The sequence below is a fragment of the Propionibacterium sp. oral taxon 192 str. F0372 genome, assembly GCF_000413315.1.
Taxonomy (GTDB): Bacteria; Actinomycetota; Actinomycetes; order Propionibacteriales; family Propionibacteriaceae; genus Brooklawnia.
The window spans coordinates 1,850,036-1,907,706 of record NZ_KE340297.1 but is presented as its reverse complement, the minus strand read 5'-3'; the positions used below and the strand labels follow the sequence as shown (position 1 = coordinate 1,907,706).

Sequence of the window (57,671 nt, the reverse complement as noted above, 5' to 3'; positions counted from 1 at the left end):
CTGGCTTGGCAAGCAGACCACAAAAACTCAACCACGATGGCAAATTCCCTGCTCAAACTTCCTTGGGCCGATCATCGGGAGAAGGTGTACCATCCCCAGCGTGGGCAAGCAGAGTGCTTGCATTCTTGTTGCCGTCCGGTGGCGATATGTGGTGAATTAGACCCAATATGGGTAGCGGATCGTCCCTTGCAAAGATGCCCCACCAGCATCGCGTGCGGACAACGAATCCAGCGACTCGAGCTCTCGAAAGGGAATCTCCATGAGTTCGTCCAGCACCACACACAGTGCCGGTCAAACCCCTTCGTCCTCCTCCTATCCCATGGGGTTCCTCGGCCCGGACACGTGGTGGCATCTGTCGTTCGGATCGCTGCTCATCGTGGCCCTGGTTATCTTCTGCGCATGGTCTTGGAGTCACGTAGCTGACGGCTCCAACCGCTGGCTTCTGCTACTCACCATCGGCTTTGGCTGCTTCATGGCCTTCAATATCGGCGGCAACGACGTCGCCAACTCCTTCGGTACCTCAGTGGGCGCCAAGACTCTCACCATCAAACAAGCCCTGGTCATCGCAGCAATCTTCGAGGTCAGCGGTGCGGTGATCGCCGGTGCCTCGGTGACCGACACTGTGCGCAGCGGGATCGTCGATCTTGATGCGATCCACCTGATGCCCCTCGATTTCGCTTTTATCATGATGTCGGCCTTGTTCGGGGCCGCAATCTGGCTTTTATTTGCTACTTGGCAAGGGCTTCCGGTCTCCACAACTCATTCCATCGTCGGAGGTATCGTCGGCGCTGCGGTAACCACCGGCATGGTCACCCATACCGGCGGGGTGGATATGGTCCAATGGGGCGAGATCGGCATGATCGCCGTGTCCTGGGTACTGTCGCCGATTCTGGGCGGGATGGCTTCCTACCTGATGTATCGCTGGATCCGACGCAATGTGCTGGTCTACAACGAAACCGCCGACGCCCAGCTGCGCGCCCTGCACCAGGAACGTATCGCCCACCGGCGTCGCCACAAGGAGAAATTCGACCGGCTAACCGAGATCCAGCAGATTTCCTACACCGGCATGATGGCCCGCGACGCAGTGACTGTGACCATGCCGGATTTCCGCCCCGATAAACTCGAATCCGACTACTACAAGGAGCTCTACGCCATCGAGGCAAGGGAGGAGGAGATCAATCCCCACCATGCCCTAGTGACCTGGGTTCCCATGCTGGCTGCCATCGGGGCGATGGTCATTACCTCGATGATCCTGTTTAAGGGCCTGTCGAATCTGCATCTCGGCCTGCAGTCGACCACCACCTTGCTGATCATCTTGATGGTGGGCGCCGCAGTGTGGATGTCGGTGCTCATCGCGGCACGAACCCTGAAGAAAGGCGATCTTTCGAGATCTACCTTCGTGCTGTTCTCCTGGATGCAGGTATTCACCGCCTCGACCTTTGCCTTCTCACACGGCTCGAATGACATCGCCAATGCGATCGGCCCGTTCGCCGCAGTTCTCGATGTGCTGGGCACCAACGCCATCAACGGCACTGCCGCGGTACCCGCTGCGCTGACCTTGATGTGCGGTGTGGCTCTCATCTCCGGGCTGTGGTTCATTGGCCGCAATGTCATCAAAACCGTCGGCTCCGGGCTGACCGAGATGCACCCGGCTTCCGGGTTCACTGCCGAGTTATCGGCCGCTGCGGTGGTGATGGGAGCGTCTGCCCTCGGTCTCCCAGTTTCCTCCACCCACATCCTCATCGGGGCCGTTCTGGGGATCGGCATCGTGAACCGAGCAGCGAACTGGCGTTTGATGCGGCCCATTGCCTTGGCCTGGCTCACTACCCTGCCCGCGGCTGCGGGTGTGTCGGCGGCCTCGGTCTTGGTGCTGCGTGCCCTCTTCGGTTGAGTCACCCACCTTGCTACTCACGTGTGGGCTGTACCGGTTCATGACGCATAACCCATCGTGGTGACCATTGTTACTCACCGGGCTTCTGCAGGCCGCGCTGCACACCGCTCAGCGCATGCGACGCATCACGATGAGCCCGTCACTCAGCCGGGCCCGTTCCAGCCCGTCAGGCCCGACTGCATCCCTCACCTTGGATTCTGCTGCGAGGACCATCCATGACTTCGGGTCGAAGCCCAACTGCTCAATCTCTTGAGCGGGTGTCGGCATCTGCTGCAAGTGGTTCAGTGTTCTGGCATCGGTGCCTGATTCTTGGGCATGATGACGACGCACCCACGGCGGGATGTCCTCAACGGTCTGGAACAGGTGTGAGACGATCACCAAATGTCCTCCAGGGCTCACCCACCCGGCGCTGCGCCGCAGGATCTCGATGCGGGGGAAACCATCGACGCGCGAGTGCAGAAACGAGGCGCACACTAGTTCCTGGGATTTGGCGGGTGCCCACTCAGACAGGTCAGCGACGATCCACGAGACTCGCTCGGTGAGCCCTTCAGAACTCGCCCGGGTTTTTGCCCGTGCCACTGCGGTGGGTGAGATATCGACACCAGTGACCTGCCAACCTTGAGAAGCCAGCCAGATGGCGTCACCGCCCTCCCCGCATCCCAGGTCGAGCGCGGTTCCGGGAGTGAGGTCGAGCCCACCAAGGGCATCGACAAGAGTCGGATTCACCTTGCCGGACCATCGCGGCATCTCCCCGGCGTACTGCTCCTCCCAGTGCTCGGTAGATGTCTGTTTAGTGGTGTCGTCGGTCACGAGAATCACTGTAGGAGACCCAGCAAACCGGGGACGGCTCATCACGATCCGCCCCGGAGATCACAGGGTGCCGTGCCATTCACCCAGTCTGGAAAACAGCACCTCGTTGGATGCGTGGTATGCCGCGACGCAAGCATCCGCAGTACCACCCAGCATGATCTCCCATCCGCTGGGAAGCTGGTCCTCACTTTCGAGGAAGACGTGCCCCGCGTCGGGGTAGATGAAGGCCTCGAAACGCTCATTTTGGGCTGACAGATTCTGCGCAGCGATGTCTCCCTGCCACATGGCATCCTTGTCACCGGCGAAGAACAGGGCATGGCCCCGGAAGTCGCTCAGATCGATCCTTGAGGAATCGTCTGCACGCTCAGCAGCCTGCTGGTACACCGGCCGGTACTGCGGGGGACGTCCGATGATCATGTCCCACAACATTTTCCCGATACGGCTACCGTCGGCCTTGCGTAGGGACGCGTAGGGCACGGATTCGCCCCTGTTGGTGAAGCTCGGCAATTCCTGGCTGTTCTTGGGGCTGAGGCCAGGATAGGAGTGGTCGCCCGGGGTGTAGTTGACCAGGTTATCCACCGGATAGCCGTGGGCGGCCAGGAGTGCGGTGTATTCGGCCCCCTTGGAGGAGCCGATCACCGTGATGGGCCGGGGTTGCTCGATGGTGGTCTCGACCCAGCTGACCACCTCGTCGAACTGATCCAGCGGGACCTGGGACAGAGCCGGGGCCTGGTTGGGCTGGCCCCAAAAGTATAGAGCTAACACCTCGTAACCTTGGTCGGCGATCGTCTTCGCCTGCCAGTAGGCAGGGGAGCCTTCCGACCCCCCGTAGACGATGACGGTACCGGGGTGAAGCCGCTGTTCTGGGATGAAGTGGAAACCGTTGAGGTGTTCGCCCTCAATCGACACGATGTGGTCGTCCGTGGGGTATTGGGCCTTGTCCCGCGAGTCGGACATAGAGTTCACGATGGGGTATTTGTGCCCGTTGTATGCCCGCGCCCCGATGATGGCCAACACCAACACGGCGATCAGCCCGACGAGCACCCCCACGACCTTAAGAGCAGTCTTCAGTGCCTTCATCGGCTCTCCTTGCCTAGGCTCCGTTGCCTATCTCGCCAGTCTGGCGATGGCTTGAATGCCACCATACATCGATCGGTGGCAGTTCGCCGCAGTATTCCGGCACCGGCTGATGCGGGGATGCAGGTGACCGTCACGGTGGGTTCGTCCAAGCCATCGCCACCCATGCCCGGAATCTACCCGTGAAAAGGCGCGTCCCTGGAACCTGTGGCCGCGCAACGAGAGCACCCACGACGCGATATTGATCTCGTCACCCAGAACCGTGAGACGGATTGGTGGACCACCTTGAACCATGCGCTCGACAGGAACTCAAAGACCTCACCCAATCGTGGGCCAATGGAATACTCACACCCACGTACCATGAGAACCCGACCAAACAGTAACGAAACGGGAGGCATGACAGTGGGCGGCATCCATCACTCAACCGCGCGAGGTAGGCGACCGGCCCTGTCGAGCCCCAGCACGGCCGATCTTCTCGCACGGGAATTCGTCGCAGTCGATTTCGAGACCGCGAACCGTCGTGGCGGTGTTTCGGCCTGCCAGGTGGCATTGGTGAAGTTCCGCGACGGTCAGTTGGCCGACAGACTCACCACCTTCATCCGCCCACCATCAGGCTGGGATGATTTCGAGTTCACCTGGCTGCACGGCATCTCCGCCAGTGACACCCGGCGCGCCCCGATGTGGGATGCGCTGGCTTCGTCCATCACCGCGTTCATCGGGGATACCCCGGTGTATGCGCACAATGCGTCCTTCGACGCCCGGGTGTGGCGTCAGCTCGATGAGTTCTTCGGCACCGCATCCCTTCCGCCGCGATTCTTCTGCAGCCTTCAACTAAGTCGTCGGATGATCAAGGGACTGCCCGACTATAAACTGCCCACCGTCGTCGACCGCTGCATCCCGGGGTACCGCTTCGACCATCACCGGGCCGATGCCGATGCCGAGGCATGCGGGCTGATCATTGCCCACCTGCAGACTCTCCCATACCCTGGCACCGGTCGATCCAAGGGACCGCGATGACGCTCCAGTTCCCCGCTACCCGTGGCCACTGAGCAGGGAGGAAAAGCCATGTATCGTGCAGGATGCGCTACGGAATACCGCGACCATCAAGTCTCATGGGGTTCGGGCTTGTCTCTCCATAGGGCGACTCATCCGATCCATCGGGCCGTCCCCGGACAATTAGGATTGCTAGTTGCCTCGCCTGGCCCATTGGACACCTGACGAATTCTAGAAGACGAGTCGGCCTGTGAGCCGGATTCTGTTCACCCGGTTCCTCGCGGATGCCGGGTGCGGTGATCATCCATCTGCGATCACCATTTCTGGTGACCTTCCCGCACCGGTTCCCCGGTGCGCGTGCGACCTACCCGCAGACTCGGGCGGGCAGCCCTCGAACGTCTGCTGTCTGGTCTTGCTCCAGGTGGGGTTTGCCCTGCCACGACTGTCACCAGTCGCGCGGTGGTCTCTTGCACCACCGTTTCACCCTTACCCAAATACCGAAGCATTCAGGCGGTCTATTCTCTGTGGCACTGTCCCGCGGGTCGCCCCGGGTGGGTGTTACCCACCACCTTGCCCTGTGGAGTCCGGACTTTCCTCAGCTTGCGCCGCGATCACCCGGCCGACTCGTCCGGTCGACAGCCTAGCGCTCCACGACGGCTTTCACCTCACCGCTACGCGGGTTCACCGCCTCAATGCGCACTCGCACCACCGATCCCAGCTCGATTCCGCTGCCGCTGGCCGGGATCTCCACCGCCACCTCGGGAAGCGACACTACGACGCGTTCTGGGCTGCGGTTATCGGTATCCACGACGGTTGCATCGAATCGGTCGCCAATCCGCTCACCCAGCACCAGGGCCTCGGCGAGAGAAACGATGCCCCGCTCGAATTTCTTCGCCCGGCGATCGGCCTCGGTCATCAACTCCGGCATTGATGCCAACCCCTCGGTAAGCCAATCAGGGATCTCGCGGCCCGCGATCACCTCGACGCACACCTGTCCGACGAATCTATCCACTAGCCGACGCAGCGGCGCGGTGACGTGGGCATAGGGAGCCGCCATCGCCGCGTGCCAGGTGGCCTTCTGGGAACGGTCACCGGTGATCAGGGTGTAGCCCGCTCCCCTGAACAGGGTGATGCAGGCATTCATCATCGCCTGGTCCGCCGGGCACGAAGCATCCAGGGAACGCACGAACTGCGGGTAGCCGACGTCCGCAGGCCAGTCGAGTCCCAATGAACCGGCCGTCAGCCGTAGCCGGTTGATGTCACGTTCGTCGGCAGATGGCAAGGTGCGCAGCACACCCACACCAGCCTCGAGCATCGTGCGCGCGGCACACATACCGGTCATCAGGGAGATCTGCGCATTCCACCCCTCCACTGCAAGCGGGGTCCGGAACTCCAAGCGCCATTTGTCGCCGTCGGCGACGACCTCCTGCCCAGGAATGCCCAGCGAAACCCCGCCGCGTTCTGCCTCTATGCGCTGGCGACGTTCCCCTACCTCGCGCAGCAGTTTCAGCGTTGTCAGGTCCGTCCCTCGCTCAATGGCCGCCTGTACACCCATATAGTCCAGCTTGCTGCGATTAATCACCATGCCCCGGCGCAGATCCCAGCTGCGCACCTCGCCGTCGGCATCAAGATCCATCTGCCACACCAGGGCCGGACGCGGTGTTCCATCGGCCAGCAAGGAGCCAGCCTTTTCTGACAGCACCTGTGGGTGCAGCGGAATACGCCACCCTGGAGCGTAATGGGTCAAGCCCCTGCTGCGGGCTTCGGCATCAATCGCCCCACCCGGAGGCACCCATGCCGCAACATCGGCGATCGCATAGTGCACCCGGTAACCGTCGCCGTTGCGTTCGATGTACATCGCCTGGTCGAGATCGGTCGAAGAAGCAGGATCAATGGTGATGAAACCGAGATCGGTGAAATCTTCACGATGAATACCATCCACCGGCCCCGAGGCAGCCACCTGGCTAGCCTCCGCCAACACCTCGGGTGGGAATTCGCCAGGTATCTCCAACTGCTCAGCCAGGGTTCGGAAGCCTTCCCGGAGCGGGGCGGGAACAGACGGCAGCGTGATATGGCGACGTGGCATGGCACCAAGCCTATGAGGCCAGCGGTCAGGAACCGGCGCCTGCCTGCTGTGATGTGCTCACGCCCCAGCCCGATGCTCTTGGGATTCTGGTTCCGGTTCCACTGGACCATGCCCCACGCAGGTCATCGGTGTCACTGATGACTCTGCCTTCGCACCACATCTCGGCTACCCGCATCAACCAGTTCCCGATAAATTCCACCGACCGCCATCAGCTGCTGGTGATCACCACGTTCGACGATGCGCCCATGGACCATCACGATGATCTCGTCGGCATGCCGGATAGCTGACAATCGGTGGGCGATGGTGATGGTGGTACGTCCGGTAACCAATTCGTCGAGGGCCGCCTGCACATCGCGTTCGGTGCCTGAATCGAGAGCCGAGGTCGCTTCGTCGAGAACCAGAATGCGGGGGTTGCGCAGCAGGGTGCGGGCAACGGCCACTCGTTGGCGTTCCCCACCGGAGAACCGGTGCCCGCGGGCACCGACCATCGTGTCCAAGCCCTCCGGCAGTTCGGTCACCACCTGGTCCATCCTGGCAACCCGCAGCACCCGCCACAGTTCCTCGTCACTGGCATCTGGCTTGGCCATGAGCAGGTTATTGCGCAGAGTGTCATGACCGAGCCAGGTTTCTTGGGAAACCACCCCGACGAGTTCGGCGAGATTCGTCGATGCGATCCGGCGCAGGTCGATACCATCGATCGTGATCTCTCCGGTGATCGGATCGCACAACCGCGAGATCATTGATGCGAGTGTCGATTTCCCGGATCCAGTGGCGCCCACAATGCCCAGCGATCTTCCCGGGGAAACCACCAGGTTGATGTCGGTGAGCACGTTGGTCTCGGCATCCGGGTAACGGTAACCAACTTTCGTAAACCGCACCTCGCCACGCGCCTGCTTCGGATCGAGGTAGATCGGTTCGCTGGGTTCGGCCACCTCGGGAACCAAATCCAGATATCCGAAGACCCGTGACATCAGGGCCAGGGATGCAACCCAGTCGACACCGATGTTGAGCAGTCCCATGACGGGCCGGAAGATCTGGGTTTGGAGGGTGGTGAAGGCGACCACCGTACCCAAGGTCATCCCACTGGGCCCCAGCCCAGCCGCCAGGTAGATGATCGCGGGCATCGCGGCAAACAGCACCGACATGACCCCCATCCGCCAGCGCCCGGCCAGTTGGGTTCTCAGATCCAGGCCGACGAGATCCTGGGAGGCCCGGGAGAAGCGCTCGGCACGCTCCTCGGCGATACCGAGGGTCTTGGTGAGCAGGGCCCCGTTAACCCCCATCGACTCAACGACCTCGGTATTCATCTGCGCTAGCAGACGTTGTCTTTCCGCGGTGATATCGCGGCGCAACAGGGCCACCTTGCGGGTGACCCAGAAAGCCGGGGGCAAGATGATCATCGATACCACGGACAGCCGCCAGTCCAGGGCGACCATGGCTACCGCCTTGGCCACCGCCGTGGTGAAATTCGTGGCGATCGAGGTGGCCGTGGATGTGAACACCGTCTGCAGACCAGCGATATCGTTGACCAGCCGGGATTGGATCTCGCCAGTCTTGGTGTGTTTGAAGAAGTTCATCGACTGGCGTTGCACGTTGGCGAAGACCTTCACCCGAAGATCGTGCATCACCGCTTGTCCAATCAAGTTTGCCAACCAGGTCTGCCACACTCCGGCCACCGCGCCGATCACGGCGAGCCCGATCATGCCGACCACGGCCCCCACCAGCAACCGGTCATTGTCATGGGGCAGGGCGTCGTCGATCACCGCTTTGAGCAGGAAGGGATTGGCCACCCCGATCAGTGCGGTGGCGGTGATAACCGCCAGCAATACCAACAGCCTGAGGTACTGGCCGTTCATCAGCTCGGCGACCCGGTACATGGGCACTGGCGATTCGGCCAGTTGGGCACGATCGGCCGGGTCAACGCGTCGCGGCCCCACACCTTGGGGCGATTTGTCAGGAGCAGGCATGACGGCTCACCCCCATGATCTCGCCGACCAAGCCGCAGCGGGCCAGATCACAAACCGGTCTCGACCGGACAGCAGGAATCACAGACCGGATTCCGCGGTCCGCACCAGGATGCGCGAGCATTCCTCACACCGCACCACCTCGGCGGGTGCCATGGTGCTAATTCTCTTCAGTTCGGAAATGCCGAGTTCCATACCGCACCCACCACAGCGACGAGTCTTCAACTCGGCAGCTCCCGTTGTGGAGCGTGAAGCAATCCGCTCGTAGAGGGCGACCAGATCGGTAGGCAAAGTGGTAACGAGCGTCCCGCGCCGTTCGCGCACCTGGGCGAGTTGAGTATCGATAGTTTTCGCACTGGCATCGCGGGCACCCAGCAAGGAGCGCATGGTGGTCTCCACTTCAGTGCGTTGTTTCTTGAGTGAGGCGATCTGTGCATCAAGAGCCTCAATGCTCTCCATCGCCTCCAACTCGGCATCCTCCAGATCCGAGATACGTCCAGTGAGGTGTTCGGTCTCCTCGATCATCGCCGCAAGCGCCTTGGGGTCGATGGTACCGGCATCAATGGTTGCCCGATTGCGTTCAATGCGGGCCCTTGCGGGGGCGAGATCCTTCTCAATGCGTTCCATCTCGAAATCTGCGTCGCCACGACGCGTCTCGGCCGCCACGATCTGCTCACTGTAGCCCGAGCGCACCGCCTGCAGCTTGACGAGTTCCTCGTTCTCCGGAAGGGAGGAACGCTTGTGGGTGAGCTGGGTAATCTGTTTATCCAACTCAGCGATGGTCAACAGGGCATTCTGAGCACTCGGATCAGCTTGCATCAATCCACCTTTCGTTGCCCCGAAGCCTAGACCGTGGGCCGGGCACCCGCACCCCAGCAGGCATCGGGGCAGGCCACGAACCGTGACCCGCCCCGATGTGTTCAGGCGTCGATGGAAGCAAGCTTCCGGCTCAGTACCGTCGCATAGTGATCGGCATCAAGACCCACGATTAGGTGCCAAACTCCCGGACTCACCTCGGTGGATGCCTTGACTCCGGTCTCAATGAGAGCGGGGCGGTTCACCAAGCTGGAATCGGCGACGATCACCCGCAGCCGGGTCTCCGCAATGGCCTCGGCTTCGACGATGTTCGCCTTGCCACCCAGCACCTCGACCCACTGGGCCGCGCGGTTGCTTTCGGCCGGGCTGACCTCAACGGCCTCGACAGCGGGCTCCTGCGCGGCCTTGGCAGCGGCCCGTTGCTCCGGGGTTCGGTAGTCACGGAAGATGACCAAGATCATCGACACCGCGAAGGCGGAAAGCACCGAGATGCCGTAGAGAATCATCGAACCGGTGTTCGCGTGACCAGATGCGTCGTTGTTGAAGGTCGGGATCGTCAGCAGGGAGGTGAACACGAAGGCGTGGGTTGTCACGCCTCCACCGATACCCTGGATGAGGCCACCCACCAAGCATCCGACGAGCATTGACGGGTAGATCCGCTTGAACCTCAGGTGGATGCCGTAGAGGGAAGGCTCCGAGATACCACCCAACAGGCCCGCAGCCAGGGCACCGGTTGCCGTCTGACGCATCTGAACGTCCCGGTCGCGGGCGGCCAGGAAGAGCACACCAGCGGTAGCACCGAAGCAGGCGAAATTCCATGCGCCCATCGGGCCCTGGATGTAGTCGTAACCGAGTTGGTTGATGTTGAGCAGCATGACCGCATTGATCGGCCAGTGCAGGCCCAACGGCACCATGAATGGATAGGCCAGCGGAATGACGACCGCGAAGATGAACGGCGAGAAGGAATTGATGGCACCCAGGCCACCGGCCACCCAGGCACCGATGTAGACACCGATCGGGCCGATCAGGAAGGCGGTCAGCGGCAGCATGATGATCATCGCTAGGAAAGGCACGAAGATCAGCTGCAGGTTCTCCGGGATGATCTTCTTCAGCCCCTTGCTTAGCGGCCCGAGCACCCCTGCCATGAGCAGCGGCGGGAAAACCTGCGAGGAGTAGTCGAAGAGGGTCAATGGGAGACCGAAAACCTTGACCAGCTTGATCTCGCTACCGGCAACCACTGCGGTGTATGCCGAGGGGTCCTCCTTGAGGGCGCTGAACCCAGGAAGCATCACCAAAGCCATGATGGCAAAGCCGAGCCAGGGATCGGCCCCCAATTTCTTGGCGGCGTTGTAGGCCACCATCAACGGCAGGAAGACGAAGACCGCCTTCCACAGCAGGTTCACGAATTGCCACGATGGCGGGAGTTCGACGCGCGGATCGGCCCAGTTGCCGATTACCCCGAGGGTGGACATCAAGGCCATGAAAGTAATGATCAAGGAGGCACCCAGCAAAGTACCCAGGATCGGCCGGAAAGAATCAGCAAGGAACTCGAAGAAGGAATCCACCCAAGCAGCCTTGCCGCGTACCCCGCCCTGACGCGCGGCAGCCTTGATCTCCTCGTTACTCATCTCGCCACGGTTCGCCATCTCCGGGAGCGCGTTGATGTCGTTGTATACCGACGCCACTCCCCCACCGATGATCACTTGGAAGCGGTTGCCTGCCTGGGGCACGCTTCCCATCACCCCGTTGATGGCATCCACGGTGGCCCCGTCAACCCCTGACGCGTCGACGAGCTGGAAACGCAGCCGGGTGGCACAGTGGCTGAGGCTTTGGATGTTGCCCGGTCCCCCAACGGCCTTGACGATATCTGACGCAGTACTCATTTCCTCAGACCTCTTCCACGGGAACCAGATTGCGAACTTCGGTCGGCGTGCCGCAGGCAATCGCCTTGACGGCGAGCTCCTGGCACTCAGCCAGGGAATGTGCCCTGACGGTGGCCTTGACCGCAGGGATGGATGGGATCGAGCAACTCAACTCATTAACCCCCAAGCCGATGAGGATGGGCACCGCCTGTACATCGGATGCGATTCCACCACACACCCCCAGCCACTTGCCACGGGCATGCAGGGCTTTCGCTGCCTGACCAATCAGGGTGAGGATAGCCGGGTTGCAGGGATCAACCTGAGGGGCCAGCTTGGGGTGGCCGCGGTCCATCGCCAAGGTGTAGCTGGTGAGGTCATTGGTGCCGACGCTGAAGAAGTCACAGCCCTCCTCGGCTGCGAACTGTTCGGCCAGCACCGCCACCGAAGGCACCTCCATCATGATGCCCACCGATACCTTGCCCGCAGGATTACTCGCGGCCTTCTCCTCGTCGAAGATCGCCTTGGCACTGCGCCAGTCGTCGAGGGTAGCGATCATCGGGAACATCACATTCAGATCCGCTCCCTCACCGGCTGCGCCGAGAATCGCGCGAATCTGCGAGCGCAGCACCTCGGGTTTTTCAAGGCCCACACGCACCCCGCGCACGCCCAGGAAAGGATTCTCCTCAGCAGCGATCGGCAGATAGGGAAGCGGCTTGTCACCGCCAACATCCAAGGTACGGATGACCAAGGGTCTGCCCTCCCCGATGGACCGGGAACAATCGGCATAGACCTCACGTTGCTCATCTTGGGTTGGGGCACTGGCACGCCCCATAAAAATGAATTCGCTGCGCAATAGACCAACCCCCTCGGCGCCTCGGGCCATTGCCTCCTTGGCATCCTCGGGGCCACCGATGTTAGCGACGACGGAGATCTGGTGCCCATCGGTGGTGATCGCTGGGGCATCCTTGGCAGCTTCCTGGGCTGCCCGAATCTCGGCCATCCTCGCCTGGCGTTCCCGCAGAGCACTGATCTCCTCATCGGGCACGTTGATCCGCAGCGTGCCCTTGGTACCGTCGAGCACCACCTGAGAACCGTCGGGAATATCCAAGGCCCTGGGCTCAATGCCAGCCACTGCCGGGATGTCCAGCGACCGTGCAATGATCGCTACGTGTGAGGAGGCCCCGCCACGAGCGGTGGCGAAACCGACAACCTTGGTGCGATCCAGCTGGGCCGTGTCGGAAGGGGTCAGTTCCTCGGCTACCAGGATGGTGTTATCCGGCAAAGGTGCACGTTCGCTGCGCTGACCAGTAAGTTCCTCCAGCACTCGCTGGCCAACGTCCCGCACATCGCTGGCCCGCCCCGCGAGGATCGGATTCGGCAGCCCGGCAAGTTGGTCGGCGAAGGCATTGAATGCGCCACGCCATGCGTAGGGGGCGCTGCGGCCCTTGTCGATGGCGCTCACCGCGAGATCGAGCAGCGAGGGATCACCGAGGATCTCCTGGTGTGCTGCGAAAATCGCGGCTTTCTCCGGATCCGCCTCAAGCTCCAGACGCTGCTGCAAGGCAGACAGATCGAGCAATGCTCGGTCAATGGCTGCATTCAACTTGCGGCGCTCCAAGTGGTGATCGGCAGCGTCCTGCTCGACGGTGATGTCATCGCGACGCAACTGGACTACCTGGCCGATGCCGAGCCCTGGGGATGCCGCTACGCCCAGTAGCAGGTTCTCGTCGCCGGACCGCGGAGTGGCAACGACCTCCAACTGCTTGGGCTCGACCACCGCGGGCACCGGCGCCGTGTCATCGGTTCCGGTCACCGGCGGGCAATCCTCACCAAGACCACCACGGATAGCTTCGGCAATCTTGGCGACGGCATCGTCAGCATCGGCTCCGTGCGCAGTCACCACGATCTTATCGCCGCAGGTCACGGCCATCTGCAAGATCGCCATGATCGACTTGGCGCTGCACGAGTCGTCGCCGCGCCGCAGCCGCACATCGGAGTCGAATCCCTTGGCCAACCCCGCCAAGGTCGCTGCAGGCCTGGCATGTAGACCGGTGGGATTCGGTAACAGGATCGCCTCGGAGACCGCAGTGTGCACTTGCCCGGTGGCGGCACTCGTCTGCTCGCTAGCCCCGGCGAGTTCCACGCTCGCCGCGAGATCCTGTCCACCCACCACGACACCACTATTCGCCTTGATGGCGGACACGATGTCCATGTTGGTCACGACCACCTGGGTCAGTAGCGACTTGGCCTTGCGCCCCACCTCGTCCAGATCGACACGGATCAGCGGATCGCCAACGGCGACCATTGCTCCCTCGGTCACCTGGGGGGTAAAGCCATCGCCGCCCAATCGCACCGTGTCCAAACCGATATGGATCAGCACTTCAAGGCCTTCTGCCGAACGAATGCTGACCGCGTGATGGGATGGCTGGAGGTCGATGACCTCGCCGGCGATCGGGGCGACCAGCAGGTCACCGATCGGGTCTACCGAGAAACCGTCACCGACCATCTTCTTCGCAAAGACAGGATCGGGCACTTTCTCCAAGGGCACCAGCACCCCGCTGAGAGGTGCCATCAAGGAGATGCTCACCGGATCAGTCATAGCCATCCTTTCAATCGCACGGGACCACGTCGTTCCGCCAACGCCGATCTCCGGGCCCGATGCCAGAGCGCACAACAGCCCAGGGAGAAAGGTCATGACACCGGTATTATCGCCCAAAACACTCCCCGGACGGAACTGGGCAACGCACGTTCATACCGCAAAAGAGCGCACCGTCTCGGAGCGACCTACCCAGGCCGACTCGATGCGCTCCCGTATCGCGATCAGGGCCCGGCGATGCTCCCGGTCATCGCCCTCCACGGGGTGAAGGCACCGATCGACAACCATCATCGGCTCAACGTTCAGATACGCGACGCTGATCTGGTCAAAGTGTGGGTGCACGGAGATGGAGTCTCGACGCTGACCCGCACCTGGAATATCACCCCGATGGCCCCGATGCCGACAGGTGGTGTGGGACCGCGCAGGTCTCACCAGCTTTCGTGCTCCCACCGGTAACTGTTGGGTCACAACAACGGAACCGCCATGGTCTCCTGGGCCGGTCTCAGCGCCCTAGGCGGCTACTACGGTGCTCCGGACTGCGACCATTGAGCCCTGCATGTTGGCGCATCATCCCGCCATGCGCAAGATGTCGCAGCCATGGCACCGCTCCCGGCAAGCATCAGCGTTGCGCCAACCTGCACCTGTCCGATCAAGAAAACGATGGCACCGATGATGGCCATCAAGATCAAGAATAGATTGTAGAAACCTTGGTTTTAGACGAAGAAAGCCCTAGCCCAAGCCTGTTCAATGGTCCTGTCCCGAAAACTTTCCGAGCGGTCTGTCACTGCCAGGTAATCGTCTCCAAGTAGAAGATGAACATGTGCAGCCCGGCAGCCAGCACCGCACGCGAGAGTCCTCCTGCTTGATTATTTTTCCGGAACCGGTGATCATCCAGGCATCCACGTAATCTATTGACATGTATATCGTCTGCGCCCCCGATTCCTTCAAGGGATCAATGACTGCTCCACAGGCAGCCAGCGCCATGGCTGCCGCAATCCGCCATGTCGCACCCTCGGCCACCGTTATGGAATTGCCCATCGCCGATGGCGGCGAAGGATTCATGGACACAGTGGCCGCCATGATCGGCGCTCGAATCGTCGAAGTGGAAGTCCACGATCAACGTGGCCTCCCCCACATGGCGGGATTTGCCCTGGCGGACAGCGGCCCAATGCCCACCGCGGTGCTCGAAGGGGCTGCAACGAGTGGGCTCGATCTGGTTCCAGCAGCCGAACGCGACATCATGAGCTTCGACACCAGAGGTCTGGGCGAACTCATGACCGCAGCAATCGACGCGGGAGCGAAACGCTTGGTGATCGGCATCGGTGGGTCTTCTACCAATGATGCCGGAGCTGGGATGCTCTCCGCGCTGGGGGTCCGATTCCAGGACCAGAACGAGGCAGAACTGCCACCCAATCCAACAGGCCTGGCCCGGTTGGCTGCCGTCGATCTCACAGGCCTGGATCCGCGGCTGCAGACCATCCGCATTGAAGTAGCTTGCGATGTCACCAACCCGCTGCTCGGCCAAACTGGGGCAGCCGCCATCTACGGCCCCCAGAAGGGAGCCAGCCCAGAGCAGATCACCATCCTGGACGGAATCCTCGCCCACCTGCTGGAGGTGTGCGGCCCGCAGGCTCGGGCTGCGGCCGACATACCGGGTGCCGGTGCCGCCGGAGGCCTCGGCTGGGCACTGAACCATATGTTGGGCGCCGAGTTGCGCCCCGGATTCGAGCTGGTGGCAGATCTCGTCGACCTGGACCGATACCTCGCCAAGGCCGATCTGGTGCTGGGCGCGGAGGGATCGGTAGATTTCCAGACCCCGCACGGCAAGGCCATAGCGCGGTTGTGTTCTCACGCCGAACAGGCCGGGGTTCCGGTCATGATCTTCGGCGGAAGGGTCGACCTGGATCTCGCCGAATTGCCGGGCCGGGTAGAGATCTTCTGTATCACCCCCGATGGGCAACCCCTCGACGAGGCCCTGCGGCAAGGGCCGCAGAACCTAACCGAGGCGGTGCGGCAAGCCATCGCACCAAGAGCCTGCGCGCACAGGGGTTCTTGACCAGAATGCTCAATCAACACCGCCGGGTTCGTGAACTGACATACCTTGATCAAAATAGTTACGGACAGGCGTCCTATGATCGGCAGCGAGCAAGAACATGGTCAGGAGGCCTTCCATGAGTGAGCAGCGTCCGCTGTCCAACCGGCAAACACAGTTCTCCGACGCATTCCGCAGCTTCATCACATCGCACTGGGCGCCCTACGATCCCCAGCTCCCTGCACCCACCGCAGGAGCTCACGCCGCAGCGCAGCACCGGGAAAAACTGAGCAAACATTTCCCCGGGGAACGGATCGTGCTGCCCGCCGGTGGGCTCAAGGTGCGCAACAACGACTGCGACTACCGGTTTCGCCCACATACCGCCTTCACCTGGGCCACCGGGTTGGGTACCGACCGGGAGCCCGACGCGGTATTGGTCATGGAGCCGACCGGTGACCACCACGAGGCCATGCTGTTCTTCCATCCCCGGGTTCCCCGCACCGACGAAGAGTTCTACGCGGATTCCCGTTACGGGGAGATGTGGGTGGGGCAACGAGAGTCCCTGGAGGAGATGACCGCCCTGTGCGGGGTGCGTACCGATCCGATCCAGGCCCTGTCCCAGGCAATCGACACGAAGATTCCCACCCGCGTGGTGCGGGATCCAGATCCCGATCTCGCCACAAAGATTGACGTTTGGCGTGGTGGAAGCACCGAGCAGGCCGACGCAGAACTCGCCCAGGTGGTCTCTGAGCTGCGCCTGATCAAGGACGATTTCGAGATTGCCCAGATGCGCCAGGCTTGTGAGGCCACGGCCGCCGGCTTCCGGGCAGTGGTCGCCGAACTACCCAATGCCGTGGCCAAGGGGCGCGGTGAGCGCTGGGTCGAGGGGATCTTCGGGCTGCATGCCCGGCATCGGGGCAATGCTGTGGGCTATGACACCATCGCAGCCGCCGGCGACCATGCGAACACCCTGCACTGGATCCGCAACGACGGAGATCTGCGTAACGGTGACCTGCTGCTGCTGGATGCCGGTGTTGAACTCGATTCGCTATTCACCGCCGACGTCACCCGTACCCTGCCGATCAACGGCCGGTTCACCCCCGCCCAGCGCACCATCTACCAAGCGGTTCTCGAAGCCCAGCGTGCCGGGATGGATGCCGCCCGGCCCGGTGCGAAGTTCTCCGATGTTCACCAGGCAGCAATCAAGGTGATCGCCCGCAAACTTGAGGAATGGGGGCTGTTGCCGGTATCTGCCGAAGAATCCTTGTCGCCCGCCGGTGGACAGCACCGGCGGTGGATGGTGCATGGGACCTCCCACCACCTAGGTCTCGATGTCCACGACTGTGCCCAAGCTCGTCGCGAGGTGTACCGGGAAGGTGAACTAGCCCCGGGCATGATCATCACGGTGGAGCCCGGTCTCTATTTCAAAGCCACTGACCTGCTGGTGCCCGAGGAATTCCGGGGAATAGGAGTGCGTATTGAGGACGATATCCTGATCACCGAGGACAGCTGCGAGATCCTCTCAAGCCAGCTACCCAGAGAACCAGATGCGATTGAGGCCTGGATGAACGAGTTGATGATCAGCTAAGAAAGCGGTTTCCCGACGAGTGTTCCGCTCCGGTCATCCGTCGCAGCTTCAGTTACGGGAATCGTCGGGGTTGAAACCCTTCGGTGGTATCCCGATACCGGGCTCATCGGATGCGCCCCAGTAGCTGTCGCAGGGCTGCTGAAAGGCGGTCGGCTCAGCTGGTGGCTCCTCATCAGGGCCTGATGGCTCTTGTTCGGGGCCCAGCGGTTGTGATGCAGTCGGCGGTTGCATGGTGGGCTGGCCGTCAAAGGACGATCCGGGCGCTGCTGGCGTCTGGTCTGCGGGTAGTTCCCCGGCATCCACCGGCTGTTGGCCGAAGGGCGGCGGGAGGGTGGCCAGATCGGGAATCGGCTGCGAAGCCGTGGCATGTTGAGCCGCCGTCTCAGCCGGGCTGGATTGCTCCAACACCTCGACGGTGGGATGGACTTTCCCGCCGGACAGCAGGTTCCTGGCCCGGTCCACCACATCCAACTCAGCTAATACCTCGTATTGACCGGCGATAATCGTCGTCCGCGAAGTGAAATCGCGGTTTCCCCCGCGGCTGCGGTAAGAGATCCAGGTCATCACCGCACTCGCCAATCCGAAGCTCGCCACTCCGAAGGCGAAGGCGGTGAGAAAGGACATGCTATCGCTCAGCAACCACATGAGCACGGCGAACATGAGCGCCCACATGATCCCCCGGGAAAAACCTGCTGCCAGCACCTTGCCGCTGGTCAGCTGACCGGTCACCCGTTCAAGGGATCTGAGGTCGGTACCGACGATCGCCAACTGCTGCACCGGGAATTGATGGCCGGCGAGATAATCGACGGCACGCTGGGCGTCAGCATAGTCATCGTACAGCGCCACCGACGCGGGCTGCTGCAGTTTGATCGCTGCCTGTCGCGACATCGACACGGAGCGTGGACTTGACATGGGTTGACCTCCTGCACCAAGCCTATCCTGGCGCCCTCAGCCACCGGCTCGCGCGAGAACCGCCCGGGCTACCTTCACCCCTGCCTCGTCAACCATCTCGTCGTCGACAACGATCGCACCGATCGCTCCACCAGCCTGCGATGTGGCCGTCTCGTAGGCATCCACGACCCGCCGGGCCCGGGCAATCACCTCGATTCCGGGGGTGAAGATCCGGTTCCCGGCCTCAGCTTGGGAAGGGTGCACAACCCATTTTCCATCATAACCAAGGGCCGCTACCTTGGTCGCTGCCTCCTCGAATCCCTCGAGGTCACGGATCGCCACGAAGGGACCATCGATCGCTTGCAAGCCGTTGGCCCGGGCCGCCATCAGGATTCGGATCAACACATGATGGAAGGCATCGCCCGGATACCCCGGAACCCGTGACCCCACCGTCAACTCGCGCATACCGCTGGTCGCCATCCAGTCCCCAGGCCCGTATACCAAGGCCTCAGTGCGCGGAGAGGCCGCAGCGATGGCATCCACATTGGTAAGCCCGATGGGGTCCTCAATCTGTAATTCCAGCCCGATGCGCCCGACCGGAACTCCAGCAGCAATCTCGGCCTGTCGGATGAGCAGATCGGCTGCAATCACCTCTCCCGGGATGCGTACCTTGGGCAGAATGATCGCATCTAGGTGGCCGCCTGCCCCGGTGACCACGCTCCAGATATCTTGGCTGGTCCATGGGGTGGTCCAGCCATTGACCCGCACGCACACGGTGTCGGCCCTCCAGCCCCCGGTCTTGAGAGCCTCGGTAATCCTGGCCCGCGATTCAACCTTGACGGATTCGGCCACCCCGTCCTCCAGATCAAGAAAAACGCAGTCGATCTCAAGATCCCGGGATCTCGCGATGAATCTGTCGGAGCTTCCAGGGGTGGCCAGAACCGTGCGTCGAGGGCGGAATCGGCGATCGCTCATGCGAGCAGTCTAGGAACTCAACTAGGTCATCATCGGCTCTGCGACATCACCTCAATCGTTTCCTGCGCTATGACCCAGGTAGTTCTCCTCCCCGCGACTCTCGGATGCCCTGCCTGAGCCGGTTGCGGACACATATACGGGTTACCATTCACCCGTGACCAAATCCGCCATCTTCATCTCCCGGTTGCAGGGAATGCCCGTACTAGATCGATCCGGCGATCAGGTCGGGAAGGTGCGTGATGTGGTCGTGCAGACCAGGATGGCCAGACGCCCCAGGGTGCGCGGCTTGGTGGTCGAGCTCTTCGCCCGGCGCCGGATCTTCGTACCGATGATGCGGGTACACTCCATCGACGCCACCCAGATCTCGATCATCGGGGTGGTCGACACCCGCAAATTCGACCGTCGTTCCTCGGAGATCTTGGTGATGGATGACATGTTCGACCGAGAGATCATCCGCGGGGAGGTGAAGGCACGCATCGTCGATGCCTCAATGATTGAGGTACGCAACCGTGAGTGGGAACTCCACGAGGTGGCGCTGCGCGAGCACTCCCGCAGTCGTCGCTTCGGCATCACCAGCAAAGGTTCGCTGGTCGTCGCACCATGGAGTGAGGTGCAGGGCCGGGTGCTCGGATCGGAACAGTCGACCGACACCAAGCTCGCCCAACTGGCCGACATGAAACCTGCTGACGTGGCCCGCGAACTCTACGAGATGACCCCCGACCGGCGCGTCGAGATCGTCAATGCCCTGGACGACGAATTGCTGGCCGACGCCTTCCAGGAACTTCCCGAGGATGAACAGGTCGACCTGTTGCAGGCCCTAGAGCAGGAACGCGCCGCCGACGTACTCGACGAGATGGACCCCGACGATGCCGCCGACCTGATCAACGACCTGCCTACCGAGCTGGCCGAACAACTGCTGTCGAAGATGGAGCCCGACGAGGCCGAGGACGTCCGCAACCTGCTGCAGTACCAAGAATTGACCGCCGGCGGCATGATGACCCCCGAGCCGGTGATCCTCGGCGCGGACGACACCGTCGCCGATGCCTTGGCCAAGGTCAGGTTGAAGGAGCTCACCCCTGCAGTCGCTTCCATGGTCTTCATCACCCGTCCACCACACGACACCCCGTCGGGACGCTATTTGGGGGCGGTACACGTGCAGCGGTTACTGCGCGAACCTCCATCCCTGCAAGTGGGCCACATGACCGACAGCGACTTGGAACCCCTGCACCCAGACACCCACATCTCCCAGGTCTCACGTTATTTCGCGACCTACAACCTGGTGGTGGCCCCGGTGGTCAACGAACTGCACCAGTTGGTGGGGGCGGTGGCCGTCGACGACCTGCTCGACCATATGCTGCCCGCCGACTGGCGCGGCGAGCAGATGGATGGCACTGATCAATTCCCGGCGGTGAGCGATGGCTGAGAACCTCACCCCAGAGGAGTCCCTATCCACTCCTGGCAGTGGGCGGCGTTTCGTTTTGCCTAAGCGGCTGCGGATCGACTCCGAGGCCTTCGGCCGTTTCGCGGAGTGGATCGCCCGCTACATGGGTTCCCCCGCCTTCCTCATCTGGATGACCCTGTTCATCGCCTTCTGGATCATCTGGAATTTCGTCGCTCCGGAGGAAATCCGGTTCGATGATCCATCATCGTTCATCTTGCTCACCTTCATGTTGTCGATCGAGGCGGCCTATTCCGCTCCGCTTATCCTTTTGGCCCAGAACCGGCAGGAGGCCCGCGACCGATTGAGTTTCGACGAGGACCGTCGCATCGCTGCCCAGTCCCGGGCCGATACCGATTTCCTGGCTCGCGAGATCGCCTCGTTGCGCGCCCAGATGGGCGAGGTGGCTACTCGAGACTTCATCCGTTCCGAGATCCGCGACCAACTGCGCGACCTACTGGCCGAGCTGGACAAGGCCGAGGGACAACAAGAGGACCCAGAGCCGCCTCAGTGACCGGGCTGCCCGCCGCTGTGGAGTTAGCGGGCACGTCCTGCTTGACCGGGACCCGGATACCCGGGAAGAGCCTTGATCGGAAACTGTGTGCGGCGCAAGTCCCGCACCGCACACAGAACACCTGGGTGTCGGGTTCGGACAGCGAGTTCTACTGTGTTGGCCATGATCGGCACCTTAACCCAGCATGAAGCACGGATTCGCAGCAATGATCTAGCCCTGGATTCCTACGATCTGACTCTTGATCTGAGCCAGACCGCCGGAAAATCGGCGACCTATCCGGTGAAGCTCACCACCACCTTCACCACCACCAGCGGGGAGACCTTCCTGGATTTCCTGGGTGAGCGCGTCGAGTCCATCACCGTTGACGGGCAGCCACGCCACATCGATTTCGACGGCTCCCGCATCCGGTTGACCAGCCTGCCGACCATGCGACCGGTCGAGGTCACGATCTGTTGTCATTCCCGCTACTCACGCACCGGCCAGGGACTGCATCGGTTCACCGATCCCAGCGACGGGCAGACCTATCTGTACTCCCATTCGGAGCCCTCTGATGCCAGGCGGATCTTCCCCTGCTTCGACCAGCCCGATCTCAAGGCCCGGTTCACCGTCGAGATGATCACCCCCAGCGGCTGGACGGCGCTTTCCAACCAGCCGACGGTCCAGACGACCAATCACGGCGCGACCACCACCCACCGCTTCTCCCCCACCCCACCACTGTCGACCTATCTAACCTGTTTCGCCGTGGGCCCCTGGGCCGGGCAGCATGCCACTTGGACCTCGCCCAGCGGCCAGAGCATCGAGTGTGGAGTCTGGTGCCGGGCATCGATGGCCGAGTTCGTGGATGACGAATTCCTCGCCCTCACCCACCAGGGACTCGACTTCTTCGAGACCAACTACGGTTTTGCCTACCCATGGGGCAAATACGATTCCATCATCGTTCCCGAGTACAACCTGGGCGCGATGGAGAACCCAGGGCTGGTGACCTTCACCGAGCGTTACCTGTTCCGTTCCCGCCCGACTCGGGCCCAGCACGCAGCCCGTGCCAACACGATCCTGCACGAGATGAGCCACATGTGGTTCGGTGATCTGGTCACCCCGCGCTGGTGGAATGACCTGTGGCTGAAGGAATCCTTCGCCGAGTTCATGGGAGCCGATGCCTCGGTGTGCGCCACCGGTTACCGGGAGGCCTGGGTCAATTTCGCCGGGAACCGCAAGAACTGGGCCTACCTGCAGGACCAGCTGCCCACCACCCATCCAATCGCCGCGGAGATCCCCGATGTCGACGCTGCCCGTCAGAACTTCGACGGGATCACCTATGCGAAAGGGGCTGCGGTCCTGAAGCAACTCGTCCACTACGTCGGACGCGACCAGTTCTATGCCGGCGCCAGGGATTACTTCACAGCCCATGCCTTCTCTTCGGCCACCTTCGACGACCTGCTGGATGCCCTGGCACCGCACACCGAAGCGGGCCTGCACGACTGGGCACAGCGCTGGTTGTGTACCACGGGCCCGGATCTGCTCACCCCGCGGGTGACTATCACCGAGGGGCGGATCACCGAGCTGCGCATCACCGCCAGCGCCACCGATGCCCTGCGCCCGCACCGGCTCGACGTCACGCTATTCCGTGGCGAGAAGCAGCACCTGGAGCGGATCGCCACCCTAGATGTCCTCGTCGACCCGAATACCCCGGTCACCATGGTCGCCGAGGCCGTTGGAATCCAGGCACCCAGCTTGGTGGTACTCAACGACAATGACCACACCTACGCCAGGGTTCGCTTCGACGAGCGTTCCCTGACGACCCTGAGGACCTCGCTGTCGCGGATCGACGAAGAATTAACCCGGGCCGTGGTGTGGACCGCACTGTGGAATCTCACCAGGGATGGTGAGTTGTCCGTCGCTGACTACACCGGGATCGCACTGACCCACGGGCTGGTCGAGCCGAACCCGAATCTCGTCGCCCAGGTGCTCGCCAATATCTCCTTCGCAACCGCCCATTTCCTGCCGCATGGTCTGCGGGAGCAGGGGCAACGGGAGCTGGCGGATACCTTGTGGACCCGCCTGCTGGGTGCCGGGGAGGGATCCGATCTGCAATTGGCCCTTGTCCGAGCCGCCATCCCCGCCCTGGCAGCCAGCGACGAGACCTCAGGTAGTACCAGGTTGCGGGAGATTCTCAACGGCCGGGTCCCGGGGCTGAGACGCGATCCAGATCTGCGGTGGTCGGTGTTGTCCGCCCTAGCTGCACGTGGTGAGACTGATCCGGCGGAGTTGGAGGAACAAAAGAACACCGACAACACCATGTCCGGAGCTGTCGCCTTGCTCGGCGCCGCCCATTGCCTGCCGACGGTGGAGATGAAGGCGCGGATCTGGGAATCGGTGCGTCGGGTCGGGGCATGGTCAAACGACGAAGTAGACGCCCTGCTGGGCGCCTGGAATGCCCCAGGGTCCACAGATCTGGTCCGCGGCTGGGACCAGGAGTTCTTCGAGGTGCTTGATGAGATATGGGACACCCACCCGATCGAAATCGCCAACCGGCTGGTGCGCGGTCTGTACCCGCAGGTCGAGGCCTCGCTGACAGCCACGAAGAACCATCTCGACAAGGAAATACCCGGCGCCCTGCGGCGGGTGCTGTTGGAATGTGCCGACCACCTACGTCGCGATCTGGAGGTGCAGCGCCTGCAAGGCTGAGCACCATATGATCACCGCTCGGCAACCGTCTCGGAACCAGCGCATCGCCGACTTGAAACCCATCCCGGACTCGCGTAGGCATGATAGGGTGAGCAACGCACAGATTCTCGAAGCGGCGCAGGCCGCGATGGCCACCGTCATCGACCCGGAGATCCATCGTCCGATCACCGACCTCGACATGGTCGATCACCTGGAGATCGACGACAAAGGCGTTGCTCATGTCACCGTGCTGCTGACCGTTGCTGGTTGCCCGATGCGCAACAACATCGAGCAGCAGATCCACGATGCCTTGGGCAAAGTGGCGGGCATCACCTCGGTAGACCTCACCATGGGGGCGATGACCGCCGAGCAACGAGCCCAACTGTCGGAGAAGCTGCGCGGTGGAGCCCCAGCGAAGGTAATCCAATTCGCCCAGCCCGGAAACCTGACCCAGGTCATCGCGATCGCCTCCGGCAAGGGCGGGGTCGGCAAATCCTCGATCACCATAAATCTGGCACTGGCCTTGTCCAAGATGGGCAAGAAAGTGGGCCTGCTCGATGCCGACATCTATGGCCACTCGGTGCCCGATCTATTGGGTCTGTCGGAGGATGCCCGTCCGACAATGGTCGACGACATGATCATGCCGGTGCCGGTAGAGTACAGCTCCGCCGACGGATTCACCGCCCGGTTGAAGGTCATCTCGATGGGTATGCTCAAAGAATCCCGGGACCAGGTGATCGCCTGGCGAGGCCCCATCCTCGACCGGGCCCTCACCCAGTTGCTGTCTGAGGTCTTCTGGGGCGATCTGGATTACTTCCTTATCGATCTTCCCCCTGGCACCGGCGACGTCGCCATGTCCATCGGCCAGAAATTGCCCGGTTCCGAAGTGATCGTCATCACCACGCCTCAACCGAGCGTCGCCGTCGTCTCCGAGCGGGCTGGCACGATGGCCTCAATGATGCACCAGAAGGTCATTGGTGTCATCGAGAACATGAGCTACTACGAGGCTTTGTGCCCGCACTGCGGCGAACCGCATCAGGTACCGCTGTTCGGTGAGGGTGGTGGTCTGTTGACCGCCGACGCGCTAAGTGACCGGCTGGCCACCCAAGTGCCACTGATGGGCAAGGTACCTTTCGAACCGGCGATCGGCGTCGAGACCGAGGCCCAGGCACCCGGCGTCATCGCACGTCCGGAAACCACCGCTTCACGGGTTATCACCGAGATCGCAGCGAAGCTCGTTGCCTCTCGCCCATCCTTGGTGGGCAAACCCCTGGGGCTGCAGACGAACTGATCGGAGCCGTTATGAATAAGCTCGATCCACCGGTGCTCGTCACCGGCGACATCATCCTGCGCAAACCCACCGATGCGGATGTTCCTGCGATCGTCCGGGGCTGCAACGATCCCCTCACCCTGGAGTGGTTGTCGCTGCTGCCCCGGCCCTATACCGAGGAACGGGCCCGGGAATACGTGCACGACCACGCGGTGCAGGTCACCGAATCGGGCCAGGGTTTGGAGCGGGCCATCGAGGTCGATGGCGCATTTGCCGGGGTCATCGGGTTGAAGAACACCGACTGGGCCACCCGCCACACCGAGGTGGGTTACTGGCTGGGTCCCTGGGCCAGGGGCCGTGGGGTGATGACGCGTGCCCTGTGTTGCCTGGTCGACTGGTTGTTCGCCGAGGCCGGGATGCGGCGGGTGGAGATCCAGGTGGAGCCCGGGAACGTGGCTTCCCTGGCCGTCGCCGAGCGGGCCGGTTTCCGCCAGGAGGGCCTGCTGCGTCACCGCGGCGGTTTCCGCGATGACCATCCGGTGGATCTACTCATGTTGAGCAAGCTGGTGGGCGATTCCCCAGCCACCGGGAGTGCTCACGGGTAAATTCACTCGAGACTCTGTCGATCACAAGATTTCTTTTCCCCGAGAATGAAGTCGCCGGAAATGATTGGTACAGGTTGCGACAAAAGCCTGTACCGCCCTGTAGCAATCGAAGAACGAGGTGAGCATGAGCGGTGTTGTGCCACGTGACTGACGTAGACGCGATGGATCGGAACTAACTTCCTTCATCAAGTACATCTGATATGGTTGTTGTTTTGTTAAAAGGGCAGGATGAGACGCCACCGGGTGGGATTCCTGACGGCGCCCGTCTTGTGTTAGCCCAAAATGATGCTAACGAGGGGTTTCGCGTGTCTGTCCGACGGCGATGCCAATCTGATATTCACGAGTTGGTTACCGCAGGACGGTGCTTTCGGCTCGGAACCTCACACGTGTCTAGGATCGAGTATCGTCGACACCGTTGATTCAAACCGTCACCTCCATTGGACCGGGGCATAGGCCGTGCCCTGAAGATCTCTCCGGTCTGGGCATCCATGTCATGCACCACGACGGAGCGCGCATGCATACCCAGGTCAACATTCGTACGCCCGGCGACCCAAGAATCGTTGCGCGGTGATGCCCGGCCTGCCAGAGCTCCACCCGATCTGGGATTACTCATACCGTTTAGGGTGTGTCTCCTAAGCCTGTGCTGGTGGGGTTGATTTGATGTTGGCTTATCTCGTGAATGGGTTCTGACCGATGCTCAGTGGGAGCCGATCACGCCTCTGATGCCGTCGACCGGTGATTCGATGCATCGTCCATTTCGTGATACCGACAGGTGGTTGAGGGCGTGATCTATGTTTTTGCACAGGAGGACGTCGGTGACATCAACCGCAACGCGTCTGCGCAAGAATCTGTAACCTGGTCGTCAGTTCTGCTAGGCGGTGATGTCCTTTTGGCGGTAGCGGAAGACGGCAAGCATGAACCCCGCCGTGATCACCAGTAGGGCGACCACCAAGTGCGGTATATCAATCAGTTGCCCACCTGCTGACGCTTTCCCGATGTTCGGGTAGGTGAAAAATGACAGCCACGTGAGGGGCTTCGCCTTGCCGTTGGAGTTTGCCATCATCTGCACGAAGTAGGCTCCGAGGACGATGCCGATCGTCACCGGGTAGATCACGCGGGCAGTGGTCACGAAGACCGAGAGTAGGAAGCCAACGGCCGCGAACATGAGGTGGACCAAGAAAGACCCGAGCGCCATCAGCACCAGCGCCTTGAGCGAATAGCCCTTCTGCTGAAAGACGGCGCACATCGCCCAAGAGGCAAAGAAGAGCGCCACGTTGAGCAGTAACGCGTACAGAACAACCACCCCGATCTTCGAGACAGTGATCTCGGTACGGGATAGAGGCTTCACCGCGAGGAACTCAATGGTCTTGTAATCCTCCTCTTTGGACAAGATGGTGGCTGCCAGCATGATCACGTAGAAGGCACCGAGCAGCACGACAACAGAGAAGACGCGAGCACCGAAGTACCCGGTGATCGACGTCAGATCGACCCCATCGAGGCCGAACATATCGATCTCGGTCGATGAAAACTCGCCCAGCGCCTGATCCGCAGACTGGTACTTGCGCACGAACTCAGGGAACTCCGCCATACGCATGAGGCTCATGAACGGAAGCACAACGCTCCAGATCAGGAACGCCAGAAGGTGTCGACGCATCTCATTCTTGAAGAGAACCATGTTCATAGCGGATCAGCACTCCTTGGTTGCAGTGGTGCCACCGGTGTAGTAGTTCATGAAAACCTCTTCGAGTGGGGGTTCCTCGATGCGTACATCGTCGACGGTGTTGTCGGCAAGCATTCGCAGGAGGCGGTTGACATCGCCCTGGATCATGAAGCGGTACTCCGTGCCATCACCTTCAACGGACTTGACCCCGGGGATCTCGGGCAGCACAGTCGGCCGTGCGAACCTGACGTGCACCAACCTGTACTGCGCGACGCTCGGCTCCTTGAGGTCCTCGACTGTGACCAGCTCACCGTCACGGATGATCGCGACGCGGTTGCACAGCAACTGGACCTCAGACAAGACGTGCGACGAGAAGAAGACTGTGCAACCGCGGTCGCGCTCCTCGGTCAGCAGATGGAAGAAGGTGCGCTGCGCCAGCGGGTCGAGGCCGCTCGTCGGCTCGTCCAAGATGAGCAGTTCCGGATCGTGGAGCATCGCTTGGATGATGCCCACCTTCTTCTTGTTACCTGTCGAGAGGGAACGGAATTTCTTGCTCAGATCCAGGTCCAGACGTGCGCTGAGCTGCTTGATGCGCTCGGCAGCCTCTACCCGGTGAAGACGCGCAGAGAAGTCGAGCAGTTCCTGCGCGGTCATGCTGTCGTAAAAATTCACGTCTGCAGGTAGGTAGCCCACCTTGCGGTGGATTTCGGGCGACTGGGTCACGGTGTCGAAACCAAAGATTCTGGCGCTTCCGCTCGTAGGTTTCAAGAAGCCAAGGATGGTGCGGATCGTGGTGCTCTTGCCAGCACCGTTCGGGCCGATGAAGCCGAAGATCTCACCGCCCTTGACGGAAAGACTGAGTTGCTTCACACCGCGCGCCTTGCCGTACATCTTGGAGAGTGAATCAATTTCAATCACATTATTCATGTTGGAGCACCAGTCACCTATACCGAACACATTATGCTAGGGATACCGAAACACATTCTTCGTAGGGCACGAGGCAATGCCAGAACCCGTTTAGGCCCCATCAGTACGACACACAAATGTCGCGAACCAAGTGCCGTCGAGCATCCCCTCCTTGCCCTGGGAGCGTCAGGGAGGCAGAAAGCGCGACTGCAATCAACAGCCAAGAACCCAGGTAGTGAGGCTGTGTTCACAGCCTAACCGAACAGGGCATAACAAACAGGCGCAGTGTCGGCAACCCATGAGCGCAGACTCAGGCAGTTCATCACGTCGACCCAAGTCATCGTGCAATAACAGCGCTGCATTGCGATATATGCAGGTCTGGATAACCCGGAAGGCAATCGCCACCGGGTGACCAGTGCTGCTAGCCCGAGGGCAAACCGAGGTGCCACCACCTCAGGTCGCCTCGTCGTCCCACGGCAATTCGGCAGCCGTCAGGGCGGGTGAGCCCTTGGTTGCGCTGGTCAGGGTGGATTTCACCTCCGCACCCGCCGAGGAGACGGCGGACACCCCCAACCCCAGATCGCTCTTCACCCCGTTGAGTTCGGTTTTCACATCGTCGAGATCGGCCTGGACCTCGGCCAGCAGGTGTTTGGTGACGAAGGTCTTCGGGTTGAGATCAGCCGCGGTGAGGTCCTGGTATTCGGGGCCCAGCTCGGCCTTCAACTGGTTGGTGGCGTTGTCGGCGAAGGCCCGTGCCCAGGCCACCACGCGGGCGGCCTTGCGGGCATAGACGGGAAGTTTCTCCGGCCCGAAGAGGACGACCCCCGCGATGAGCAGGAAGGCCAGCTCCGCCCAGCCGACCCCGAAGAACTCCTGGGGTATCACAGGACGATGCTGTCCAGGAGGGCCGTGAAACCGGCGACGACCTCGTCGGTGGGCCAGATCATCGGTGAACGCAGCCCACCGACATCGAAGCCCTGATGGGCCAGACCTGCCTTGACCATCATGACCCCTTGGGTGACGAACACCCCGGTGTAGACCGGCAGCATTTCCCGGTGGATTGCCAGCGCCTTGGCATGGTCGCCATCCAGCCAGGCCCGGATCAGTTCAGCGGTGCGCCGTCCGGTGAAATGGGTGGAAGTTCCAACGACACCCGCGGCCCCAACCGCCAGCATCGGTAGCAGCTTAGCGTCGTCACCAGCGTAGTAGTCGAGACCAGTGGCGGCCATCACTTGAGAGGACGCGACGATGTCGTTCTTGGCATCCTTGACACCCACGATGTTGGGATGCTCGGCCAAGGCAATCAGGGAGGGGGTCTCAATGGGACGCCCGGCCCGGTGCGGGATGTCGTAGAGCACCATCGGTAGATCGGTCGCCGATGCGATCGTGCGGAAATGCGCTACCAGCGCTTCCTGGGGAGGCAACGAGTAGTAAGGGGTGACGGTCAGCAGAGCGTCGGCGCCGGCATCCCGAGATGCCTTGGCCAATTCGACGGAGTGTGCGGTGTTGAAGGTGCCGACCCCGGCGATCACCTTGGCCCGGTCCCCTACTGCTGCCTTGACCACACGAATCAACTCGCATTTCTCGGCGTCACTAGTCGTCGGAGCCTCACCGGTGGTGCCGTTAACTAGCACCGAATCGTTACGTTGCTCGTCAACCAGCCGAACCGCGAGTTGCTCGGCCCGCTCCGGATCGACAGCCCCAGAGGCGTCGAAGGGAGTGACCATGGCAGTGATCAGTCGGCCCAGGATCGGTTCACTCATGCCTCCATGCTAGGCAATCAGGGAACCACGCGCGCAGGAAGCCCACCACCTCGGGCACAGACATTGCCTCGACCATGGCCTAGGCTGGGTTCGTGAGTGAAGAGTTCCTGCTGGACAAGCGTTCCATCGCCTTCGCCGAGGACTTCGTGCCCGGCACCGAACCCATGGACGAGGCGCACAAAGCTGCGGTCCTGGCCGGAGCTCCGGCCAGCTCCGGTGGTGTGAATGCCGTGCTGACGATGCTGGCCAAGCTCATCAACGCCCGCACCGTCGTCGAAGTCGGCACCTCCACCGGCTGCACCGGCCTGGCCTTATTCCAAGGAATGGACCCCGCCGGAGTGCTCACCTCTATCGATACCGAGACCGACTGGCAGAACACCGCCAAGACGGCCTTCCGCGCAGCGGGCATCGCATCCCAACGTTCCCGGTTGATTAACGGGCGCGCCCTCGATATCTGCAACAACCTGCGGGCCGGGGCCTACGACATCATGCTGCTCAACGACGAAAAACTCGATTATCTCGACTTCGTCCCCCAAGCCGAGAGATTGCTGCGTCCCGGCGGGATGCTGGTGATCAACGATGCCCTGTGGCAGGGCAAGGTGGCCGACCCGAACGACGATTCAGACGAGTCGGTGATCATCCGCGAGGCTCTCGACGCCATCCGCGAATCCGAGGTGTTCACCTGCGCGATGCTGCCGGTGGGGCATGGCGTGGCGGTCGGCGTCCACGCCTGAACTCGGACGACGGATCAGATCGGTTCGACAATCATCCCCTTCGGCACCACGACGATCCCGCGAGGCGAGATGTGTAGTCCACGTGCCAAGTCGGCTTGAGGATCGACGCCGATCTGCACCCCGTCGGCGATAGTCACATTCTTGTCGAGGATGACGTTGCGCAGTACCGCATCCTTGCCGATCTTGACCTGATCCATCACCACGCACTTGTCCAAGGAGGCACCGCCTTCGACGCGCACCCCCGGGGATAGCACCGAATGATCGACATCGCCACCAGAGATGATGCACCCGTTGGTCACAATGGAGGATTCCGCTGTGCCGTGCAGGGTGAACTTTGCGCCGGGTAGTTGGGCCTGCTGGGTCCAGATCGGCCACTGGGAGTTGTACAGGTTGAATTCCGGCACCACCGAGATCAGATCCATGTGAGCGTCGAAATAGGCATCAATGGTGCCCACGTCACGCCAGTAGTTGCGATCCTCGTTGGTGGCCCCGGGAACCTCGTTGGAGGTGAAGTCGTAGACCCCGCACTCGCCCTGGTCGACGAAGGAAGGAATGATATTCCCGCCCATATCATGCTTGGAGTCGGTGTCATGTCCATCAGCGACGAGCATCTCCACGAGTTGCTTGCGGGAGAAGATGTAGTTACCCATTGATGCAAAGCACTCATCTGGTGAATCAGATAGCCCGGGCGGGTCGGCGGGCTTTTCCAAGAATTGATCAATTACCCCGTCGCCATTCGCATCAATGATGCCGAAGGCCGAACCTTCACTACGCGGTACCCGGATGGCCGCGACAGTGGCGGCCATCCCCGAGTCGATGTGGGCCTGCAGCATCTGGCGCACATCCATACGGTAGATGTTGTCAGCGCCGAAGACGACGACGTAGTCGGGGTCCTCGTCTGAGATGAGGTTGAGGGACTGGTAGATGGCGTCAGCCGAGCCTTGGTACCAGTGTGGTCCGCGGCGCTGCTGGGCAGGGACCGGGGTGACGTAGTTGCCGAGCATCGTCGACATCCGCCAGGTCACCGAGATGTGGCGGTCAAGAGAGTGAGACTTGTACTGGGTGAGCACCGCTACCTTGAACAGGTTCGAGTTGACCATATTCGACAAGGAAAAGTCAATCAGCCGGTAGGTACCACCGAACGGAACGGCAGGTTTGGCTCGGTCGGCGGTGAGCGGCATCAGCCGTTTACCTTCGCCGCCGGCGAGGATGAGGGAAAGGACCTTGGGTTCAGCCATGACCAAAACTTAGGGCACCAGCGAACACATTGACACCCCCTGTCCATAACTTCCTTCCTGGATGCCATGATCAGTTCTGTCATTGGGTCTCTTCCTTGTGACGATGTCGGTCTAGCTCTCCCCCTCGGGGGTATCACCATGAGACGATCGAGGCATGAGAGTTTCGATCCTCACTCGGGAATATCCCCCACACATCTACGGCGGAGCCGGTGTCCATGTGGGCCAACTGGTGCCGCAACTGCGCAAATTCTGCGAGATGGTCGACGTACAGTGCATGGGCGAACCCCGCGACGGCGCGACGGCTCATCCCGAGAGTTTCCCCCCCGATGCAAATCCCGCGATCCGTACCTTGGGCGCCGACATCGCCATGGCCGCAGCCATCCCCCAGGTCGACGTGCTCCACGCCCACACGTGGTACGCCCAGTTTGCAGCCGTCGTCGCTGGTCAGTTCCAGGACATCCCCACCGTCGTCACAGCCCATTCGCTGGAGCCCGACCGCCCCTGGAAGGTGGAGCAACTCGGTGGTGGCTACCGGGTGTCATCATGGATCGAGAAAACCGCCTATGCCGATGCCGATGCCATCATCGCGGTCTCGGCTGCGATGATCGATAATATCCGTGCGGCCTATCCTTTCGTCGAGCCCGAACGCATCCACGTGGTGCGCAACGGGATTGACCCCGACGAGTTCCGTCCCGATCCCGCCACCGATGTCATCGAGTCGTTGGGCATGGATCTGACACGTCCGATCGTCACTTTCGTGGGGCGCATCACCCGTCAGAAGGGGCTGGTGCACTTGGTGCGAGCAGCCCGCCGACTTGACCCTGACACCCAAGTGCTGTTGCTGGCCGGAGCACCAGACACCCCGGAGATCAAAGCAGAATTCGACGAAGCCTTCACCCAGCTGAACACTGAGCGTTCGGGAGTGGTGTGGGTTGCCGAGATGCTGCCACGTGCCTCAGTGCGTCAGGTGCTCACTCATTCGACAGTCTTCGCCTGCCCCTCAATCTACGAACCGCTGGGCATCGTGAACCTGGAGGCGATGGCCTGTGGGATCCCGGTGGTGGCTTCGGCAGTCGGTGGAATCCCGGAGGTCGTCGTCGACGGTGTAACCGGCCTACTCGTTCCTTACGATCCGGCTTATGCAGATGATCCAGCCCGCATCGCCGAGTTTGAGACGCAATTCGCCACCAACCTCAACGAGATCACCCGTGACCGTGATCGGGCCCGTCAGATGGGCGTTGCCGGACGCGAGCGGTGCATCGCGGAATTCTCCTGGGAGAAAATCGCGGCCGAAACGGTGCAGGTGTACAAGGAAGCCATCGCCCATCACGAGGCGAACAGACACTGAGTGAGGCGGCCACTGCCTGACTTGCTGGCTTGGTAAGCGTTGAGCGCCACCAGTCCTCTTAGGCGGTGGCGCTCGGCAGTGATCCTGGGTGGTCGTCAGTTCGTGACGACCGGTTTGAGACAGTCGTACAGCGACTTGGCCTCCTCCGCGTTGACTTCGAGAACCAAACGGCCCCCGCCGTCAACCGGAACGCGCATGACGATGCCACGTCCTTCCCTGACAACCTCCATGGGCCCGTCACCGGTGCGCGGTTTCATAGCTGCCATGTGTGCCCTCGATTCCGTTCACGACCGAAATTTCACAATCTATTATTCCGCATCCACCGAAGGTTCTGCTGAGTGTTGCCACGAAGGGGTCTTGGCCTGCTCAGCTTGTCCACTCCCCGAAACGGGACTTGGATTGGTTTCCGGAGCAGTCGTGACCGGAATCTGGTCGAGGTCCTCCTGCCAGCGCTGGCTCACCCGGTCGAGCAGGGCGTCAACTTGCGCCATCGAGTAGCCGCGGGTGACGACCGCGAACCGTAACTCACTCAGGTCATAAGGACCCAAGTCATCGGGTATGGGCGCATCAGGTACGGGCCGATCTTCCAGTTGCGGGGCGAGTTCCCCACCATGCCCAGTACCGATGACGAAGAAGACGGCGATAACCACCACCATGACCGCAGCAAATATCCACCCCACCGCTCAAGCCTCCTGTCCTGACGCACCACCGAGCCATTGCATTAAACCTGTTGTGCAGGCCTCCACTTCGGCAATCGGGCATGCCTCATCAGCCTGGTGGGCCTTGCCCGGGTCACCGGGGCCGTAGTTGACTGCCGGTATCCCAGCTGCTGCGAGCCGGGCGACATCGGTCCATCCATACTTAGCGCGAGGGGTGCCACCGACAGCAGCAACGAATTCAGCCGCAGCCTTCCGGTCAAGACCTGGCCGGGCCGCGGGTGAACGATCGACGAAAATGAGTTCCCAGCCATCAAACCACTCCGTCATCGCCATAACGGCCTCGTCGAGAGTCTTGTCTGGAGCGAAGCGGTAGTTGATCTGCACTGTCGCCGAATCAGGGATGACATTGGGGGCCAAGCCTCCGGAAACCATCGTGGCGTTGAGACCCTCCCGGTATTCCAACCCATCGACATTTACCTGACGGGCCTCGAAAGCCTCTACACGCTCGATGACCCGGGCAAGTTCGTGGATAGCGTTACGACCCAACCAAGAGCGAGCCGAATGGGCCGCAAGACCCTTGGTGGTGATGGTGAACCGCAGGGTTCCCTGACAGCCACCCTCAATGAGGGTGGCTGTGGGTTCCATCAAGACTCCCAGGGTGATGCCGGTGAACAGTTCCGGATGGTTGACGAGCAGTCGTCCCAGCCCATTGGCGGTCTCCTCGATCTCCTCACAGTCGTAGAAGACCCAAGTGATGTCTCGACCGGGATTGGCGAGCCTGGCAGCCAGATGCACCATAACGGCCACCCCGCCCTTCATATCGACGCTACCGCGTCCCACGAGCATCTGGCCCTGATCGGTGTCAGCAAGCCGGGAAGGCAGGTTGCCCACGACCGGGACGGTATCCAAGTGCCCGGCAATGAGCACTCGTTCCCGGCGCCCCAAAGCGGTGCGTGCCACCACCGCATCGCCGTCGCGCACGATGTGTAGATGCTCAAAACCTGCCAACGTACGTTCCACTTCGTCAGCAAGCCGGGTTTCGTTGCGGGAGACCGATTCGATATCGACGATCTGCTGGAACAATTCGGTCAGCGACTGGTGGGCAAGCATGTCTGGAAGCCTACTCGTCATCGGATCCGGAAGGCGCGACGCCCAGCAGGGTCCCGATCTAGTCACTGCGTCCGGACTCTCCTATCGAGTCCTGGCCCAGTTTGGCTTCCATCGTCTAGCTGCCATCCGTTATCGCGCATCGATAATATCGATGTACGATAAGCCAATCAGTTGGGTACCTCAGTGTAAGCCTCGATCGGGAAGCCCTGAGGGATCATCAGCTCCCAGTAGAGTTGAACCCATGAGCAAAGAAGGAGTGCCCACTCTCGACCCGACCACCGCGCCTGCGCAGAAGGCGTGGGGTTGGGGCTTGGCCAATGTCCACGTTTCGGGTCTGGTGCTCGACACCTGGTATCCCGAGCCCCACATCGGTGTGCCGGAGCCGGACACCCAGCCGCCAGCCCTGTTGCGAGCCAATCGGACCAATGATGCGACTCGCCAGGTGACCACCGAAATCGTGCTCACCGTCATCGACTTGGACGAGGAACCGTCGACGACCGCCGACGCCTACCTACGGCTGCACCTGCTATCTCACCGGCTGCGCAAGCCACGATCGATCAATCTCGACGGCATCTTCTCCGCGCTGCCGAATGTGGTATGGACCTCGGCCGGGCCGTGTGAAGTGGAATCCTTCGAGCAGGTTCGTGCCACCCTTCGTGCCCACCGTGGCGGGTTGAATGTCACATCCATCGACAAATTTCCGCGTATGGTCGATTATGTGATCCCCACCGGAGTGCGCATAGGTGACGGTGCCCGGGTTCGCCTGGGCGCCCACCTGGCCGAAGGCACCACGGTGATGCACGAGGGATTCGTCAACTTCAACGCCGGCACCTTGGGCCGCTCGATGGTTGAGGGACGGGTCTCCCAGGGTGTGGTTGTCGGGGACGGTACGGACATCGGCGGCGGAGCCTCGATCATGGGCACCCTGTCCGGCGGCGGCAAGGAAATGGTCACCATCGGCGAAGGCTGTCTGCTGGGCGCTGAAGCCGGATTGGGCATCTCCTTAGGGGATAACTGCATCGTCGAGGCAGGGCTATATGTCACGGCGGGCACCAAGGTCACCTTGCCCGACGGCTCGGTGGTCAAGGCCCGTGAGTTATCCGGGGCCTCTGACCTGCTGTTCCTGCGTGATTCCCAGTCCGGTGCCGTGATCGTCAAAGCAAGGGCCGGACAGCCCATCGCTCTCAACGACGCCTTACACGTGAACTGATGACCACTACCCGAGGCTCCGGAACCACCTCTCGTGGCCCCACCGTTGTCGGGTGCGCCGTCGTTGGGCTCATCGCCGTGGTGCTGTGCTCGATCATCGCGACGATCGTCACCCAGCTCGCCCACCGGAGCGAGGAACTGGCGCCGGTGCTGCCCGACGAGGGGTGCATGGTCTCCTTGGATTCGGGATTCACCACCACTCTCACCTGGGAGCAGGCCCACAATGCAGCGATCATCGTCGGGGAATCCATCCGCCGCGGGTTACCCGCCAGGGCTGCGACTATTGCACTGGTGACTGCCTACCAGGAATCTGGCTTGCGCAATCTGGACCACGGCGACCGGGACTCGGTCGGGTTATTTCAACAGCGCCCATCCCAAGGCTGGGGAACTGTCGAGCAGATCATGGATCCGTGGTACTCGTCGGGGGCTTTCTATACGGAACTGGTGAAGATCGACGGCTGGGAGAGCGGGGTGATCAATGACGTTGCCCAAACCGTGCAGCGTTCCGGCTTCCCGCAAGCCTATGCCCAGCACGAGGACAAGGGACGCGCTTGGGCCTCGGCCCTCAATGGTTACGACCCTGCAACGGTGACCTGCTTCGACACGACGGCTCCAGGCGCTAGTGTCACGGTGCTCACTAATTTCTTCGAAGCCATCTGGGACGACGCGGTCACCTCCGAGGTGGATGCCACTGGATCACTACGAGTCACCACTCCCGACGAGACCAAGGCTTGGGCAGTGGCGCAGCTGTCGATGCTGCTGGGACGCCAGGCCGGGATGACCGGGGTCGCCGTGGGCAACCAGACTTGGACCCGTTCGGATACTGAATACGCCATCTGGCAAGCCGCGGCTCAGCCGTCAGCCTCATCGGTCGTGATCAATCTGAGGCCCTGAGCCAACCGCCCACCAGACATCTTCATCATGGACACGGCGCAGCACACGTATCCGTGATCTGGGCAATCAATCCTCAACGCGCAGCCTTTCGACCGCTGATGCGATTCGTTCATCGGTGGCGGTCATCGCGATGCGTACGTGATCGGTGGCCTTCGTACCGTAGAAATCCGACGGAGCTGCGAGAATACCCCGCTCAGCCAGCCAGTCGATGGTGCTGCGGCAGTTCTCGCCTCGGGTGGCCCACAGATATAGCGAACCCTCGGAGTCATCGATGGTGAATCCGCAGCCACGCAACACCGACATCATCACCTCACGACGCCGCCGATAACGGGCGCACTGCTCGGCAACGTGCTCCTGATCGCTGAGAGCAACAACCATGGCTTCCTGCACCGGTCCGGGCATCATCATCCCGGCATGTTTGCGCAGAGCCAACAGATCGGTGGTCAGCACCGGATCGCCGACCACGAAACCGGCACGGTAACCGGCCAGATTGGAACGCTTGGACAACGAATGCAGCCCCAGCAACCCAGTGTGATCCCCCTCACAGATCGCCTGGTCGAGGATGCTCACCGGTGTGGCCTCCCAGCCGAACTCCCCATAACACTCATCAGAAGCCAGCACCGCATCGTGCTCACGAACGAAATCTACCCAGCGCCGCAACAGACCGCTCCCGGCGATCTTCCCGTGAGGGTTGGCCGGGTAATTGATCCACACAAGCGACGGGCTGCCCTCGACCTGGTCGGGATCGTCGCAGCGTTGGATATGACATCCGGCGAGCAGGGCTCCCACTTCGTAGGTGGGGTAGGCGACCTCTGGTAATACAACCAAGTCGTCGGGACCCAGTCCGAGTTGGGCGGGCAGAGAAGCTACCAGTTCCTTGGTGCCGCTGACCGGCAACACACCTTTCTCATCAAGCCCGACCGCATTCCATCGTCGGCTCATGTAGTCAACAATCGCTCCACGAAGCAGCGGCGTGCCCCACACAGCGGGGTACCCAGCCCATTTCGAGGCGGCCTCACGCAATGCCTCCGCGATGAACCCGGGAGTCGGGTCAACGGGGGTGCCTACCGACAAATCCACGATCCCGTGGGGATGAGTAGAGGCCTTCGCTTTGGCGTCGGCCAGCGTATCCCACGGGAAATCGGGCAGCAGGTCGGCCACGCGAGAACGCATCAGTTCTGCGGGGGCAGGGCCGCTACACGCGGTTCGTCCTTCTCGTAGACACCGACGCGGGCAGCACCACCCGGGGAACCGATCTCGTCGAAGAACTTCACATTGATGTCATACCAGTCGGCGAATTCGTCGGGCAGGTCGTCTTCGAAGTAGATCGCCTCGGTCGGGCAGACAGGCTCACAGGCTCCACAATCGACGCATTCGTCGGGGTGGATGTACAGCGACCGCGGACCTTCGTAGATACACTGCACGGGACACTCGTCAACGCATGCCCGGTCCTTGACATCGACGCACGGTAAGGCAATGACGTAGGTCATTCGCTTTCTCCTGTCCACAACAACGACCGGCGGGGAAACCGCCGGTGATGTGCACGACTCTACCGCTGGTCCGTAACATGGCCAATGAACCATGGCATGGATGTCCTAAGACGATGGGACGATCTGTCCCGGCACAGTCATGTCATCTCATTCGCTGCCCAACCACCTCAGTACCGGGGTGGCGATCACTGCGACAGCCACCGGCAGCGCAGCCAATACGATCCACGGAACCACTGCTGACGGTCCGGGAACTCGCGCAGCCTCCAGCAGTGAACCGACTGGGACACCACTGAACAGCACGGCGCATCCCCCAAGGGAATTCATCACGCCCATGTGGGAACCGAGTTGGTTCTCACCGGCAAGTTTCCCGACCATGTCGCGTGTCCGGGGCTGCAGGATCATGAGGCCAATGTGAAGCAGCACCACCATGATGATCTTCGGCAGCGCACCAACAATTCCCCCGGCAGAAGGGAACCAGGCGATGGCACCCACCACCACAAAGGCTGCCGACATGAACAGATGGGACAACAGGAAGACCTTCGTGGTGGGAAAGGAGTCGGTCCACGCGGTGATCCTGGACTGGAGCAGGATCACTAGGACCGATGCAAGTAGGAAGTAGAAGGTGATATCCGCAGAATTGTTCCCGCTGCGGGTGAGCTCCACCGGCAAAGCCAAGTACATCTGGTTGTAGGCGATAAGTTGCGCGATGTTAAGTGCTGCGAAAATCATGAACCGCCGGTTACCGAGCACCAGCCGCAACGAAGCACTCACCCGGGTGCGGTCCCCAACCCTCATCCGAGAAGGCAGCCAAAGAAAGTGCACCACACCGACGATCGCGAACAGAACAGCCGCGATAAGGCAGGTTGCCTGAAAAGGGACGAACAGGACAACACCACCGAGGGCTGGTCCCACAGCCGATCCTGCTTGGGAGAAGACCTGTTGCAGGCCCAGCACCCGGGTCCTGCGTATCCCTCCAGTGATCTCCGTTTGTCCTGCCAGACCAAGGATCGCCGATTCGGAAGCCGGGGAGAACAAAGCGGCCGCCATTCCGATGCACATGGTGCCGACGATGATCCAGGTGAGTTCCTGAGTGATGGCGAGGGTGGCGAACCCAACAACCCGCACAGCGATACCGACGAGCAGCACCGGTTTGATCCCGAACCAGTCGGCCAATGCTCCGCCCAGGAAGAACAATCCTTGTTGAGAGAAGGTGCGCAACCCGAGAATCAACCCAATCAAGGCGACTGCGAGACCAAGATCTGCTTCCAGATATGCGGCGAGGAAGGGCACGACCAAGTAGAACCCGACGTTGAAGATGAACTGGGTGGCAATGAGCAGACCTAGCGGGTGCGGCAGTTGGCGGAAGACCCGGAGATCGGCAAACATCACGCAAGATCAATCAGCAGCCGGGTGTATTCCTGGACCGGATTGCCGATCACTTGATCAACCGGCCCCTGCTCAATGATCCGGCCGGACTCCATCACCGCGACACGGTCGGACAGTTGAGCCACCACTGCCATGTCGTGAGAGACGAAGAGCATAGACAACTCCTGTTCCCGACGTAGGTGGGCAAGCAATTCGAGGATGCTGGCCTGCACCGTGACATCAAGGGCTGAAGTGATCTCGTCGCAGACGATCAACCTCGGTTCGGCCAGCAGGGCCCTGGCGATCGCCACCCGCTGGGCCTGACCGACGGAGATCGTGTGCACTCCGCGTCGCAGCATCCCAGTGGGAAGGTTAACCTGTTCCATCACCTGCTCGATCGCGGCATCAGCCTCGTCTTTGGCGCGTCCAAGCTTGTGAATCAAGGGCTCACGAAGCGCATCCATGACTTTCATCCGAGGATTGAAGGATGCCCTGGGGTCCTGAAACACCATCTGAAGTTTCCGCTGATGGGCTTTCCGGGAACGAGCGGACCGGGTGTCCAGCGCCTGCCCGTCCAAGCACACGGTCCCGGAGTCTGGGGCCAAGGTACCAGAGACGATGGAAGCTATGGTGGACTTGCCACTCCCGGATTCCCCGATGAGCCCGAAGCACTCCCCTGCCGACACTTCGAAAGAAACACCAAAGGCAGCCGTGACAGAACCGAAACGATTGGTGAACGTCTTGTCAACGTCATGCACCTCAAGCAACACGACGCACATCCAATCTGGGCACCGCACGCACCAAGGCCTTGGTGTAATCATGCTCGGGCTCGTCGAGCACCTTCTCCGGAGAACCGGATTCGACGAAGGCACCACCAGCCAAAACATGCACCATGGACACCAGCCTGCGTACCAAGGAGATCTGGTGACTGACGAACAGCACGGCGGTGCCGAACTGAGATGCGATCTCGGCGAGCAAATCCAGCACTTCTGCCTGGGCCCGCACGTCCAAGGCGCTGGTGGGTTCGTCAGCGAGCAGTACACGAGGTTCGCTGAGCAGAGCCATTGCGATCGCTACCCGCTGAGCCATGCCACCAGACAGTTCGAAGGGATAGGAGTCGAGCACCTTATCCGGATCCGCGAAACGCAGCCTGCGCAGTAGCTCTCGAGCAGCGCTCTGGCAGGTGCGGTGTGAAGCCCGCGGGGTGTGCAACCGCACCGATTCGGTGAACTGCTTGCCGATGCGCACCAGAGGATCAAAGCTAGCGCTCGGGCGCTGGAAAACCATTGCCAGCTCCGGACCGCGTAGCCTGCGCCATTCGGCAGGAGTAGCACCGGTAACATCAATACCCAGGTAGCAGATGGTGCCTTCGCGCACCGTCAACCCGCCATGCTGCAGCCCAAGCATTGATGACAGTAGGGTCGACTTGCCGCCCCCAGATTCCCCGATGATGCCCACCAGTTCACCAGCTGCCAAACTCAGATCGATTCCGGCAATGGTGTCAGGCTGTTGGAGGTAACCGGCCCGCAGGCCGGTTACCTCCAGTACAGGCTCGTCACCCGACATGGGTCCGGTGATCCAATAGGTGGTACTCGGTGGGTCGCAGGCTCAGGTCCTTAACCGCTGCGGTGGAGATCACCCACCACTTGGAGTGACCGAAGACGACATAGGGCATGTCGTTGTGCACCATCTGAGTGAGCACCTGGGTCTGCTTAGCGCGTTCCTCGGCGCCAAAGGTCGCGCCCAGAGTGTCGAGGGCCGCATCAAACTGTGGCGAATTGTAGTGGCTGTAGTTGCTCGTTGAACCTGAGCGAAGCATGGTCTCGAAGAAGTACTGGGAGTCGCCAGTGGGCACCATGGCCATCGAGTACATGCCAAGCTCGAACTCACCAGCAACCATCTGGTCGGTGGTGCTGGTCAGCTCGGAGATTTCAACCTTCGCGCCGATGGAGCCCAGATCAGACTGCAGCAGCTGAGCCATCTGCCCGAGCTGGGGACGCTTCGGGTAGGTGAGCAGTCTCAGGACAAGAGGTTGCCCGTCCTTGACCAGCATGCCATCCGACTCGGTGTAACCAGCCTCCAGCAACAGCTGCTTGGCCTTGGCGAGGTCCTTTTTGTCGACGGGGATGTTGAGCCCATCGGTCTTTCCGAAAGCGATATCCGGGGAGAATAGGTTGTAGGAAGCCACACCCATGCCATGCATCAGCGAGACGTAGGCTTCCCGGTCGATGGCCCAGTTGACAGCTTCACGCACCTTCGGATCGGAGGTCACCGGTGATGCGGTGTTCATGATCACTGCCTCGGCACGAGTAGATGTGACATCCCACGTGGTGAACTCGCTGGTATCGGAGAACACCGACAAGCCGGCCGCCTCGGGTTGGACCGCTACCTGCACCTCGCCGGATTGCATGGCCAGACCAAGAGCTTGCAGATCGGCGTAGGACCGCACGGTGACGTGACTCAACTTCGGCTCCCCACCCCAGTATCCGGGGTAGGCGTCCAGTTCTAGGCGCTCATGGGGGACGAACTCGCTGACCTGGAAGGGGCCAGTACCTTGGGGATCGGTAGCGGGGTTGATCCCATCACCGACGGCCTGGATACCGGTCATGGGATCGGTCAGGATATTCGGAAGAGCCGCCAGAGGCATTGATGTGACAATGGTCAGCTTATTGCCCTCCGGCGTCATTGATGCGATCGGCATCTGAGCCTGAGCCCGTACGTTGGTGGCGATGGCGTGCTCAAGGGAGGCTTTGACCGCTGCTGCGTCCATTGGCGCGCCGTTGTGGAAGGTAACCCCGTCACGCAAGGTGATCACCCAAGTGGTTGGGTCGGTGTTCTCCCATGAGGTGGCCAGTTCAGGGACCAAGTTGAGATGCTCGTCAACATCAACCAGGGTCTCGACGATACCGTCGCGGCTGTTCGACCAGCCAACGTAGGCGGATGCTGAGTCGAGGGAATCACCTCGATCACCAGTGCCGACGGTCATTGTGGTGGATCCACTGGTGGAGCCGGTGCCACCACCGCATCCGGCCAGTAGGAGAGCTGCCGCAACACCGACAGCCATGAGCGGGTTGATCTTCACTATTCCATGCCTTTCTGGCCGGCAACCGACCCAGAGGACTGCTTGGTTCCTATTTCGTCCTGAGCGGGGGACGAATCTGCGCTGACTGCCAATATTTCTTGGGATGCATCAGCGAAGAGATTGACGATGAGAATGACCACGAATAGGGCGGCCCCGGGGCCGGTGACCAGCCAGGGCGCCAGCTGCAACTGGGTACGCCCCTCACTGATCATGGTGCCCCATTCACTGGTCGGCTGGGGCAGGCCAAGACCGACGAAAGACAAGGTGGCCAGGTTCAGGATCACGCTACCCAGCCCGGAGGCAGCCATGACGAACAAGGGACTGGCGATATTGGGCACCATGTGCCGAAGGAAGATGATCACCGGATGCACCCCGTTCATCCTCGCTGCCTGGATGTAGGGGGCTCGTTTCACCTGCATGGTCAGGATGCGTGCATACCGGGCAGTATTGGTCCAGGTGGACAGGGTGAGGGCGGTTACCACTGGAACGAAACCCGGCCCGAGCATGGAGGCAAATGCCAGTGCCAGGATGAATTCCGGGAATGACTGGAAAACTGCGACGATCCGCTGAACGACGGCATCTACCGCTCCCCCGACCAGGGCCGACAGCATCCCGATGGTTGCCCCGATCACCAATGAGCAAACCACCACGGTGAGAGCGATCGACATGGTTGGCCAGATACCGGAAAGAACCCGAGAGAATACATCGCGTCCCAAGCTGTCGGTTCCCATCCAGTGATTCAGATCGGGGGGCTTGCGAGCACCGACAACGTCAGGGGCATTGGGATCATAGGGAGCAATCGTTCCCGCGAGTGACCCGACCAGCAGCACGACGACGATCAGTAGCAGCAGGATTCGCCAGGTCACGATGGGACGCAACTTGGTACGGATCAGAATGTGCGGTCGTTTTCGGTTCCCGGAGACCAATGAGGTCAGATCCGGGCGATTGATCCGCAGCCGTGCCGGGGCTCCTCCAACATCTGCACCACGAGCAGATCCTCTTGCCCGAGCTGGTTTCTCGTTGAGTCGTGGGTCGAGGATGAAGGCCGCCAGGTCGGCGATGGTGTTCGCGACGAGAAATGCCAGGGCGCACCAGACCACATAGGCCTGAATAACCGGATAGTCCTTGGCTGCGATGGCGCTCAGCGCATAGTTTCCGATTCCCTGCCATCCGAAGATCTGTTCCACCACCGCGGTACCGGCCAGCATCGCGCCAAAACTTGTCGCTGCGAGGGTGACGAGCGGAGCGGCGATGTTGCGCAGGATGTGGGCGCCAATCCTGACCTCGCCCATACCACGCACACGCAGCCCACCGATGTAGGGCTGGTCCGCCTCTTCTAGAGCGATCGCCCTGATCTGACGGAAGTACCAGCCCACCGTGGCAACCGTGGTGGCAATCGTCGGCATCACCATGCCTCGCAGATCCTGGCTCGCGGCAATCGGGAAGAACCGGGCTTTCATTCCCAAAGAGTGCAGAACCAGCAACGCCACCAGGAATGAAGGAAGTGCGGAACTGATGTAACTGGCTACCCGGCAGACCAAATCCAGCGGCGAACGCGGCCGCAGGGCTGCGGCGATCCCCAACGGCACCGCAATGACCCACGTCACGAGCAAGGAACAAGTAGTCAGAGCGAGGGTGAGAGGCAACCGAGCACTCAGATCGTCCATGATCACGGTGCCCTTGCTGAGAGACTCACCCAGATCACCGTGCAGCAGCCGCCAAAGCCAAGTGCCGTACTGTTCCCATAAAGGACGGTCTAGACCGAGACGCTCGCGCATCATGGCGATCATCTCCTGGGTCGGGGTGATGCCCTGGGATGTGAGCATGTTCTCGGCTAAGTCACCGGGGGTAAGGTATGTGAGCACGAAGGCCAGCACGCTGACGCCGAACAGCACCAGCACTGTGGCACCCAACCAGCGCAGGAAGCGCCACCCAACCGAAATTCTGATCACGAAAAGAGTTCTCCGCTCCAAGTGAGTCAGTGAGTCATTGTCAAAAATAGCGAAGGTCGGGCTCGACGAGGCAATCGTCACACCGTTGCGGGACAGCTCTGGAATCGCACCAGATTCAACGTGCTCGGCAGCCTACGCGAAACCGACGGGGACCGCAATGAAATTTACCGCAACTGGGCGGATGCACGATCAATCCTCGCCCTGCTCCACGCCTTGCCTGCCTAGGCCCTCACCGGCACAATCCGCACGAGCTTCCTATACAGATCACCCTGCCCCACACGCCACGAGGCTTGCAGGTAAGATTAAGGCATGTCTCCACGCATCGAATCCGATTCCATGGGCACGATCGAGGTCGAAGGTGACCGCTACTGGGGTGCCCAGACCCAACGTTCCCTGCAGAACTTTGACATCGGTCGGCCCACCTTCGTGTGGAACCGCCCCATGGTGCGCGCCTTGGGCGTGCTGAAGAAGTCCGCTGCCCAAGCCAATGGCGAGCTCGGAGAGTTGCCCGCCGACATCGCCGACCTGATCGTCCAGGCTGCCGACGATGTCATCGCAGGCAAACTCGACGAACACTTCCCGCTGGTGGTCTTCCAGACCGGTTCCGGCACCCAGTCGAATATGAACACCAATGAGGTCATCTCTAACCGCGCGATTGAGATCGCCGGTGGTGAACTGGGCTCTAAAGCCCCGGTCCACCCCAACGACCATGTGAACCGCGGCCAGTCCTCTAACGACACCTTCCCAACCGCCATGCACATCGCCGTGGTGTGCGAGCTGAAAAACATGTACCCACGCATCATGAAGCTGCGTGATACCTTGGACGCCAAGGCCAAGGAATACATGGATATTGTCATGCCTGGGCGCACTCACCTGCAGGACGCAACCCCGATCCTGCTGGGTCAAGTCATCTCCTCCTGGGTAGCCCAGATCGACTTCGCCCTGGACGGCATCAAATACGCCGAATCCCGAGCCCGCGAGCTGGCGATCGGTGGCACTGCCGTCGGCACCGGATTGAATGCCCACCCGAAGTTCGGCCAGTTGGCCGCCAAGAAGATCTCCGAGGAGACCGGCATTGACTTCGTCCAGGCCGACAACCTGTTCGCCGCGCTGAGCGCCCACGATGCTTTGGTGCTGGTGTCGGGTGCCCTGCGGGTGTTGGCCGACGCCCTGATGAAGATCGCCAACGACGTGCGCTGGTACGCATCCGGCCCCCGCAACGGTCTGGGTGAGTTGCTCATCCCAGAGAATGAACCGGGCTCATCGATCATGCCGGGCAAGGTGAACCCAACCCAGTGCGAGGCCATGACCATGGTGGCCACCAAGGTCTTCGGCAACGATGCGACGGTCGGTTTTGCCGGTTCGCAGGGCAATTTCCAGTTGAACGTCTATAAGCCGGTCATGGCTTGGTGCGTACTGGAATCCATTCAGTTACTGGGCGACACCTGCGTTTCGTTCAACGACAACTGTGCCTACGGCATTGAGCCAAACCGCGAGAAGATCGCCCACGATCTCGAGATCAACCTGATGCAGGTCACCGCCTTGAACCGTCACATCGGCTACGACAAGGCCTCCAAGATCGCGAAGAAGGCCCACCATGAGGGAACCTCGCTGCGCGAGTCTGCTCTTGCCCTGGGCTTCGTCACCGATGAGGAGTTCGACAAGTGGGTCATCCCGATGGATATGACCCATCCGAGTGCTGCAGAGGACTGATCCATCGCATCAACCTAGGACGGGCCGTATCATTTTCAGGTACGGCCCGTCTGCTGCGGACCGAATTGTGTTCGCCGCTATTAGAAGGACGGCGGCGCTTGGTAGCAGCCCGGAATTGTCAGCTGTCATGCTCGGGTGCAGGATGCGATGTGGGAGCGAGAATCAAGGAAACAACGGTACCGCTACCTGCGGCTGCCGAGCGAGAGGACATCATCCATGGACATGCCGCAACACAAAAGCTGGGAGATCACCGGGCCCGACGTGGCCGCCGAACTGCTGAGCTGGATCAATGTCACTCCCGAGGATTGTCAGCTTCTGGGTTCCTTGTACGAGCGAGCGAAGGAACGCTCAATGACCTTCGCCCAGGATTTCGCGGGACGCATCCTAGCCGCCGAGCAGACCGCTGAATACATCGCCCCTTATCCACTCGATGTATTGGCCAAGACCCTCGCGAATTGGTTCATCGAATTATTCAGCGGCACCTACGATTTGACCTATGCCGAGGCGCGCATCAGGATCGGTCAGGTGCACGTGCGGCTAGGGCTGCCGGTACGTTACCCGATCGCCATGTTCGATCTGGTAACCCGCCACGGGGAACAGGTCGCGGCAGCGGGTGGGCAGACCGCAGTGGAGGCCTTCCGAAAGATCCTCAGCCTAGACATCGCCGTGTTCAGTCAAGCCTACGAGGAGAATCAGCTGACGCACTTGGCCAACGTGATGGGCAATGAGAGATTGGCTCGGATGCTGCTGATGAAGGAGCTGTGAGGGCTCGAGCATCCCGTCAGCATCCGGGGTGATTCCCTGCATCACACGACGCATCCTGACATGAATGCAGAGACAGCGCATCGGACAAGTAGATTTTGGGTCTGGCGTCCGGTCCGCGACGCCGCAAGCCGAGATGGGAATCCTCATGCCCTTAGATCAGATCTTCCAACTGGTGGCGATTGTCATCTATTTCGCATCCATGATCGGGATCGGTCTATGGGCCAACGGGCGCACTAACAACCTCGACGACTACATGCTCGGCGGGCGCTCCCTGTCTCCCGTCGTCGCGGCCCTTTCCGCGGGAGCCTCGGATATGTCAGGGTGGCTGTTACTGGGGCTTCCAGGCGGCCTGTACGTAACGGGATTGGCCGACGCGTGGATCGCCATCGGGTTAACCATCGGGGCGTGGGTGAACTGGAAGATCGTCGCCCCCAGACTGCGCACCTATTCGGAAGTGGCGGGAAACTCGATCACGATTCCCTCCTTCCTGGAGAATCGCCTGCACGACTCCAGCCGGGCACTGCGCATTGTGTCTGGCCTTGTCATTCTCACCTTTTTCACCTTCTATGTTTCCTCGGGGATGGTGTCAGGCGGGGTTTTCTTCGAGAATTCCTTCGGATCTTCTTACCGAGTGGGCATGCTCGTAGTGGCTGGGGTGACCGTGCTGTACACCTTCTTCGGCGGGTTCATCGGTGCCTCCTATACCGACATGATGCAGGGTTTACTGATCATGGGGGCACTCATCCTGGTGCCGGTGCTAGCAGTCATTGAGGTAGGGCCGGGCAATCTGGTGGGCGCGGTAACCCTGACGAACCCGCGTGCCTTCTCGCTGCTGCCGGACACCTCTGCTGGGCTAGGCGTTGCGCTGGTTGCAATGATCTCCTCGGTTGCCTGGGGCCTAGGCTATTTCGGCCAGCCGCACATCATCGTGCGGTTTATGGCGTTACGTTCCTCGGCAGATGCCCGCCACGCCCGCCGCGTGGGCATTACCTGGATGGTGGCATCGATGAGCGGCGCGGTGGTCACAGGCCTCGCAGGGTTGGCCTGGTTCAATCAGCATCCCGACAAGCATCTCGACGATCCAGAAACGGTTTTCTTGGCGTTGTCGTCGCTGTTACTGCATCCACTCATTGCCGGGTTTATCCTGGCCGCGGTACTAGCGGCCATCATGTCGACGGTGTCTTCCCAACTCATCGTCTGCTCCTCGGCATTGGTGCACGATCTGGCGCGAGTATTCTTCAAGCGCACTCTTTCCCCGCGCAACCAGGTATGGCTGGGTCGGTTGGGGGTGCTGTTCGTCGCTTTGGTGGCCGCAGTGCTGGCTTGGACCCAGAACGACACGATTCTTGCCCTAGTCGCCTTCGCCTGGGCCGGTTTCGGTGCCTGCTTCGGGCCGATCATCCTGCTGTCCCTGTTCTGGCGTCGGCTCACTACCCAGGGCACCCTTGCCGGTCTGGTGGTGAGTGCCGTGGTGGTCTTCACCTGGCAGTACACACCGTGGAACGAGTTGTACGAGATCATCCCCGGTTTTGCGGCGAACATCGTGGTGACGATGATCGTTTCCCTGCTCACCCGAGCACCTGAGGTAGACGCCGAGTTCACCGAGATGGCCGAGTTTGCGCGATGAGCGGGTCGATGACGGGCCCGATCAGCACGTTAGATTTTTCAGATCTGCCCTGTTCGGCTGGGTTCAGCCGGCTCAGCAGGACCTGTTTTACTATCTAGGCGTGAACCTCACATAAACACTAAATGGGCCTGCCGGTACTCGAGGTTCAGGAGTAGATGTTGAGATACTGCTGCTTCACCTCGCTGCTTTCTGGTCTGCACGGGCAGATCAAACATGACGACAGACCACATGTCACCATCGGACTCCGGTTCCCAGTGGGATGCTCAGAGCTGACCAGGGAGCGCAGGTAAATCGCCGGAATTCATCATTCTCAAAATAACCTCCCAGGTACTGGCCAAGTTCGCAGAGATAAGTGGGGATCCTTACCCGTCGGCGGTAAACGGCACGGAATCTACGGCCACCAGTATCCTGATCTGACAGGCCAACTTTTGGGGAATTCAGAATCGGAGTTCGCCCGGGAACAACCGAACACATCACGTCGGATGACTGTTGGATCATATTGCATGAACGGATTGAATATCAGACGCCATGTTTTCTTGAAAATTTTCACTGCCGACTCAGGAAAATCTTTTGAGAGACCCTCCTCTGCCAGCAATCTAGGACGAAGATTGATTCACCTCTTATCTAATAGAAAAACGTGGCCTAATCCTGAGCACGGAGCCTGGTTCCATTCACCGCGAGTGTTCGCTTGGGGTCGGCGGGCAAGCCCTCGACGTCACAATAGTCGCTCCGCCTGGTAAGAGCGCAGTAAAGCCCGGGAGCGCTTGCGCGCTCGATGAGATTTGCAGGAATGGCGTCGCCAGCTCCCCTGACATCATCTAAGGAGTTGATCGTGTGTCATCATGGATCTTCCTATGCCCTAAGCGCAGGCGCAGATTTACCCTGATCGGGGTAGCTTCAGACTCCAAAGCCTCTTGGACCACACCTTGCAGTGCAAGCATTTTCTTGCACCACCAGTTGTACTGAAACTCCTGTTCTGCTTTCCCCGGTGTTCCTTCTAAGTCTCCGGCTCGCCGGATAACTGCTGCCACCTGCACAGTTCCTCACGCTCGGCCAGAACTTGTGCGGCGATGCTGCTCATCATCACGATGACTGCGCCATCAGTGTGTTCACCCCAACAGACTCGTGTCAAGAGACGAGTTGACTCATCTTCAAAGTGCCCGCATGGATCCATGATGAATGGATAGGAGTTGGCGCAGCGCGAGCCCCCCCCCACACACAACCATCTGTCCGGGAACAATTCGCGGGCATGATCCGTTCTGGAGTTGACTGATCGACACGAGGAGGAAGCATGATCGACGTCGACCTACTGGTCATCGGATGGGGCAAGGCCGGAAAGACCCTTGCCGGGAGATGGGCGAAAGCTGGGCACACGGTTGCCCTGGTGGAACGTTCCCCGCAGATGTACGGCGGCACCTGCATCAACGTGGCCTGCGTGCCGACCAAAGATTTGGTGACCAGTGCGGAATCCCGACGTGACTCGGACGAACCGCAACAGTTCTTCACCACTGCGGTGGCATCTCGTGATGAGCTGATCGGTAAGCTCAACGCTGCGAACCACGCCATGCTGGCCGACGATCCGCACATCATCCTCATCGACGGCACTGCCCGTTTCGTGGCGGAGCACACCGTCGAGGTCACCACGGCCACAGGTACCGAACAGGTCACCGCGAAACAGATCGTCATCGGCACCGGAACCACTCCGCGTCGCCCCGAGATCCCCGGCATCGACTCCCCACGCGTGTACGACTCCACCACCATCCAGCACGCCGATCCGTTCCCGGCCCGGTTGGCCGTGGTGGGCGCCGGATTCATCGGCTTGGAATTCGCCAGTATGTTCGCAGCCTTCGGGGCACAGGTCATTTTGCTGAACTCTGCGGAACGAATCCTCCCCAGCGCCGAACCGGAAGTAGCTTCCGAGGTCGCGCGGACCCTCACCGATCGTGGCGTCACAATCCTCGACAAAGTGCGAGTGGACGCCATTGAGGAGTCCGATAATCATGTGACCGTCATTGCGGGTGGAACAAGGGTGGAAGCCGATGCGGTGCTGGTGGCCACGGGCAGGACCCCCGTCACTGCGGATCTCTGCCTGGCTTCTGCTGGCATTGAGGTGGACGAGCGCGGTTTCATCGTGGTGGACGATCAACTGCGTACCTCCGTGAAGGATATCTTCGCCGTTGGCGACGTTAACGGTGGTCCCCAGTTCACCTACATCTCCCTCGACGACAACCGGATCGTGTGGGACCAGTTGACTGGGACTGGTTCGCGTCGGCGTTCCGATCGAGTGGCAGTACCGAACACGACCTTCATCACTCCCCCGTTGTCGCAGGTCGGTCTCACCGAGGCACAGGCCCGTGAGGCCGGTCACCAGGTGCTGGTGGCCTGCAAGCCAGTGGCGAAGATCGCAGCCATGCCCCGGCCAAAGATTCTCGGGGAGACCCACGGGATCATCAAATTCGTCGTCGACGCCACCGACCGCCGTATCCTCGGTGTCACGCTGTTCTGCACAGATTCCCAGGAACTGGTCAATCTGGTTGCCCTAGCCATGCGCGCTGGTCTCACCGCCGACGTGTTGCGTGACGGTATCTGGACCCATCCCTCCTCAACCGAGGCACTGAACGAGGTGCTCGCAGATCTGGCCTGATCCACCCGTCACCCCATCAAGATTATCCCCAACAACTCATGAGAGGCGGTCGGTGGGGCGAGGTCGGCTGAGGCTGGCGCAGCAGATCGTCATCCCACCTCCCTCCCACACATCCGCCAAGCAACTGAACGGCGTGGTGGGTGAGGTCTAGTGCCGCAACTCATGACACGAAGGTCCGAGCCCGGTACGACACCGGACTCGGACCCCGTCGTGCAGCCAGTTGGTGCCCGGAGCTTACAGAACAGTTCGCCTGTAATCTCTCGTCACCTTGTTTCAGGCCTCCAGCGATTCCTTCGCGGCGGCCACCACAGCAGCCGCGGTGATGCCATACTCCTCGAACAGCAGGGTGCCCTTGGCAGAAGCGCCGAAGTGTTCCAGGGACACCGAGCGGCCTCTGGGGCCGACGTACTTGGCCCAACCCATGGCGATACCGGCCTCGACCGATACCCTGGCAGTCACCTCCGGGGGCAACACTTGGTCACGGTAGGCTTCATCCTGGACGTCGAACCACTCCTGGCAAGGCATCGAAACGACCCTGGTCGGAATCCCTGCGGCCTCCAGCTCGGTCTGAGCATCAAGGGCGACCTCGACTTCGGAGCCGGTGCCGATCAGGATGACCTGCGGTGCTGCGGAGGCCTCACGCAGCACGTAAGCGCCCTTGGCAGCACCAGAGGCCGGGGCATATTCCCCACTAATGCGATCCACAGTGCGAACATTCTGCCTCGTCAAGATGATACCGACCGGCTGGGAGGCCTGACGCAAGGTCTCCAGCCACACCTCGGCGGTCTCATTGGCGTCTGAGGGGCGGGCGATCGCCAGGCCGGGGATCGCACGGTAGGCGGCCAAATGCTCCACCGGCTGGTGGGTGGGGCCGTCCTCGCCGACGCCGATCGAGTCGTGGGTCCACACGAAGATCGACGGAATCTTCGACAGCGCAGCCAACCGAGCGGTCGGACGCATGTAGTCGGAGAAGACGAAGAAGGTGCCACCATAGGCGCGGGTCAGTCCGTCGGCGTTGATGCCGTTGAGGATGCCGCCCATCGCATGCTCGCGCACACCGAAGTGCAGGGTGCGCCCGAATGGACCACCTGGCCACTCGTCGGTGGTGCGGTCAGCAGGTAGAAAGGACGGCTCGCCCTTCATGGTGGTGTTGTTGGAACCTGCGAGGTCGGCGGAGCCGCCCCACAGTTCAGGTAGCTGACCAGCGAGAGCGGTGAGTACCTCGGCGGATGCGGAGCGTGTCGCCTTGGAACCTGCCTCAAAACTGGGAACAGTGAGGTCGCTCGGGAGTTTGTTAGCCAGCACCCGGTCGAGCAGGGTGGAACCCTGCGGGTTGGCGCTCTTCCATGCCTCGAAGTGAGCGTCCCATTCCTGGCGGGCGGCCTTGCCATTGGCCGCTACTTGGCTGCGGGTGTAATCGACGATGGCCGGATCAATGGCGAAGGGGGTGTCCTCGAAGCCGAGCAGTTCTTTGAGCCGGGTGATCTCTTCGGCGCCGATGGCCGAGCCGTGGATCTTCTCCTTGCCTTGCAGGGTCGGCAGTGGCCAGCCGATGATCGAGTGTAGATGGATCAAAGTCGGACGGTTGGCCTCGGCTTTGCCCGTCTTGATGGCATCGTACAAAGCCTGAATGTCCTCGCAGTATTCCCCGCCGTTGGTCCAGTCGACGTCGATGACCTGCCAACCGTAAGCCTCGTAGCGCTTCGCTACGTCCTCGCCGAAGGCAATCTTCGTGTCGCCCTCAATGGTGATCTGGTTCTCGTCGTAGATCATGATCAGGTTGCCCAGGCCCTGGGTGCCTGCCAGCGATGCGGCCTCGGCTTGGACACCTTCTTGCATGCAGCCCTCGCCGAGGAGAACGTAAACAAAGTGATCGAAAACCGACTCACCGGCATTGTCACCGTCGTAGAGGCCGTGCGCTCGACGAGCGGCCATGGCCATGCCGACGGCATTCGACACCCCAGCACCCAGCGGGCCGGTGGTGCATTCGATGAATTTGGTGTGCCCGAACTCAGGATGTCCGGGGGTCAGGGAACCGGCTGTGCGCAGAGATGCGATGTCGTCCATCTCCAAGCCGAGCCCGCCCAGGAACAGCTGAATGTACTGCAGGATCGACGCATGGCCAGCAGACAGCACGAAACGGTCACGTCCGAGCCACTTGTCATCGGTGGGGTCGGTCTTCATGACTTTCTGGTAGAGCAGGTAGGCGACCGGCGCCAGGGAGATGGCGGTTCCCGGATGTCCATTGCCGACCTTCTGCACTGCGTCAGCAGCCAGGATGCGAGCTGTATCAACTGCGCGCTTGTCTTCGTCGGTCCAAGTTAGTGTCACTTTGTTTCCTTGTCATTGGCCACTCGCCAACGAGGGCCGGGTTGATCGTCCCCCAATCCTATATCCGGGTCCTGGAGCATCGTTACGGCTGAGCAGCTCTTGGTATCACACTCACTTATGCCCGGATCGCAGCCGGGGTGATCCAGATGGTCCCCGGCGTATGAGTCTGCGAGCCCAACATCCACTGGGCAGAAGCCATCGCTGGCCTCGGCACATCTGGACGTGCCCACACGATAGCTGATCATCCCTACGCATCAAGCCCCACACTTCCCGACGATACGAAGTTGATCTAGGTAGGATTTTCATTCATGACGGCCTACCACGCTGACTCGAGTGAGTTGAGTGACAAAGAGATTCTTACCTGGAACGATTTTGCGGTGATGAGCCGGGAATTGGCGCAGGAGATTGCTGATTCCGGCTTCAACCCGGAGGTACTGATCGGCGTGGCCCGCGGTGGCATGATCCCCGCTGGAGCTCTCACCTATTCCTTGGGAGTGAAGCTCACCGACGCGATTAACGTCGAGTTCTATACCGATGTGGAGGCGACGTTACCCGACCCGGTGCTGCTCGCCCCGATGCTTGACATCGACTCGATCCGCGGTAAACGGGTGCTCGTCGTCGACGACGTCGTGGACTCCGGCCGTACCCTCGCCCTGGTTCTGGAACTGCTCACGAAATTTGGTGCTGAGGTGCGCTCAGCGGTGATCTATGAGAAACCAACCACCAGCGTCAAGCCCGACTTCGTGTGGAAGTCCACCTCGAAATGGATTGTCTTCCCGTGGTCAGCTCAGCCACCGGTGGCCCCGGATAAGTGAGCTGCTTAAGCACCATGTGCCATTCTTAAGCCACAACCGCGCCTACGGTCGCGGACGAATCATCGGCCATCGGCTTTGCATCCCGACCCTGCGACTGGCAGACAAGCATCAACTTGGGAATGTCCCTGTCGAGCAGTCGGGCGTCGGTACGGTACCCGCAACTCACTCACCCTCGCCAGCCGGACCCTTTCCATCCTCTTTAATGGCCGGAAGCAAGGTGGTGGTGTCGGTGGCCGATACCTCGTTGACCCCTTCCGGATAGACCTGCCGCAACGTGCGTGCCCGATCATGCAGTCGCTTCTGCACAAACAATCCCCATGGGGAACGGATGCGTGGTCCAATCCGGCCGCCCGGCAGGACCTTGCCCAACTGGGAGGATTTCCATTCCTCCATACGTGCGGGATGACTGGCCAGATCAAGTTGTGCGACGACTTGTTCCATCGCCGGGGCAATCCCGGAACCGGCCCACCAAACAACCAGCTCTTGGTCATCGCTGGTAGCCAGCAGGGCCAACTGTTGCCCCATGTGTTCCTTCGATACCAAGATGGCCCGGAACTGTTCATCGGAGGTGCGCTCGTCGCCTAGGCCATCGGCCTGCACCAGCCAACCGTAGCCGGCGAGAATCGATGACAGTTCCTCGAATGCTTTTCCCAGCCGACGTGCCAATTCCTCACTGCCTAGCGGAGCATGCTGTATCCGGCTGTTCATCACCAAGAACAGGTGCCGTGTGGCTAGCTGCGCCTTCTCCAGATTCGCCAGGTGCCCGCGCAGCAGCGGGACAACATCGGCGTCATATATCTGCCGGGTGTTCAGTCTTCTCACATCATCGGCCTCGTTGAGTGCCACGGTGGCCCGGGCGATCAGCGGGGAGATCTGGTAAGTATCACCCAGCCATCGATCTACGGCCCGATTGGTGAGCTGATTGCCGGACAAATACCCAGCCGCGCTGTCGCAGACCTCCGAAAGCCGCAGCACGACAAGTTCCACTGCCGAGGCAAGATCGCCCACACGCACCCGTCTCGGGATGAGCAATGGAACGACGATGCCGATGAGGGTGCCCGCCATCGTCGCCGCAAAACGCTGCCAGGCAGCGATCTCTGAAGTGGCCGCGCCGAGAATGAGCATGGCCGAGATGGCCACCTCCAAGTTCTGAGACTCGAGCCGCAGGAACCTGGCCAGCATCATCCCGCCGAACACGACCAGCCCCAATGACCACCAATGCAGACCAAACAGGGTAGCCACCACCAGCGCCAGCAGGATACCTACGCCCACGGCCGACACCCTGATCAGCCCGGCACGAAATGAGCCTCGCAACGAGGCTCGCGAGATGAGCAGAGCTGCGAGCGAACCGGTGAGGTCGATGGCGCCGGTGTGGAAGAGGTTGCGAGTGACAAGGAAAGCGACGATGGTGGCACACGAGTAGCGCAGTACGTTCTCCATCTCATCACGAGTGGAGCGCCAGAACTCCGCACCGCTGCCGGGCAGCCCCGGCCACATCTTCAGCAGCTTGTGCCGCCACCGTCCACCGATCAACATCACGTACTACGCTAGCCCAGATGTCAGATCTCCGACCGAGTTTGCAACCAGCGGTTGTGAGGGCTAAAGTCAAGCTTCGCGCGCACCGCTAGCTCAACTGGCAGAGCAGCTGACTCTTAATCAGCGGGTTCAGGGTTCGAGTCCCTGGCGGTGTACCAAATCTAATGGGTTCCGGCTTGTCGGAACCCATTTCTCGTTCCTTCCGTCACTCCACTCTCGCAGCCCCAAACCACAGCGCTCGGGGTCAACGGACCCCGGCACCAACCACCATCCCAATCCAAGCTGCACCGCAGCAGGCGATCACCATCACCACCAGCACCAAGAGAACCGACCGCATGTCTCCGGCGCGCAACCCGGAGACGGCCTCGGCCATGGCCGAGCTGAAGGTGGTGAATCCACCGCAGAATCCCGTCATGACAACCGCAGAAACCATTCCATCGGGCACAGCGTAACTGAGGCAGAATCCGAACAAAGCGCTTCCCATGACATTGATTACCAAGGTCGACAGCGGGATCACCGGGTTGATGCGGGATCTGATCAGTGAATCCAGCACATACCGGCCAACCGCACCCAGGCCTCCGGCCAAACACACCGCGAGCAGCGTCATCAACCCCATGCGCACTCCCCCGCCCGGAATCCGAGCAATCCTGCAAGCAGCCCCGCAATGATCGAACCGAGAAGATCCACTCCGGCCAGGAAAACCGAACCAGTGCTGATCATCACCACTGCGGGGGCCACCAGAGCCGAGTAGGTGGTGA

At 61.1% G+C, this 57,671-nt stretch carries 48 protein-coding genes, 1 tRNA gene, 1 other RNA gene and 1 pseudogene (1 of these 51 cut by a window edge); 19 read left to right on the top strand and 32 right to left on the bottom strand.

The window, feature by feature from the left end; genetic code table 11:
* Positions 1 to 259: 259 nt before the first annotated feature.
* Entirely contained in the window at positions 260 to 1,891 is a 1,632-nt protein-coding gene (locus HMPREF1531_RS08920) for an inorganic phosphate transporter (protein WP_016669620.1), read from the top strand.
* A 108-nt stretch (positions 1,892 to 1,999) separates the two neighbouring features.
* On the opposite strand, the gene HMPREF1531_RS08915 is transcribed toward HMPREF1531_RS08920, so the two are convergent.
* On the bottom strand, positions 2,000 to 2,701 hold the full coding sequence (locus HMPREF1531_RS08915) for a class I SAM-dependent methyltransferase (RefSeq protein ID WP_036898872.1): 702 nt from the start codon (positions 2,699 to 2,701) through the stop codon (positions 2,000 to 2,002).
* A gap of 60 nt (positions 2,702 to 2,761) precedes the next feature.
* On the bottom strand, positions 2,762 to 3,781 hold the full coding sequence (locus HMPREF1531_RS08910; RefSeq protein WP_016669618.1) for an alpha/beta hydrolase family protein: 1,020 nt from the start codon (positions 3,779 to 3,781) through the stop codon (positions 2,762 to 2,764).
* Between the two features lie 357 nt (positions 3,782 to 4,138).
* On the opposite strand from HMPREF1531_RS08910, the gene HMPREF1531_RS08905 reads away from it, so the two are divergent.
* Positions 4,139 to 4,795, top strand: a complete 657-nt coding sequence (locus HMPREF1531_RS08905) for a 3'-5' exonuclease (RefSeq protein WP_156860230.1) — start codon at positions 4,139 to 4,141, stop codon at positions 4,793 to 4,795.
* A 211-nt stretch (positions 4,796 to 5,006) separates the two neighbouring features.
* Here HMPREF1531_RS08905 and rnpB read toward each other — a convergent pair.
* From rnpB to HMPREF1531_RS14440, 7 genes and pseudogenes are all read right to left on the bottom strand, one after another.
* An RNA gene (gene rnpB, locus HMPREF1531_RS13085) (RNase P RNA component class A) lies at positions 5,007 to 5,398 on the bottom strand.
* A gap of 13 nt (positions 5,399 to 5,411) precedes the next feature.
* Positions 5,412 to 6,857, bottom strand: coding sequence for an RNB domain-containing ribonuclease (locus tag HMPREF1531_RS08900; protein WP_016669616.1), 1,446 nt, complete (start codon positions 6,855 to 6,857; stop codon positions 5,412 to 5,414).
* A 131-nt stretch (positions 6,858 to 6,988) separates the two neighbouring features.
* Positions 6,989 to 8,824 (bottom strand): ABC transporter ATP-binding protein, encoded by a 1,836-nt coding sequence (locus HMPREF1531_RS08895; RefSeq protein ID WP_016669615.1) that lies wholly within the window; start codon positions 8,822 to 8,824, stop codon positions 6,989 to 6,991.
* A gap of 78 nt (positions 8,825 to 8,902) precedes the next feature.
* Positions 8,903 to 9,640 carry a zinc ribbon domain-containing protein gene (locus HMPREF1531_RS08890; RefSeq protein ID WP_016669614.1) on the bottom strand — a complete coding sequence of 246 codons (738 nt, stop codon included), beginning with the start codon at positions 9,638 to 9,640 and terminating at the stop codon, positions 8,903 to 8,905.
* 101 nt (positions 9,641 to 9,741) lie between these two features.
* Positions 9,742 to 11,520, bottom strand: a complete 1,779-nt coding sequence (locus HMPREF1531_RS08885; RefSeq protein WP_016669613.1) for a PTS transporter subunit EIIC — start codon at positions 11,518 to 11,520, stop codon at positions 9,742 to 9,744.
* A 4-nt stretch (positions 11,521 to 11,524) separates the two neighbouring features.
* A complete protein-coding gene (ptsP, locus tag HMPREF1531_RS08880) occupies positions 11,525 to 14,098 on the bottom strand; it encodes a phosphoenolpyruvate--protein phosphotransferase (RefSeq protein WP_016669612.1) in 2,574 nt (857 codons plus the stop codon).
* A gap of 518 nt (positions 14,099 to 14,616) precedes the next feature.
* A pseudogene (locus HMPREF1531_RS14440) lies at positions 14,617 to 14,796 on the bottom strand (hypothetical protein); the annotation flags it as partial.
* Between the two features lie 215 nt (positions 14,797 to 15,011).
* On the opposite strand from HMPREF1531_RS14440, the gene HMPREF1531_RS08870 reads away from it, so the two are divergent.
* Complete coding sequence (locus HMPREF1531_RS08870) at positions 15,012 to 16,151, top strand: glycerate kinase (RefSeq protein ID WP_016669610.1); 1,140 nt, start codon at positions 15,012 to 15,014, stop codon at positions 16,149 to 16,151.
* A gap of 115 nt (positions 16,152 to 16,266) precedes the next feature.
* Entirely contained in the window at positions 16,267 to 17,715 is a 1,449-nt protein-coding gene (locus HMPREF1531_RS08865) for an aminopeptidase P family protein (RefSeq protein WP_016669609.1), read from the top strand.
* 48 nt (positions 17,716 to 17,763) lie between these two features.
* On the opposite strand, the gene HMPREF1531_RS13000 is transcribed toward HMPREF1531_RS08865, so the two are convergent.
* Both HMPREF1531_RS13000 and HMPREF1531_RS08855 read right to left on the bottom strand, forming a co-directional pair.
* Positions 17,764 to 18,627, bottom strand: a complete 864-nt coding sequence (locus tag HMPREF1531_RS13000) for a general stress protein (RefSeq protein WP_016669608.1) — start codon at positions 18,625 to 18,627, stop codon at positions 17,764 to 17,766.
* A 36-nt stretch (positions 18,628 to 18,663) separates the two neighbouring features.
* Positions 18,664 to 19,581 (bottom strand): HpcH/HpaI aldolase/citrate lyase family protein, encoded by a 918-nt coding sequence (locus tag HMPREF1531_RS08855; protein WP_036897615.1) that lies wholly within the window; start codon positions 19,579 to 19,581, stop codon positions 18,664 to 18,666.
* 154 nt (positions 19,582 to 19,735) lie between these two features.
* Here HMPREF1531_RS08855 and HMPREF1531_RS08850 point away from each other — a divergent pair, with 154 nt between their 5' ends.
* The 5 genes from HMPREF1531_RS08850 to HMPREF1531_RS08830 all read left to right on the top strand — a co-directional run bounded on the left by HMPREF1531_RS08850 (position 19,736) and on the right by HMPREF1531_RS08830 (position 26,072).
* The gene (locus tag HMPREF1531_RS08850; protein WP_016669606.1) at positions 19,736 to 21,004 is read left to right on the top strand and encodes a magnesium transporter MgtE N-terminal domain-containing protein; all 1,269 of its coding nucleotides are present in this window, start codon (positions 19,736 to 19,738) and stop codon (positions 21,002 to 21,004) included.
* The gene (locus HMPREF1531_RS08845) at positions 20,997 to 21,533 is read left to right on the top strand and encodes a DUF1003 domain-containing protein (RefSeq protein ID WP_016669605.1); all 537 of its coding nucleotides are present in this window, start codon (positions 20,997 to 20,999) and stop codon (positions 21,531 to 21,533) included. The genes HMPREF1531_RS08850 and HMPREF1531_RS08845 overlap by 8 nt, the downstream gene beginning before the upstream one ends.
* Before the next feature lie 162 nt (positions 21,534 to 21,695).
* The gene (pepN, locus tag HMPREF1531_RS08840) at positions 21,696 to 24,218 is read left to right on the top strand and encodes an aminopeptidase N (RefSeq protein WP_016669604.1); all 2,523 of its coding nucleotides are present in this window, start codon (positions 21,696 to 21,698) and stop codon (positions 24,216 to 24,218) included.
* 88 nt (positions 24,219 to 24,306) lie between these two features.
* Positions 24,307 to 25,488, top strand: coding sequence for an Mrp/NBP35 family ATP-binding protein (locus HMPREF1531_RS08835; RefSeq protein ID WP_036898866.1), 1,182 nt, complete (start codon positions 24,307 to 24,309; stop codon positions 25,486 to 25,488).
* 11 nt (positions 25,489 to 25,499) lie between these two features.
* Positions 25,500 to 26,072, top strand: a complete 573-nt coding sequence (locus HMPREF1531_RS08830; protein WP_016669602.1) for a GNAT family N-acetyltransferase — start codon at positions 25,500 to 25,502, stop codon at positions 26,070 to 26,072.
* An 871-nt stretch (positions 26,073 to 26,943) separates the two neighbouring features.
* Here HMPREF1531_RS08830 and HMPREF1531_RS08825 read toward each other — a convergent pair.
* From HMPREF1531_RS08825 to dapA, 4 genes are all read right to left on the bottom strand, one after another.
* Entirely contained in the window at positions 26,944 to 27,747 is an 804-nt protein-coding gene (locus tag HMPREF1531_RS08825; RefSeq protein WP_269593319.1) for an ABC transporter permease subunit, read from the bottom strand.
* A gap of 12 nt (positions 27,748 to 27,759) precedes the next feature.
* Positions 27,760 to 28,659, bottom strand: coding sequence for an ABC transporter ATP-binding protein (locus HMPREF1531_RS08820; protein WP_016669600.1), 900 nt, complete (start codon positions 28,657 to 28,659; stop codon positions 27,760 to 27,762).
* A gap of 432 nt (positions 28,660 to 29,091) precedes the next feature.
* Positions 29,092 to 29,523, bottom strand: a complete 432-nt coding sequence (locus tag HMPREF1531_RS08815) for a sec-independent translocase (protein ID WP_016669599.1) — start codon at positions 29,521 to 29,523, stop codon at positions 29,092 to 29,094.
* A complete protein-coding gene (gene dapA / locus HMPREF1531_RS08810) occupies positions 29,520 to 30,401 on the bottom strand; it encodes a 4-hydroxy-tetrahydrodipicolinate synthase (RefSeq protein WP_016669598.1) in 882 nt (293 codons plus the stop codon). The genes HMPREF1531_RS08815 and dapA overlap by 4 nt, the downstream gene beginning before the upstream one ends.
* Positions 30,402 to 30,493: 92 nt before the next feature.
* Here dapA and HMPREF1531_RS08805 point away from each other — a divergent pair, with 92 nt between their 5' ends.
* Positions 30,494 to 31,135 carry an O-methyltransferase gene (locus tag HMPREF1531_RS08805; protein WP_016669597.1) on the top strand — a complete coding sequence of 214 codons (642 nt, stop codon included), beginning with the start codon at positions 30,494 to 30,496 and terminating at the stop codon, positions 31,133 to 31,135.
* A 14-nt stretch (positions 31,136 to 31,149) separates the two neighbouring features.
* On the opposite strand, the gene glgC is transcribed toward HMPREF1531_RS08805, so the two are convergent.
* Entirely contained in the window at positions 31,150 to 32,379 is a 1,230-nt protein-coding gene (gene glgC, locus HMPREF1531_RS08800) for a glucose-1-phosphate adenylyltransferase (protein ID WP_442852404.1), read from the bottom strand.
* Between the two features lie 148 nt (positions 32,380 to 32,527).
* Here glgC and glgA point away from each other — a divergent pair, with 148 nt between their 5' ends.
* A complete protein-coding gene (gene glgA / locus HMPREF1531_RS08795; protein WP_016669595.1) occupies positions 32,528 to 33,721 on the top strand; it encodes a glycogen synthase in 1,194 nt (397 codons plus the stop codon).
* 95 nt (positions 33,722 to 33,816) lie between these two features.
* Here glgA and HMPREF1531_RS13350 read toward each other — a convergent pair whose 3' ends face one another.
* The 3 genes from HMPREF1531_RS13350 to dapE are packed head-to-tail and all read right to left on the bottom strand — an operon-like array spanning position 33,817 to position 35,490.
* Complete coding sequence (locus HMPREF1531_RS13350; protein ID WP_016669594.1) at positions 33,817 to 33,987, bottom strand: DUF3117 domain-containing protein; 171 nt, start codon at positions 33,985 to 33,987, stop codon at positions 33,817 to 33,819.
* 42 nt (positions 33,988 to 34,029) lie between these two features.
* Complete coding sequence (locus tag HMPREF1531_RS12995) at positions 34,030 to 34,401, bottom strand: DivIVA domain-containing protein (protein WP_016669593.1); 372 nt, start codon at positions 34,399 to 34,401, stop codon at positions 34,030 to 34,032.
* A gap of 3 nt (positions 34,402 to 34,404) precedes the next feature.
* The gene (dapE, locus tag HMPREF1531_RS08785; RefSeq protein ID WP_016669592.1) at positions 34,405 to 35,490 is read right to left on the bottom strand and encodes a succinyl-diaminopimelate desuccinylase; all 1,086 of its coding nucleotides are present in this window, start codon (positions 35,488 to 35,490) and stop codon (positions 34,405 to 34,407) included.
* Positions 35,491 to 35,731: 241 nt separating this feature from the next.
* Between dapE and dapD the strand changes: the two genes are divergently transcribed.
* Together dapD and HMPREF1531_RS14370 are read left to right on the top strand one after the other, a co-directional pair.
* The gene (gene dapD / locus HMPREF1531_RS08780) at positions 35,732 to 36,700 is read left to right on the top strand and encodes a 2,3,4,5-tetrahydropyridine-2,6-dicarboxylate N-succinyltransferase (protein WP_016669591.1); all 969 of its coding nucleotides are present in this window, start codon (positions 35,732 to 35,734) and stop codon (positions 36,698 to 36,700) included.
* Positions 36,700 to 37,593: a hypothetical protein gene (locus HMPREF1531_RS14370; protein ID WP_016669590.1), complete on the top strand. Its 894-nt coding sequence runs from the start codon at positions 36,700 to 36,702 to the stop codon at positions 37,591 to 37,593. Before dapD ends, HMPREF1531_RS14370 begins: the two co-directional genes overlap by 1 nt.
* A 66-nt stretch (positions 37,594 to 37,659) precedes the next feature.
* On the opposite strand, the gene dapC is transcribed toward HMPREF1531_RS14370, so the two are convergent.
* The 7 genes from dapC to HMPREF1531_RS13695 form a co-directional block, all read right to left on the bottom strand.
* The gene (gene dapC / locus HMPREF1531_RS08770; protein WP_036897606.1) at positions 37,660 to 38,769 is read right to left on the bottom strand and encodes a succinyldiaminopimelate transaminase; all 1,110 of its coding nucleotides are present in this window, start codon (positions 38,767 to 38,769) and stop codon (positions 37,660 to 37,662) included.
* Complete coding sequence (gene fdxA / locus HMPREF1531_RS08765; RefSeq protein ID WP_016669588.1) at positions 38,766 to 39,083, bottom strand: ferredoxin; 318 nt, start codon at positions 39,081 to 39,083, stop codon at positions 38,766 to 38,768. Before fdxA ends, dapC begins: the two co-directional genes overlap by 4 nt.
* 147 nt (positions 39,084 to 39,230) lie before the next feature.
* Positions 39,231 to 40,469, bottom strand: coding sequence for an MFS transporter (locus tag HMPREF1531_RS08760; protein ID WP_016669587.1), 1,239 nt, complete (start codon positions 40,467 to 40,469; stop codon positions 39,231 to 39,233).
* Positions 40,469 to 41,218: an ABC transporter ATP-binding protein gene (locus HMPREF1531_RS08755; RefSeq protein WP_198011028.1), complete on the bottom strand. Its 750-nt coding sequence runs from the start codon at positions 41,216 to 41,218 to the stop codon at positions 40,469 to 40,471. The genes HMPREF1531_RS08760 and HMPREF1531_RS08755 overlap by 1 nt, the downstream gene beginning before the upstream one ends.
* Positions 41,208 to 42,014 carry an ABC transporter ATP-binding protein gene (locus tag HMPREF1531_RS08750; protein WP_016669585.1) on the bottom strand — a complete coding sequence of 269 codons (807 nt, stop codon included), beginning with the start codon at positions 42,012 to 42,014 and terminating at the stop codon, positions 41,208 to 41,210. Before HMPREF1531_RS08750 ends, HMPREF1531_RS08755 begins: the two co-directional genes overlap by 11 nt.
* Positions 42,004 to 43,530 (bottom strand): ABC transporter substrate-binding protein, encoded by a 1,527-nt coding sequence (locus HMPREF1531_RS08745; RefSeq protein ID WP_016669584.1) that lies wholly within the window; start codon positions 43,528 to 43,530, stop codon positions 42,004 to 42,006. The genes HMPREF1531_RS08750 and HMPREF1531_RS08745 overlap by 11 nt, the downstream gene beginning before the upstream one ends.
* Positions 43,530 to 45,482, bottom strand: a complete 1,953-nt coding sequence (locus tag HMPREF1531_RS13695; protein ID WP_016669583.1) for an ABC transporter permease subunit — start codon at positions 45,480 to 45,482, stop codon at positions 43,530 to 43,532. Before HMPREF1531_RS13695 ends, HMPREF1531_RS08745 begins: the two co-directional genes overlap by 1 nt.
* 309 nt (positions 45,483 to 45,791) lie before the next feature.
* Between HMPREF1531_RS13695 and fumC the strand changes: the two genes are divergently transcribed.
* The 3 genes from fumC (at position 45,792) to putP (ending at position 49,587) form a co-directional block, all read left to right on the top strand.
* Positions 45,792 to 47,195, top strand: coding sequence for a class II fumarate hydratase (gene fumC, locus HMPREF1531_RS08735; protein WP_016669582.1), 1,404 nt, complete (start codon positions 45,792 to 45,794; stop codon positions 47,193 to 47,195).
* A gap of 222 nt (positions 47,196 to 47,417) precedes the next feature.
* Positions 47,418 to 47,960: a protoglobin domain-containing protein gene (locus tag HMPREF1531_RS08730; protein ID WP_036898854.1), complete on the top strand. Its 543-nt coding sequence runs from the start codon at positions 47,418 to 47,420 to the stop codon at positions 47,958 to 47,960.
* Between the two features lie 145 nt (positions 47,961 to 48,105).
* Positions 48,106 to 49,587, top strand: a complete 1,482-nt coding sequence (putP, locus tag HMPREF1531_RS08725; protein WP_016669580.1) for a sodium/proline symporter PutP — start codon at positions 48,106 to 48,108, stop codon at positions 49,585 to 49,587.
* 391 nt (positions 49,588 to 49,978) lie between these two features.
* On the opposite strand, the gene HMPREF1531_RS14435 is transcribed toward putP, so the two are convergent.
* The gene (locus HMPREF1531_RS14435; protein ID WP_442852413.1) at positions 49,979 to 50,200 is read right to left on the bottom strand and encodes a hypothetical protein; all 222 of its coding nucleotides are present in this window, start codon (positions 50,198 to 50,200) and stop codon (positions 49,979 to 49,981) included.
* A 29-nt stretch (positions 50,201 to 50,229) separates the two neighbouring features.
* Entirely contained in the window at positions 50,230 to 50,418 is a 189-nt protein-coding gene (locus HMPREF1531_RS14430; RefSeq protein WP_198011084.1) for a hypothetical protein, read from the bottom strand.
* Positions 50,419 to 50,878: 460 nt separating this feature from the next.
* On the opposite strand from HMPREF1531_RS14430, the gene HMPREF1531_RS08720 reads away from it, so the two are divergent.
* Complete coding sequence (locus HMPREF1531_RS08720; protein ID WP_016669579.1) at positions 50,879 to 52,231, top strand: FAD-dependent oxidoreductase; 1,353 nt, start codon at positions 50,879 to 50,881, stop codon at positions 52,229 to 52,231.
* A 273-nt stretch (positions 52,232 to 52,504) separates the two neighbouring features.
* Here HMPREF1531_RS08720 and tkt read toward each other — a convergent pair whose 3' ends face one another.
* On the bottom strand, positions 52,505 to 54,562 hold the full coding sequence (tkt, locus tag HMPREF1531_RS08715) for a transketolase (RefSeq protein ID WP_016669578.1): 2,058 nt from the start codon (positions 54,560 to 54,562) through the stop codon (positions 52,505 to 52,507).
* Positions 54,563 to 54,870: 308 nt separating this feature from the next.
* Here tkt and HMPREF1531_RS08705 point away from each other — a divergent pair, with 308 nt between their 5' ends.
* Positions 54,871 to 55,377, top strand: a complete 507-nt coding sequence (locus HMPREF1531_RS08705; protein WP_016669577.1) for a phosphoribosyltransferase — start codon at positions 54,871 to 54,873, stop codon at positions 55,375 to 55,377.
* A gap of 162 nt (positions 55,378 to 55,539) precedes the next feature.
* Here the strand turns inward: HMPREF1531_RS08705 and HMPREF1531_RS08700 are convergent, their stop codons facing one another.
* Positions 55,540 to 56,913, bottom strand: a complete 1,374-nt coding sequence (locus HMPREF1531_RS08700) for an FUSC family protein (RefSeq protein ID WP_016669576.1) — start codon at positions 56,911 to 56,913, stop codon at positions 55,540 to 55,542.
* Between the two features lie 82 nt (positions 56,914 to 56,995).
* Between HMPREF1531_RS08700 and HMPREF1531_RS08695 the strand changes: the two genes are divergently transcribed.
* Positions 56,996 to 57,071, top strand: a tRNA-Lys gene (locus HMPREF1531_RS08695).
* Positions 57,072 to 57,157: 86 nt separating this feature from the next.
* Here the strand turns inward: HMPREF1531_RS08695 and HMPREF1531_RS08690 are convergent.
* Both HMPREF1531_RS08690 and HMPREF1531_RS08685 read right to left on the bottom strand, forming a co-directional pair.
* A complete protein-coding gene (locus HMPREF1531_RS08690; protein WP_016669575.1) occupies positions 57,158 to 57,529 on the bottom strand; it encodes a fluoride efflux transporter FluC in 372 nt (123 codons plus the stop codon).
* On the bottom strand, positions 57,520 to 57,671 hold the 3' portion of the coding sequence (locus HMPREF1531_RS08685; protein WP_198011026.1) for a fluoride efflux transporter FluC. Its footprint extends 205 nt past the window's final position; the window shows 152 of its 357 coding nt (coding positions 206-357); the start codon falls outside the window, past its right edge; it ends in the stop codon at positions 57,520 to 57,522. The genes HMPREF1531_RS08690 and HMPREF1531_RS08685 overlap by 10 nt, the downstream gene beginning before the upstream one ends.

Bases quoted from the DNA above. Each gene is read 5' to 3' on its own strand.
- HMPREF1531_RS08920 (WP_016669620.1), top strand. From the start codon at position 260: ATGAGTTCGTCCAGCACCACACACAGTGCCGGTCAAACCCCTTCGTCC.
- HMPREF1531_RS08910 (WP_016669618.1), bottom strand. From the start codon at position 3,781: ATGAAGGCACTGAAGACTGCTCTTAAGGTCGTGGGGGTGCTCGTCGGG.
- HMPREF1531_RS08905 (WP_156860230.1), top strand. From the start codon at position 4,139: ATGAGAACCCGACCAAACAGTAACGAAACGGGAGGCATGACAGTGGGC.
- HMPREF1531_RS08900 (WP_016669616.1), bottom strand. From the start codon at position 6,857: ATGCCACGTCGCCATATCACGCTGCCGTCTGTTCCCGCCCCGCTCCGG.
- HMPREF1531_RS08895 (WP_016669615.1), bottom strand. From the start codon at position 8,824: ATGCCTGCTCCTGACAAATCGCCCCAAGGTGTGGGGCCGCGACGCGTT.
- HMPREF1531_RS08890 (WP_016669614.1), bottom strand. From the start codon at position 9,640: ATGCAAGCTGATCCGAGTGCTCAGAATGCCCTGTTGACCATCGCTGAG.
- HMPREF1531_RS08885 (WP_016669613.1), bottom strand. From the start codon at position 11,520: ATGAGTACTGCGTCAGATATCGTCAAGGCCGTTGGGGGACCGGGCAAC.
- ptsP (WP_016669612.1), bottom strand. From the start codon at position 14,098: ATGACTGATCCGGTGAGCATCTCCTTGATGGCACCTCTCAGCGGGGTG.
- HMPREF1531_RS08870 (WP_016669610.1), top strand. From the start codon at position 15,012: ATGTATATCGTCTGCGCCCCCGATTCCTTCAAGGGATCAATGACTGCT.
- HMPREF1531_RS08865 (WP_016669609.1), top strand. From the start codon at position 16,267: ATGAGTGAGCAGCGTCCGCTGTCCAACCGGCAAACACAGTTCTCCGAC.
- HMPREF1531_RS13000 (WP_016669608.1), bottom strand. From the start codon at position 18,627: ATGTCAAGTCCACGCTCCGTGTCGATGTCGCGACAGGCAGCGATCAAA.
- HMPREF1531_RS08855 (WP_036897615.1), bottom strand. From the start codon at position 19,581: ATGAGCGATCGCCGATTCCGCCCTCGACGCACGGTTCTGGCCACCCCT.
- HMPREF1531_RS08845 (WP_016669605.1), top strand. From the start codon at position 20,997: ATGGCTGAGAACCTCACCCCAGAGGAGTCCCTATCCACTCCTGGCAGT.
- pepN (WP_016669604.1), top strand. From the start codon at position 21,696: ATGATCGGCACCTTAACCCAGCATGAAGCACGGATTCGCAGCAATGAT.
- HMPREF1531_RS08830 (WP_016669602.1), top strand. From the start codon at position 25,500: ATGAATAAGCTCGATCCACCGGTGCTCGTCACCGGCGACATCATCCTG.
- HMPREF1531_RS08825 (WP_269593319.1), bottom strand. From the start codon at position 27,747: ATGGTTCTCTTCAAGAATGAGATGCGTCGACACCTTCTGGCGTTCCTG.
- HMPREF1531_RS08820 (WP_016669600.1), bottom strand. From the start codon at position 28,659: ATGAATAATGTGATTGAAATTGATTCACTCTCCAAGATGTACGGCAAG.
- dapA (WP_016669598.1), bottom strand. From the start codon at position 30,401: ATGAGTGAACCGATCCTGGGCCGACTGATCACTGCCATGGTCACTCCC.
- glgA (WP_016669595.1), top strand. From the start codon at position 32,528: ATGAGAGTTTCGATCCTCACTCGGGAATATCCCCCACACATCTACGGC.
- HMPREF1531_RS13350 (WP_016669594.1), bottom strand. From the start codon at position 33,987: ATGGCAGCTATGAAACCGCGCACCGGTGACGGGCCCATGGAGGTTGTC.
- dapE (WP_016669592.1), bottom strand. From the start codon at position 35,490: ATGCTTGCCCACCAGTCGCTGACCGAATTGTTCCAGCAGATCGTCGAT.
- dapD (WP_016669591.1), top strand. From the start codon at position 35,732: ATGAGCAAAGAAGGAGTGCCCACTCTCGACCCGACCACCGCGCCTGCG.
- HMPREF1531_RS14370 (WP_016669590.1), top strand. From the start codon at position 36,700: ATGACCACTACCCGAGGCTCCGGAACCACCTCTCGTGGCCCCACCGTT.
- fdxA (WP_016669588.1), bottom strand. From the start codon at position 39,083: ATGACCTACGTCATTGCCTTACCGTGCGTCGATGTCAAGGACCGGGCA.
- HMPREF1531_RS08760 (WP_016669587.1), bottom strand. From the start codon at position 40,469: ATGTTTGCCGATCTCCGGGTCTTCCGCCAACTGCCGCACCCGCTAGGT.
- HMPREF1531_RS08750 (WP_016669585.1), bottom strand. From the start codon at position 42,014: ATGTCGGGTGACGAGCCTGTACTGGAGGTAACCGGCCTGCGGGCCGGT.
- fumC (WP_016669582.1), top strand. From the start codon at position 45,792: ATGTCTCCACGCATCGAATCCGATTCCATGGGCACGATCGAGGTCGAA.
- HMPREF1531_RS08730 (WP_036898854.1), top strand. From the start codon at position 47,418: ATGCCGCAACACAAAAGCTGGGAGATCACCGGGCCCGACGTGGCCGCC.
- putP (WP_016669580.1), top strand. From the start codon at position 48,106: ATGCCCTTAGATCAGATCTTCCAACTGGTGGCGATTGTCATCTATTTC.
- HMPREF1531_RS08720 (WP_016669579.1), top strand. From the start codon at position 50,879: ATGATCGACGTCGACCTACTGGTCATCGGATGGGGCAAGGCCGGAAAG.
- HMPREF1531_RS08705 (WP_016669577.1), top strand. From the start codon at position 54,871: ATGACGGCCTACCACGCTGACTCGAGTGAGTTGAGTGACAAAGAGATT.
- HMPREF1531_RS08700 (WP_016669576.1), bottom strand. From the start codon at position 56,913: ATGTTGATCGGTGGACGGTGGCGGCACAAGCTGCTGAAGATGTGGCCG.
- HMPREF1531_RS08690 (WP_016669575.1), bottom strand. From the start codon at position 57,529: ATGGGGTTGATGACGCTGCTCGCGGTGTGTTTGGCCGGAGGCCTGGGT.